This is a genomic window from Psychrobacter immobilis, assembly GCF_904846185.1.
Lineage (GTDB): Bacteria > Pseudomonadota > Gammaproteobacteria > Pseudomonadales > Moraxellaceae > Psychrobacter > Psychrobacter immobilis_B.
On record NZ_CAJGZQ010000013.1, the window covers coordinates 57672 to 100702 of the forward strand.

At 42.8% G+C, this 43031-nt stretch carries 34 protein-coding genes and 1 pseudogene; 27 read left to right on the forward strand and 8 right to left on the reverse strand.

The genetic code is table 11. The features are described 5' to 3' along the window. Nucleotides 1-179 precede the first annotated feature (179 nt). Genes JMW94_RS08715 through JMW94_RS08725 form a run of 3 tightly spaced genes read left to right on the forward strand, consistent with a single transcriptional unit; the run spans nt 180 to nt 4976 of the window. Entirely contained in the window at nt 180-2936 is a 2757-nt protein-coding gene (locus JMW94_RS08715; protein WP_201603996.1) for an alpha/beta fold hydrolase, read from the forward strand. Beyond that, on the forward strand, nt 2929-4140 hold the full coding sequence (locus JMW94_RS08720; RefSeq protein ID WP_201603998.1) for a patatin-like phospholipase family protein: 1212 nt from the start codon (nt 2929-2931) through the stop codon (nt 4138-4140). The genes JMW94_RS08715 and JMW94_RS08720 overlap by 8 nt, the downstream gene beginning before the upstream one ends. A gap of 8 nt (nt 4141-4148) precedes the next feature. Further along, nucleotides 4149-4976 (forward strand): SDR family NAD(P)-dependent oxidoreductase, encoded by an 828-nt coding sequence (locus tag JMW94_RS08725; protein WP_201604000.1) that lies wholly within the window; start codon nt 4149-4151, stop codon nt 4974-4976. Between the two features lie 131 nt (nt 4977-5107). On the opposite strand, the gene JMW94_RS08730 is transcribed toward JMW94_RS08725, so the two are convergent. From JMW94_RS08730 to nadA, 3 genes are all read right to left on the reverse strand, one after another. Then, nucleotides 5108-6001, reverse strand: coding sequence for a phosphatidate cytidylyltransferase (locus tag JMW94_RS08730; RefSeq protein WP_201604002.1), 894 nt, complete (start codon nt 5999-6001; stop codon nt 5108-5110). A 77-nt stretch (nt 6002-6078) separates the two neighbouring features. Then, the gene (gene nadB, locus JMW94_RS08735) at nt 6079-7983 is read right to left on the reverse strand and encodes an L-aspartate oxidase (RefSeq protein ID WP_201604044.1); all 1905 of its coding nucleotides are present in this window, start codon (nt 7981-7983) and stop codon (nt 6079-6081) included. A 1-nt stretch (nt 7984) separates the two neighbouring features. Next, the gene (gene nadA, locus JMW94_RS08740; RefSeq protein WP_201604004.1) at nt 7985-9124 is read right to left on the reverse strand and encodes a quinolinate synthase NadA; all 1140 of its coding nucleotides are present in this window, start codon (nt 9122-9124) and stop codon (nt 7985-7987) included. 300 nt (nt 9125-9424) lie between these two features. On the opposite strand from nadA, the gene JMW94_RS14870 reads away from it, so the two are divergent. From JMW94_RS14870 to JMW94_RS08760, 4 genes are all read left to right on the forward strand, one after another. Beyond that, entirely contained in the window at nt 9425-10513 is a 1089-nt protein-coding gene (locus tag JMW94_RS14870) for an NUDIX hydrolase (RefSeq protein ID WP_227685468.1), read from the forward strand. Between the two features lie 170 nt (nt 10514-10683). After that, nucleotides 10684-11544, forward strand: a complete 861-nt coding sequence (gene nadC, locus JMW94_RS08750; RefSeq protein ID WP_201604006.1) for a carboxylating nicotinate-nucleotide diphosphorylase — start codon at nt 10684-10686, stop codon at nt 11542-11544. 278 nt (nt 11545-11822) lie between these two features. Further along, nucleotides 11823-12464, forward strand: a complete 642-nt coding sequence (locus tag JMW94_RS08755; RefSeq protein ID WP_083475671.1) for a MarC family protein — start codon at nt 11823-11825, stop codon at nt 12462-12464. Nucleotides 12465-12757: 293 nt separating this feature from the next. Next, the gene (locus JMW94_RS08760; protein WP_201604008.1) at nt 12758-14140 is read left to right on the forward strand and encodes an NAD(P)-binding domain-containing protein; all 1383 of its coding nucleotides are present in this window, start codon (nt 12758-12760) and stop codon (nt 14138-14140) included. Nucleotides 14141-14267: 127 nt separating this feature from the next. On the opposite strand, the gene JMW94_RS08765 is transcribed toward JMW94_RS08760, so the two are convergent. Then, nucleotides 14268-14870, reverse strand: coding sequence for a LysE/ArgO family amino acid transporter (locus JMW94_RS08765; RefSeq protein ID WP_201581044.1), 603 nt, complete (start codon nt 14868-14870; stop codon nt 14268-14270). A 167-nt stretch (nt 14871-15037) separates the two neighbouring features. Between JMW94_RS08765 and JMW94_RS08770 the strand changes: the two genes are divergently transcribed. The 3 genes from JMW94_RS08770 (at nt 15038) to JMW94_RS08780 (ending at nt 17306) form a co-directional block, all read left to right on the forward strand. Then, nucleotides 15038-15781: a hypothetical protein gene (locus JMW94_RS08770; RefSeq protein ID WP_201539544.1), complete on the forward strand. Its 744-nt coding sequence runs from the start codon at nt 15038-15040 to the stop codon at nt 15779-15781. A 243-nt stretch (nt 15782-16024) separates the two neighbouring features. Further along, entirely contained in the window at nt 16025-16708 is a 684-nt protein-coding gene (locus JMW94_RS08775; protein WP_201604010.1) for a hypothetical protein, read from the forward strand. Nucleotides 16709-16748: 40 nt separating this feature from the next. Beyond that, nucleotides 16749-17306, forward strand: a complete 558-nt coding sequence (locus JMW94_RS08780; protein ID WP_201604012.1) for a hypothetical protein — start codon at nt 16749-16751, stop codon at nt 17304-17306. A gap of 134 nt (nt 17307-17440) precedes the next feature. On the opposite strand, the gene rluB is transcribed toward JMW94_RS08780, so the two are convergent. Next, nucleotides 17441-18388, reverse strand: a complete 948-nt coding sequence (rluB, locus tag JMW94_RS08785; RefSeq protein WP_201604013.1) for a 23S rRNA pseudouridine(2605) synthase RluB — start codon at nt 18386-18388, stop codon at nt 17441-17443. A 592-nt stretch (nt 18389-18980) separates the two neighbouring features. Here rluB and JMW94_RS08790 point away from each other — a divergent pair. From JMW94_RS08790 to JMW94_RS08870, 17 genes are all read left to right on the forward strand, one after another. After that, a complete protein-coding gene (locus JMW94_RS08790; RefSeq protein WP_201604015.1) occupies nt 18981-20072 on the forward strand; it encodes a polysaccharide biosynthesis/export family protein in 1092 nt (363 codons plus the stop codon). A gap of 9 nt (nt 20073-20081) precedes the next feature. Further along, entirely contained in the window at nt 20082-20558 is a 477-nt protein-coding gene (locus tag JMW94_RS08795) for a low molecular weight protein-tyrosine-phosphatase (RefSeq protein ID WP_201604017.1), read from the forward strand. A 31-nt stretch (nt 20559-20589) separates the two neighbouring features. Beyond that, nucleotides 20590-22848, forward strand: a complete 2259-nt coding sequence (locus tag JMW94_RS08800) for a polysaccharide biosynthesis tyrosine autokinase (RefSeq protein WP_227685469.1) — start codon at nt 20590-20592, stop codon at nt 22846-22848. Between the two features lie 49 nt (nt 22849-22897). Further along, nucleotides 22898-24901 carry a nucleoside-diphosphate sugar epimerase/dehydratase gene (locus JMW94_RS08805; RefSeq protein WP_201604021.1) on the forward strand — a complete coding sequence of 668 codons (2004 nt, stop codon included), beginning with the start codon at nt 22898-22900 and terminating at the stop codon, nt 24899-24901. Between the two features lie 111 nt (nt 24902-25012). Continuing rightward, the gene (locus JMW94_RS08810) at nt 25013-26284 is read left to right on the forward strand and encodes an oligosaccharide flippase family protein (RefSeq protein WP_201604023.1); all 1272 of its coding nucleotides are present in this window, start codon (nt 25013-25015) and stop codon (nt 26282-26284) included. 69 nt (nt 26285-26353) lie between these two features. Continuing rightward, the gene (locus tag JMW94_RS08815) at nt 26354-27376 is read left to right on the forward strand and encodes a glycosyltransferase family 2 protein (RefSeq protein WP_201604025.1); all 1023 of its coding nucleotides are present in this window, start codon (nt 26354-26356) and stop codon (nt 27374-27376) included. Further along, on the forward strand, nt 27363-28547 hold the full coding sequence (locus JMW94_RS08820) for a hypothetical protein (RefSeq protein WP_201604027.1): 1185 nt from the start codon (nt 27363-27365) through the stop codon (nt 28545-28547). Before JMW94_RS08815 ends, JMW94_RS08820 begins: the two co-directional genes overlap by 14 nt. A 13-nt stretch (nt 28548-28560) precedes the next feature. Continuing rightward, complete coding sequence (locus tag JMW94_RS08825) at nt 28561-29643, forward strand: polysaccharide pyruvyl transferase family protein (RefSeq protein WP_201604029.1); 1083 nt, start codon at nt 28561-28563, stop codon at nt 29641-29643. Next, nucleotides 29640-30653: a glycosyltransferase family 2 protein gene (locus JMW94_RS08830; protein ID WP_201604031.1), complete on the forward strand. Its 1014-nt coding sequence runs from the start codon at nt 29640-29642 to the stop codon at nt 30651-30653. The genes JMW94_RS08825 and JMW94_RS08830 overlap by 4 nt, the downstream gene beginning before the upstream one ends. 46 nt (nt 30654-30699) lie before the next feature. Further along, nucleotides 30700-31794, forward strand: a complete 1095-nt coding sequence (locus JMW94_RS08835; protein WP_227685470.1) for a glycosyltransferase — start codon at nt 30700-30702, stop codon at nt 31792-31794. 182 nt (nt 31795-31976) lie between these two features. Continuing rightward, a complete protein-coding gene (locus JMW94_RS08840; RefSeq protein WP_201604033.1) occupies nt 31977-33017 on the forward strand; it encodes an EpsG family protein in 1041 nt (346 codons plus the stop codon). Further along, the gene (locus tag JMW94_RS08845; RefSeq protein ID WP_201604034.1) at nt 33017-33880 is read left to right on the forward strand and encodes a glycosyltransferase family 2 protein; all 864 of its coding nucleotides are present in this window, start codon (nt 33017-33019) and stop codon (nt 33878-33880) included. Before JMW94_RS08840 ends, JMW94_RS08845 begins: the two co-directional genes overlap by 1 nt. Nucleotides 33881-33937: 57 nt before the next feature. After that, the gene (locus JMW94_RS08850) at nt 33938-35107 is read left to right on the forward strand and encodes a glycosyltransferase (RefSeq protein ID WP_201604035.1); all 1170 of its coding nucleotides are present in this window, start codon (nt 33938-33940) and stop codon (nt 35105-35107) included. Continuing rightward, nucleotides 35104-35715 carry a sugar transferase gene (locus JMW94_RS08855; protein WP_198330085.1) on the forward strand — a complete coding sequence of 204 codons (612 nt, stop codon included), beginning with the start codon at nt 35104-35106 and terminating at the stop codon, nt 35713-35715. The genes JMW94_RS08850 and JMW94_RS08855 overlap by 4 nt, the downstream gene beginning before the upstream one ends. Before the next feature lie 10 nt (nt 35716-35725). Further along, nucleotides 35726-36925, forward strand: coding sequence for a DegT/DnrJ/EryC1/StrS family aminotransferase (locus tag JMW94_RS08860; protein WP_198330084.1), 1200 nt, complete (start codon nt 35726-35728; stop codon nt 36923-36925). A 301-nt stretch (nt 36926-37226) separates the two neighbouring features. Beyond that, nucleotides 37227-38105: a bifunctional methylenetetrahydrofolate dehydrogenase/methenyltetrahydrofolate cyclohydrolase FolD gene (folD, locus tag JMW94_RS08865; RefSeq protein WP_198330083.1), complete on the forward strand. Its 879-nt coding sequence runs from the start codon at nt 37227-37229 to the stop codon at nt 38103-38105. 99 nt (nt 38106-38204) lie between these two features. After that, nucleotides 38205-38723 (forward strand): phosphate-starvation-inducible protein PsiE, encoded by a 519-nt coding sequence (locus tag JMW94_RS08870; RefSeq protein ID WP_045451736.1) that lies wholly within the window; start codon nt 38205-38207, stop codon nt 38721-38723. Nucleotides 38724-38805: 82 nt separating this feature from the next. On the opposite strand, the gene JMW94_RS08875 is transcribed toward JMW94_RS08870, so the two are convergent. The 3 genes and pseudogenes from JMW94_RS08875 to JMW94_RS08885 all read right to left on the reverse strand — a co-directional run. Beyond that, nucleotides 38806-40272, reverse strand: coding sequence for a di-heme oxidoredictase family protein (locus JMW94_RS08875; protein ID WP_201604036.1), 1467 nt, complete (start codon nt 40270-40272; stop codon nt 38806-38808). Nucleotides 40273-40506: 234 nt separating this feature from the next. Then, entirely contained in the window at nt 40507-42216 is a 1710-nt protein-coding gene (locus JMW94_RS08880) for a chromosome condensation regulator RCC1 (RefSeq protein WP_201604037.1), read from the reverse strand. A 291-nt stretch (nt 42217-42507) separates the two neighbouring features. Next, nucleotides 42508-42870 (reverse strand): annotated as a pseudogene (locus JMW94_RS08885) (CorA family divalent cation transporter); the annotation flags it as partial. Between the last annotated feature and the right edge of the window lie 161 nt (nt 42871-43031).

Genomic DNA, 43031 nt, shown 5'->3' on the forward strand with positions numbered 1-43031 from the left:
ATTCCTTGTAAAAGCCGACTGTTTAACGACCAACTATTGAGCGTTAAGATAAAATCGTGAATCACTAAGCCGTAAGTCAGGATTTCATTCATGATAATTTGACTGCTAACAACGCTTAAGTATTTACCTGACCAACTTTTGTTGCTACATTAATAGACTTACTATATTTGGCTTGCCTCATGTCGCTATATCAGCTCAAGTCTCAGTTTCAAGATCAGCTGCGCCCAATAAGTGATGCGTTGGTCGAGCAAAAGGTGACTGCCAATCAAGTGACGGTGTCAGCCGTATTACTGAGCCTTGGTACGGCTTATGTCATTGCCAAACCCGCAACTGAGCAGCAGGCATTATGGTTGCTGTTACCTTCATCACTGTTTGTGCGTATGGCGCTCAATGCTATCGATGGCATGATGGCGCGTGAGCATGGGCAAGCCTCAAGGCTTGGTGCAGTGCTTAATGAAGTGGGTGATATCGTGGCTGATACGGCGCTTATCGCAAGTTTAGCTCCGCATGTTGCTAATGGTAACTTACAAGCGTCGGCAGTCAATTTACCAAACCGTATATCAATCCATCAGCGTCATATTGTCGGTCTGATTGCGCTTAGTATCAGCACCGAGTTACTAGGTATCACCAGTAATACGATGTTAGACATTAGAGCAAACCAAGGACCTCTAGGCAAAAGCGATCGTGCTTTTGTGCTCGGCGTGCTTGGCACTGTTATGGCAATTAAAGCACCGAGCGCGTTATCTCATATCAGAGTAGGGCAATTATTTATACTCACAGAGGCACTACTATTAAAAACCTGCTTGAATCGCCTGCGTTATATGGCAGATTTATACTTGATACGTAAACCACCCGCGCTTCGCTCAAATCACTCAGAAACTCTTAAGTTAATACCAGAGTCATCGCACAAATCAGTTTTTCTTCTTGGTTGCCAAGAGAATGTTGGTCAACCCAATACGCTATTTTTCGATGCTGTTTCATCAAATTATTCTTTATTAAATGTCCCTTTATCAAATTCTGCTATTAAAACTTCCTTTTTGGAGCCTAAGACAATGCCGACCACCCCTCTCGATAGTCATGAAAAAGTGGAGCAGGTTAGCGATACGCTCAATTTATCGTCTTCCAAATTGATAAGCGGTGAAAGTTGCTACAATGCTTACGATGGCACGGCGATTTATTACCGTTATTGGCTGACGATGCCTTTAGAGGGTATAAAAAAAGCCAGTCAGCCTCTGCGTCAAGTCATTCTGTTACATCGTGGTCACGAGCATTCGGGACGACTAGCAGAACTTGGGCAACAGTTTGCGGCAGCAGGCTATCAAGTATTCGCTTGGGATGCGCGTGGTAATGGGCGCTCGGGTGGTATCAAGGATCATGCCGAAAGCGTCACCGAGCTTGAGCGCGATCTAGACGGCTTTGTGCAATTGGTTATCGGTAAAACGGGCATTGCTATCGAGGATACCTTAATCGTCGCCAGTAGTATCGGCGCGGTACTCGCAGCAGCATGGGTACATGATTATGCTCCAAATATTCGCGGCATGATATTGGGTACACCAGCGTTGAGTATTCGCTTATACATGCCATTTGCCATACCGTCGCTAAAGGTGGCTCGCGCGCTTGGACTGATGTCACGCGTGAGCAGTTACGTCAAAGCGCAAGTCTTAACCCATGATAAAGACGCGCAGCAAGCTTATAATGCCGACCCGCTCATCTCAAACAGTATCTCGACCGATTTACTCATCGATACTCATGCAACGGGTCAACGCTTGCTCGATGATGCGGGTGCTATCACCGTACCGACGTTTGTATTATGTGCAGGCAAGGATTACGTGGTCGATAAGCAGGCAGAGCGCGATTTTTATGAGGCGATTAATACGACTGATAAACGCTGGCAATTATATCCAGACAGCTATCATGCGATTTTTCATGAGACCAATAAGGCAGACGTCTTTGCGGATTGTATTAATTTCGCTGAGCAAGTATTCAGTAAGGACATTAAAGCGCCTGATTTGAGCTTGGCGCATATGAATAGTGCCAGTAAAGATAAGGTTGACCGTTTAGCGATTAAGCCTTTTAATCCGAGCTTTGCCATTACTCGATTTGCCATGCAAAAATTTGGTCATGTCAGCGACGCGATTGCCACAGGACTGGAGCATGGGTTTGATTCGGGGCACTCGCTCGATCACGTTTATTATAATCAGCCCAGTGGTCAAAATAAATTTGGTCAAGCAGTCGATAAGTTTTACTTGAGCAATATTGGTTGGCAAGGAATTCGTATCCGCCGTGAGCATATATTGGAGCTGGCACGTGAAGCTCTGGCAGATATTGAAGACAAAAATCAGAGCAGTACTAAACCATACCAACCAAAACTACTCGATATTGCCAGTGGGCATGGTTTTTATGCGTTTGATTTGTTGACAGAGTTTACTAACTTGCACGCTGAGCTACGCGATTATGAGCAGCATAATATCCAAGCCTTACAGGCAAAGGCGGAGCAGTTAGAGATTGCTGATCGCGTGATGACTTGTCAAAAAGATGCGTTTGACCCTGCCAGTTATTCTTATTTACAGAAGGAAAGTGACAATACTAAAGGCCTTGACGATAAAAAATTTGATATCGCCATTGCTTCTGGCGTGTTTGAATTATTTTCTGACAATACACTACCAGCGACGGCATTAGCAGGCATTTATGACAGTTTAAAATCTGATGGTTATTTACTTTATACCAATCAGCCGTGGCATCCTGAACAGGAATTCATTAGCAAAACCTTAAACAATCATCGCGGCAGTAGTTGGGTGATGCGCTGTCGCTCACAAGCGGAAATGGATCAATTGGTTGAGAATGCTGGCTTTAAGAAAGTCGCCATGCGTATCGATCGTTTTGGTATCTTTACCGTGTCATTGGCAATTAAAGTCACCTCAACCAATCATGAATAATACGCATGCCAAGCCTTATGAGCGTGTGCAGCTTTTTTCAGGGGGCGGCGCACGTTTTGGCTATTATTTGGGCAGTTATGCGGCATTGGTTGCTCATGATTTGACGCCAGATATCATCGTCGGCACTTGCGGTGGCAGTCTGTCGGCTTATTTGGTCAATCTAGCGCCTGACCCCAAGGATTTGCAGGAGCTCATGTGCAGCCGTGAGTTGTACCGTGCCATTACAGCAATCAGACATGTCGCGCCAGACGAAACCAATAGGCGATTAAAGATACGTTATATGACGCAGGCGCTTAAACGCTGGCGCTTGTCACGGCAGGTTTCTAACCGCCAAAAACAGCAGCAAGCAGATAGCTACGATCGACTATTAAGTGAGTTGCAGCATTTAGCGATGTTTCGGATAAATAACGAAGGGCAGTGGCTAGATGAATTGTCTCATTTTTCTCCTAATCACAGTAATCTATATAACCCTACCGCGCCAGAGATAGTCATTATCGCCAGTCGACTGTATCAAGCGCCCAATCAACCCAGCAATCAAACGCCTACTGCTGATAGTTCTGTTTACGATGAGTTTAAACTACAAGAGTTATTATTTGCGCCACCGCGTTTGGCAGCATCAGAGCACTTTGAGCAAATGCTTAACTCACCAGTGCATACGTTTGCCGATAGGCGTATCCATCAGTCAGTAAATATCGTAAAGCAGTGGGAATTTAATTCAGCGGTTCGTGTTTCTATGGCAGATATGTATTATCTACCGCCCATGCATATTGTAACGCTCGGCTGGTGTTTGGGTGGCGTTATTAATCTCACTCCTATTGAGCTAGCATGTCAACTGGGACAGACGGTATTTGCAGAGACCAAGGCAGGTTATGATTCTTATCTTGCTGCACCTGCGATTCAGCGTGTTTTTGGTTTTGACCCAAATGAGCGCTTGGCACAGGTGCATGGTTATGAGTCAGCGGAAATACAGTCGCTCGCCGATTCTGCTGAAACTTATCAACGAGTGAATCAGCTACACTGGTTGCCCTTTGCAGATAATAGTCAGAAGTTGGCAGGACAGCATGTACAAAAGCGTTTTAATATAAAGCAAATGACCGTTGAGCTTATTCACGGTGACTATGATGGTTTTGTGCAGCAAATGCAGGCGCAATGGCAGTATGGGTATCAGCTTACGGCTGACTATATACAGCAGCATGGTCTATGAACTCTAAAATGAAAAACATCACACAGTCGACTTCAGCTCATAAGCCATCACATATTGTCGTTTTTGGCGGTACGAGCGGTCTTGGCTTGGCATTAGCATTGCATCATCAGGCGCTTGGCTGGCAAGTGAGCGTGGTTGGTCATAGCGTAGAGAAGATAGCCCATATCAATAGTCAGCATCCTAATATTGTCACTCACTGCTGTGATTTAACCGATAGCGCGCAAACACAAACGTTGTTAGAGATTTTATCTGATATCAGTTTTCAAAGACTGATTTATAGCGCTGGTAGTTACACCAATGAGCGTGTCCATCATCTAAGTCAAGCTGACAGCGATAAAATGCTAGCAATTAATCTGCAAGCGTTCGAACAAGTTTTTAGGTGGGCAAGTGAGCAATTAAAACAGCAAAGTTATTCATTGGATTTTAATAAAAGCAACAAACTCAGCCTGATTTGTATCGCTTCTATCGCCGGTACTATGGAGTATCCTTATGCCAGTCTTTATGCCAAAAGCAAACGCGCCATGATTGCGACTGCCAGCGCTTATCGAGCGGCACTTGTGCCGTACCATATCCAAGTCAACTGCATCGCCTCAGGCTATATAAATACTCAAGCATTACGCGATTTGAATGACGGCGATGCCAGTCATAAGCCATTCGTCATCAGTACGCAAACGGCGGTTGAGAATGTTATGCAAGCCATTGATGATGATGTTGAGCTGGCAGTATTTCCGCGCTCCATGCGTTATATTACTCGGGCGCTAAACCATTTACCAAAGCCATTACTAAATTTGATATTGCGTAGTAGATTGGATAAACCTACTGGATATACTAAATAAAGGAAATACAACTATTATAACGTGCTACTGGTAGCAATTTTTCTTGCTTGCTGTGCATACGCCGACAGAGGCTGCGAATAATTAATCCCAGTAGCACTATATTCTTTTAAAAGTAGATCGACTATACCAGCTTACCCAAGCAGCCAATAAAACAAGGTAAATAGCGGCACGCCAATGAGCAAGCTATCTACTCTGTCTAATACGCCGCCATGTCCGGCGAGCATCGTACCTGTGTCTTTCACCCCGTGCTGACGTTTAAAGGCGGATTCTAATAAATCTCCAGCGATACCACTGACCGCTAACCCGTAAGCGGCTAATAAGCAAATCCACCAGTTAAAAGGCGTGAGCCAAATGCCTAATAGCGTTGCCAATATCGCCGCTAGCATACTGCCGAAAAGAGCGCCTTCGATACTTTTATTCGGGCTAATAATTGGGGCAAGACCACGCTTAAATAGCTTGTGACCAAGCAATCGTCCGCATAAATACTGGGCAATATCATTAAATTGACTGGCGAATAACACAAAAAATAAAACGCCATACTGCTCGCGCTGCCAGACCAGTTGCTGTAAAGCAATGAGGCTGACAATCAGGGCGATAAAAACAAAGCTAAAGACTAGGTCTAACAGATTTAGACGCGTATAAGTTTGAGAGGAATGAGCAGGATTTTGGCTAAAAGGTATGGTCATGGGCTGTAAACCACGTGCTTGCAGCTTTTTAATCAGCCCCGACTTGCTATGTAAGCACCACAAACGTTTAATCTCATAGCAGCCACGCAAACCAATTAAAACAAAAAAAGCGATGAGTAGCCACTGATAAGGGTAGGTAGGAGGCTGCATGGGTTGGCTATTATTCGTTACCTTAGCGATAACGTAACACGCGCAAAGCGCCGCTAACATGAGCCACCATGAGCGCGCGATTAAATAGATTTTCGGTAAGCGCTGACGTAAGCGAGGTAGGGCAAGCATGCCCCAAGTCACACTGACGACCATCATAAGTCCGATCACAAACTGCAAATCAGTAGCCATATTTTTAGCAATTCAAGGTCAATAAAGAACGGCAAGTTACCGTTTTTCATGGCTAAAATGGCGGCCTCCAATTGCTGTTAGATGTTAGCAACTGTATTTACCACTCTAGCCTCTGTGTCATCGATTATAGGCTGAAGCAGCCAATCAATGCCACCCTCTTTGCTGCCTGTTTTGTCAGCTTCTCTCAACTTCGATAAGGGTGCAATCACACTGGTTCGAGGTGTGGATGCCAAATGTGGATAGTCTTGACGATAGTGACCACCGCGGCTCTCATGACGCTGATAAGCAGATTGAATAACCAATGTGGCTAATTGTAATTGTCGTGCTAATTGAAATAGTGTCAGCTCATTCAAAATAGTAGCGTTGTCTTTATTATAGATGCTTAGTTGATTAGAGTCGTAACAGTTAAGCTGTTGTTGCCATTGCTGTATTTGTAAAAGTGCTTGTTCTAACTGCTGAGCATCACGAGTAATGCCCATATGGGAGGTCATCAAAGCTTTCAGTTCTGCGGTTATTCCAGTGGTGTCAGCATTTATATTGACGTTATCATTAGTATAGCTTTCATATTCAGTAGACGATGGCAAAGTAATGCGCTGACTATCTTTAAGCGTTGGTGCTGTCCAAATGGCAGTTGCTAATAACTCTGAGTGATCATAACTGGTAACGTGATTTAGATTTTCTAATGCTTTTAAATATCGCGGTAAGTCAGCAGCGATATTGCGCCCAACGACTACGCATTCTAAAAGTGAATTACTTGCTAAGCGATTCGCACCATGCAAACCTGTATAGGCAACTTCGCCAGCTGCATAAAGCCCTGTCACATCGGTTACACCATTGGCGTCAGTAACCACGCCACCGCAACTGTAATGCGCAGTCGGGGCAACGGGGATAGGTTCCCTAGTCATATCAATGCCGAGGTTGAATAATGTTTGATAAATCTGTGGGAAATGCTCCCGTAAAAATTGGTCTGGCAAATGACTGACATCTAAATGTACGTAGCCAAGTCCGTTATTACTGATCTGCTCAGCGATGGCGCGAGCGACTATATCGCGTGGTGCCAATTCTGCCCGTTCATCAGTTTCCAACATAAAGCGTTTGCCAGTTTGCGGACAGGTCAGCCGGCCACCTTCACCGCGTAGTGCTTCCGATATTAAAAAACCACTGTCTGCCACTGCTAAGCCCGTCGGATGAAATTGGATAAATTCTAAATTTGCTAAGCGGCAGCCTGCTTGCCATGCCATCATCACACCATCGCCGACACAGACGTTGGGTGCACTGGCACGCTTAAATAATTGACCCATGCCACCACTAGCCAGTACGACTGCGCGACTATAAAAAGTCAGTTGTCGTTGATTATTATGATCAAAAACTTGCGCCCCTTGGCATGGCTTATTTGGATTGGCACTGTCTGTTAAAAGGCTCAGCGCTTCATGATAAGGCAAAATAGTGATATTGGCAGCGTTTTGAGCCTTTATAGTCAAGGCTTCCATAATATGCCGACCAGTGGCATCATCGGCATGTGCAACTCGCCGACAGCCATGACCGCCTTCTTTGGTTAAATGTAAGTCGGCAGTTTGTAGTTCAGTCTGTAGTTTGGTGACAGGTTTTGCATTATCTTCTTGCGGTATTTGGGTAAAAGGCACACCTTGCTCACATAGCCATTGGACGGCCTGTTGCCCGGCACTTAAAATGCTGCTGGTATTGTCAGCTTCGCATAACCCTGCGCCAGCGATTAGGGTATCGGCGATATGGTCAGCGACAGAGTCCTCTTTATCCAAGCTTGCCGCGATACCACCTTGGGCATAATGACTGGAACAGACTTCCAAGGCGGCTTTGCTCAATACGGTAATGTTTAGCGATTTTGGTAATGCTAGAGCCGTACTTAAGCCTGCTAATCCCGCGCCAATGATAAGTACGTCATTTTGTACCATAGCAGCAGGGCTATCGAGACCTAATGATTCCGCTGTCAATGCCGCACTCATATTAGGCAGCCCCGACATTGGCGAATAGCTCGCGGTCTTTGACAATATCGCCGCTCGCTGTCACACGCTGTTTTTGTGATTCGGCAAAATCAAGCATGCGTTGCAAGGGTTTTCTAGCCGCGACTGCCAGCTCAGGCGTCATCAAAACTTCACCGCTGCGCTGCGTCAAGCACTGTTCAATATCTTTTAGACCATTCATTGCCATCCATGGGCAAAACGCGCAACTCTTACAACTGGCGCTTTCACCTGCAGTAGGTGCAGCTAAGAAACGCTTATTCGGTGAGCGTTTTTGCATCTCATGCAAGATGCCCAAATCGGTAGCGACGATAAAGGTATCAGCATCCATCTCATAAGTCGATTGCAGCAGCTTACTGGTCGAACCTACCACATCGGCGAGCGCCACCACGCTATCAGGGGATTCAGGATGCACTAATACTTTGGCGTTTGGATGCTCCTCTTTTAATTGCATTAGCTCGGTCGCTTTAAACTCATTATGTACGAGGCACGAGCCTTGCCAAAGCAGCATATCTGCGCCAGTCTCAGCAGCAATATATTTACCTAAATGGCGATCAGGACCCCAGATGATTTTTTCACCATTAGCATGCAAATGGCGAATGATATCGATGCCAACCGATGACGTCACCACCCAGTCGGCACGGGCTTTGACGGTGGCGCTGGTATTGGCATAAACGACGACCGTACGCTCAGGGTGAGCATCACAAAATGCGGAAAACTCGTCAGCAGGGCAGCCCAAATCAAGCGAACACTCGGCTTCTAGGTCTGGCATCAGTACTGTTTTTTCCATACTTAAGATTTTCGCCGACTCGCCCATAAAGCGGACGCCAGCGACCACTAAGGTCTGGGCGCTATGCGCTTGCCCAAAGCGTGCCATCTCCAGCGAATCACCCACGCAACCGCCCGTTGCCAATGCCAAATCCTGAATAAAGGGGTCGACATAATAATGAGCGACCAATACTGCATTATTCGCATTTAATAGCTGTTTGATATTTTCTTCAACTGCAAGCCGTTCAGCGCGTGGCAGATCAGCTGGCATTTTAGCTTTGGCATATTCAATATTCATTTGAGTGGCAATACGATTGTTATTACTCATGATGGGCGCGTCGTAAGGATAAGTTTTCATAGATGCAAACCTTTTAGGCAGTAACGACAAGCAATATGCCGCTAAAAATAAGTCAATTAATACCGCTGGCTAATCAGATGTTTTAATTATGCTCATTTTGAGCATAAATACAAGTATTTTTTATACATTTATGATTTGTACATTTATGATTTGTACATTTATGATTTATAAAGACTCACTTTATATAATTACAACCACGAACTATGATAATCGTTGATTCAAGCTATACTGAGCAAATGGTCAACAGCTTAGCAGTTGAGCTTTATTTAATAATTAAAATAAAAGGTAATCACTAAAGTCATGACGTTGTCTTATTCACACGCGCATCAGCAAGGTAGTGGCACCACAGAAGTCGTGGCTGTGCTAGTCGCCATTACTGAGCATACCGCTCGGGTCTTAACCGTTGATCAAGGAAAGCTGTTACCCAATGGTCCATTGATGCCGTTGCATCGTTCATTGCAAGCGGGTGTGCGCCAATGGGTTGAGGAGCAAACACAGCAACCACTTGGTTATTTGGAGCAGCTATACACCTTTGTCGATACTAATAGGCGCAATGTTGATGGTCATGCACTGGTCTACGTGAGCTATTTGGGACTGGTGCAAGAGACACAAACGCCGCAGCTACAAAGCCAAGCATTGTGGCGCGATTGGTATGATTACTTTCCTTGGGAAAATCATTTGGATGGCATACCTAGCATCATTATGAATAATATTGTGCCAGCATTATTGAGCTGGGCAGATAGCGCTAAAGATTCAGGCATTCAGCAGCGCCGCCGTCAGCGTATTGGTCTATGTTGGGGTGTAAGTGAAGCGCTCTTAGTAGGTGATATGCCCACAAGTGAAAATGCGGATAATGAATACACAGCCTATGAGCATTATGAAAATAGAGAGTGGGTCGCTGAGCATGTGTTACTGCGCTATGAGATGCTGTATGAAGCGGGGCTGATACCGGAAGCACCAAACTATCCACCCAGCTATTCAATGAATTATCAAAGCACTCATCAAAGTGCTCACCAACCGAGCCATCAGAATAAGCTACCTGAAAACTGGTCACAGCTCATTGGGGTGCCGATGTATTATGATCATCGCCGAGTGATTGCAACGGCTATTTCAAGGCTGCGTGCCAAAATTGAATACCGACCGCTTATTTTCGGCTTGATGCCAGATGTATTTACCTTGTCACAATTACAACAAAGCGTAGAAGCGCTCTCAGGAGTGCGCTTGCACAAGCAAAATTTCCGTCGTTTGCTAGACTCACAAAAACTTGTGATGGAGACAGGACAGAGTAGTAGCGCTCAACGTGGTCGCCCTGCCAAGCTTTATCGCTTTCGTCATGATATTGAACTACAAAGCTTATTGATGGATAGTAAGTTGCCTAAGCGTAAATAGGAATCAATATACTACCTTGCTATCTTTATTTTGATGATTATAAAACCCTGTCGGCTGCACAAAATGATGACGGTTCCTTGCGAGGCTGTTAACTTTACGCTATATTTATGCTCATTTTGAGTTTAATTACATAAGCATATATGAACGCCACGTTTATTTAAGGGTTAAAAATGACAGTCAAAAAAGAACCAGCATTGGATGACGTATTGCTTAGACCTTTGGTTGAAGCTGCGCTAACTGAGGATTTGGGCAGACGCGGAGATGTCACATCACAAGCCACCATTCCAGCCGATATGCAAGCGAAGCTAGAGATTAAAGCGCGGCAAGCAGGCGTGATATGTGGTATGGATTTGGCACATTTATCGTTTGCGATGGTTGATCCTCAGATTGAGTTTGTGGCTCAAGTTGCTGATGGTGAATGGGTTGGCGCGGGTACAGTCTTGGCTAGTGTGCGTGGTAATGCGCGCCATTTACTGACAGCAGAACGTACCGCGCTCAATTTTATGACCCACTTGAGTGGCATTGCGACAGATACCAGAAAAATTGTAGATAGTGTGGCAGAGTATCCTGCGCAAATTACTTGTACACGTAAGACCATTCCAGGTTTGCGCATTGTACAAAAGTACGCGGTACGCTGCGGCGGCGGGCGCAACCATCGTTTGGGACTGGACGATGCTATTTTAATCAAAGACAATCATATTGCCATCGCTGGTGATATAAAGACTGCGATTAAACAAGCCCAAGATTTCGCTGGGCATTTAATTCCTATCGAAGTAGAAGTGGATACTTTAGCGCAATTAGCGCAGGCACTAGACGCTGGTGTGAGCTTGGTGCTATTAGATAATATGTCCCCTGAAATACTAGCGCAGGCAGTAACGATGTGTAAAGGTCGCGCGAGAACAGAAGCTTCAGGTGGTATTACTCCTGAAACGGTACAAGCAGCAGCAAAAACGGGTGTTGATTTTATTGCCATGGGTTATTTGACGCACAGTACCACGGCATTAGATATCGGTCTTGATTTTAGCGCATAATTTTCAATATGGCTGTCTTCACATACCTGTTTTAGCGATTAAGCTTTATCAGGTTATTTACCCGCCAAATAGTGGCTGATAGGTCAATGTTTAGCCTCTATTTTCGTTGATAGTCTGCTGCCAGAAAGGTAAGCAAAGTTAATGATTTAATTAGCTTATCTGCCTATGATACAATATAAGCTACAAAGTTATTGTTAACCATCTATTGGGTCATCGTTGCACTCGCACGATGACCTTATCTTTTTGCCCGATTTGACTAATAGACAAGCGAGCGCTCAGTGAATACTGAAATCATCAAGATAATCTTAGCCTTTATGGTACTGATTAATCCCTTTAGCGCTTTGACGTTATTTTTGGATTTGACCCGTGGTTATTCGATGAATAATCGACGCAAAGTGGCGCGTGTTGCTTGTTTGACGATTTTTATCACTATTAGTTTTTTTACGGTAGCAGGCGAGACATTACTAAAAGCACTTGGTATTTCTATCGGCTCGTTTCAGCTGGCAGGTGGTATCTTGGTGTTTTTGATTGCTCTTAATATGATGAATGGCGACGGTAATCCCGTGAAGCCCGATCAAGAAAACTTCGATGTTGACCATGTACAAGACGCACCGCCCACTATGGCTGCAGCAGTTGTGCCTATCGCTATTCCAATGATGATTGGACCGGGCGGTATCTCGACGGTGATTATTTATTCTTCACAAGTATCTGGTATTTTGCAAGTATCTGCCATATTGATTGCTGGTTTATTTATCAGTCTGTTTTGTTATCTAGCACTGATGGCGGCAGGTCGTATCAGTCGCTTGCTGGGTGATACTGGATTGAACATCATGAGCCGAATTATGGGGATGTTATTGGCGGCAGTTTCTATCGAAATTATCGTTAATGGCTTACGCACTTTATTTCCTGATTTAGTGTAATGACGCTGCTACGTTATGTTTGTCCGTCAATTTTTTGATTTATTCCTTAATGGGCGTGTTCAGTATTCAACCCTAGCACTGACAGTGCCGATTTATGCATATTTAATACGCCCTAATGAAAAGCATGTGCTAACTCATATCAAATTTAAACACCAAAGATTCGGTTAGAAGCCATTTTTGGAGAATAGTCATGTCTTAAGCTATGGCCAATTAATCACCAAAAGTATTCGAAAAAACACCATTCATAAAAATATGTTACAGTGGACAGACAACTATTATCATAGGAGTTAGTCTTGAGTAATAAAAGAATTGCTATTTTAGGTGCAGGTCCAAGTGGTTTAGCACAATTACGCGCTTTCGAAGCGGCTCGATTGGCTGGTGCAACAGACTTACCTGAGATAGTTTGTTATGAAAAGCAAAACGCTATTGGTGGCATGTGGAACTATAGCTGGCGCACAGGATTAGACAGAAATGGTGAGCCTGTTCACGGTAGTATGTACCGTTATTTGTGGTCCAATGGTCCCAAAGAGTGCTTAGAATTTGCTGATTATTCGTTTGACGAGCATTTTGGTGAAGCGATCCCCTCATACCCACCGCGTGAAGTCCTAAAAGACTACATTATGGGGCGTATTGATAAACAAGATATCCAAAAATACATTCGCTTTGAATGCCCAGTACGTTGGGTATCATTCGATGATGAGACGCAAAAATTCACCGTGACGGTGATGAATCATAAAACCAATGAACAAGAAGTGGAAGAATTTGATTATGTGGTCGTGGCGACGGGTCATTTTTCCACGCCAAACATGCCTTACTTTGAAGGGTTAGAAGCTTTCCCCGGTCGCATTCTGCACGCGCATGATTTTCGTGACGCCTTAGAGTTCAAAGACGAAGATATTTTGCTCATCGGCAGTAGTTATTCAGCTGAAGACATTGGCACGCAGTGCTATAAGTATGGTACCAAATCAGTCACTATCAGCTATCGCTCGCAAGCACTCGGCTATGATTGGCCAGAGGGCATCAAAGAAGTGCCTTTGGTCACCCATTTTGAAGAAGATGTGGCGCACTTCGCCGATGGTACTAGTCAAAAATTTGATGCCATTATTATGTGTACTGGTTACCTGTTTCATTTCCCCTTTATGCCCGATGAGTTACGTCTGCAAACGCATAACTGCTTATATCCAGCCAACTTGTACAAAGGGATTTTCTGGCAGCCAAACCCAAAGCTCATTTATTTAGGTATGCAGGATCAGTATTTCACCTTTAATATGTTTGACGCTCAAGCATGGTATGCACGTGATGTGATGATGGGCGATATCGAATTGCCTGAATTGGTACACCGTGAAGCAGATGAGAAAAAGTGGTTGGCAACTTATGCGAAGTGCGTGACGGTCAGCGATTCAATCGACTTTCAAGCCGCTTATATTCGTGATTTAACCAATGCGACCGATTATCCAGAATTTGCAGTTGAAAAACAGGGTGAAATCTTAAAAGAATGGCAAAAAGATAAAGCCGATAATATCATGACCTTTAGAGAAAAGGCGTATCGCTCTACGTTAACAGGCACGCTATCGCCTGAGTTGCCAGAGCCTTGGTTGGACGTCCTTGATGACTCGCTTGAGCATTTTTTGAACTTAACCTTCGTTAAGCCTAAAAAGCGTAAAAAAGTATCGTAAATAGTAAAAGTGTCAGATTCCAAAAAGCCAAACGCATTTATATAAGGTGTTTGGCTTTTTTATACTTATATGTAGGAGCTGTGTTAATGGTTTAGCCTATCACCTATTTTTGCCTTTATCGTTGTTTTTAACTTTGGTACAAATGCCACGCCAAATACAACATGAGTATCCCTACCAAAGCATCGAGTATATTCCACGCTTTTGGTTTGGCAAATAATGGTTTGAGTAATCGCGCCCCATAACCTAACGCAAAAAAGAAAAAGAATGAGGCGCTGACTGCACCGACTGCAAATGCCAGCTTACTACTAGCACCCGTTGAAACCATGCCAACGAGTACCAATGTATCTAAATAGACGTGTGGGTTGAGCCAAGTAAAGCCAAAACATAATAACAGGGCTTTTTTTAAGCTGGTGACGACTTGTCCCTCGACGGTGAGTGCATGTGTGACGCGCACACTGGCATATAAGCTCTGCAATCCATATCCTAGCAAGAATATGACGCCAGCGAATTTTGCGATATTGACCACTTGCGGATATTGCGCCGTCACCGCGCCAAAACCGCCAACGCCAGCAGAGATTAATAGCGCATCACTGACCGCGCAAAATAAGCAGACAAAAAATATGTGCTCGCGTTTGAGTCCTTGTTTGAGTACAAAGGCGTTTTGTGAGCCAATCGCGATGATGAGCGATAGCCCAAGTAAGAATCCAGAGGTGTAGTCGGTCGCATTCATAATAGTGTGCTTAGCAGGGGGCGGATGAGAGGTGTTGACATTTTGCTTACTGGCAGAGCGGTAAAAAGCTGTTAAGATACGCTATTGGATAAATCTATGCAATACGAGCGCAATAAGCGTGCACGGGACGAGGGGCAAGGTAGGTCATGGTGGTAAGTCTGACAAGAATGCTAAAGTCATTTGGGCAAGCTCAAGATGACCTGCCAACGCTAGCAGCCAAAAATGCTCAGGAGATGGCTATCAGTCAAGATATAGAGGTGACTGATAATAATAGTAAAAACAATGATAAAAACGATCAAGCTGTCAGTCAGCGTTCTGTACTGACGCCGCCTGAGCGCAGCGAACGTATTTGTGATGCTTTGGCGCAAGTGAGTGATATCAGAACGCCGACACCATTGACTGATCGCTACCTGTCCAATCGCGCTCAGATGCGCCCGACCAATAGACCACCTTTTGACCCCGATACTTTATGGTATCTCAAACATGGACGCTGCCCGATTATGACTGAGCTTGTTGATGTGGTCGACGAAGCCACCCTAAACGCCATGCCCATCGAGGCGGTTGCGATACTAGACCGTATCAATGGTAAGTTAAAACGCTATCGTGAGTGGAGCAGTGAGCTCAATGAGCAGCAACAACAGCAGCATAATGAACGCCAATTTGTCATCGATAAGCTGGTGTCAGAGAGCATTCCAGAAGCCCTACATCATTACGAGCAATTACAGCGTTTTAGCCCGCACCGTACCAAAAACAGTATGGTCCAAGGAAAAATGACGGCAGGTGACATGCTGACGGATTTGTTTTTAGAGATTGATTATGAGCTTGATGAATTGTTAGATGAGCTGCATCAAACGGTAATGAATCGTTTGGCTTCAACGCACCGTTATGTCAAAAGCCGGACAAAAAGTTAATGGCTAATAGTTAATGGCTGTTAATTGGCATTATAAAATTAACATAATTCAGAGCTGTGATTAAATTGGGGACACGTCCTAACATGGTTTTCACACAAGCGACGCAATGCATAACAATATAGGGCTTTAATAGAGCCTTATTTTTTTGTTTAATAATAACTATCTATCTTATTTAGAATAATAAGAAGTTTAAAATAACAAGAAATTTACCAAGCCATTTTATTCAACAATTAGGATACTCTAATGACTCAAGTTACTGCGATGTTTGTCATGTTCATTTTATATGGAGTGTTACCGGTAGCTGGGTTATATCTGGGGTATCGTGGTGTCAAAAAAATGACTGCGCCTAAAATGCTTGAGTACAAAGCGATGCCGCAATTGGGTTATATCCCAGAAAAAAGCTTGCCTGTTGAAGTCAAAACAGCACTCGACCAAATCAATGAAAAAGGGGAGAAGCTGCGGGTCATTTATGGCGATACCAATAATGATGGCAAGATAGACGATAAAGACACGGTCAATGAAACCTACATTATGATTCAAAACCTAATGGACAGGCATGTGCCACTTGCTGTGACTGACTATCGCCGCTTGCATGACCTAGATGTGGGCGATGGCGCGCGCGCTGACACGACCAAAATTAAGCACTCTAATGTGACTGGAAAAGAAGCGCTATTAGATGTATTACGTACCATTAATACTCAGTTTGATGATTTATTGAATGCCTCTTATCACCAAGATGGTCAAAAGCTGCTGGCGACTAACCGCTATCTACAAAAACGCTTTAATAATCCTGCTACTACGACAGATATTCAAAAGCTCGATAGCAATGTTAGTAGTGTCAATAGTGCTAATATAGAAATTAAAGCGATTGAAAATCCAACTGGCGCAACTGGTAAGAATGTGAGTGCTGAGAATATTAAATTGTAAAGGCAAAGTGGTTTGATTAAACGATGAAGAGTAAGGGTATATGAGCATCTTAATAGGCATTGGCATTGTAACGACCGTCACCACCTTTTATTTGGGTAAAAAAGGCTGGCATGCGCTGCACAAAGCGGTTGGTATTTCGCCAGGTGTACTCACTTATCAGGATTATGATGCACCGTTGTCATTGTCCAAACTCAGTTGGCAGCAACTAAACTTAAATAAAAAACACCTGAAAAATTTGTCAGAGCTACAGCTGCGCCAATTAAAACGTATCGATGAAAAAGTTACCCGCTATCAAGTGTATCAAAAATCACTACAAGCTCAGCATAAAACGCCTGCGGTAACAGAACAGCAGTTTGTATTGAATAAGATGTTGCACACTAGGCTGCCTGAAATGCTTGCCAGTCATCATCATCTAGCGAATGTTAATATAAGCGCTGACAATGCAGATAATGAAAAAAAGGCAGAAGCTAGTGAGTTATTACAAAGCGTGTTAAATAATATTGAGCAGCGTTTAGATAAGTTACTGGCGCAAATAGATACGCATCAGTTGCAGGAGTTACGAGTAATGAAAAACTATATCAACAGTCACGATAGCTAAGCTAAGCCTAGATTGTCATATTTATCACGACTTGCTATAAATGCCATAAAAAAAAGCTGCCAATGATGAATAATCACTGGCAGCTTTTTTTGTACACTATTCTTAGTCTATAAAAGATCTATTAAAAACCTAGATTAGCGCTTGTCGTTGCGGTCACGAGTATTGCGCGTACCACGGCTGGCAGGGCTAGCACTACTTTTAGGCTTCGCGCTGCTGTTACGATTGTCGCTACCACTGCGGCTATCGCTACGACTGTCAGTAGCGCGACGCGCTTTAAGCGGCTTGCTTCTGATACGCTCTTGTTTCTCTTTCGCTGCGCCATGCAGACCCGTACCATAACGAGGACGTAAGCTCACTAGATCGGTCAACGTATTGATGTCTTTTCTGTCGAGTTCTAAGAAACGACCAGTACGTAGCTCTTTTGGTAGAGCAATCGTACCGTAAAGCGTGCGTAGTAGACGGCTTACTTTCAGGCCTTGCGATTCAAACAAGCGACGTACTTCGCGATTACGACCTTCTTTTAGTTGGACGTGATACCACTTGTTGACGCCTTCACCACCGCCTTCTTTGATATCTTCAAACTTTGCAATGCCATCTTCTAGCATAACGCCAGCCGTTAATGCACGTGCAATTTCAGGCGTGACTTCACCCAATACACGGACTGCATATTCACGAGTGACTTCACCAGACGGATGCATCAAGCGATGCGCCATCTCACCATCATTGGTAAACAATAATAGCCCAGTTGAATTGATGTCCAAGCGACCAACCATCACCCAGCGATCATGAGTCAGTTTTGGTAAACGCTCAAAAACGGTTGGACGGCCTTCTGGATCTTTAGCAGAGCAGACTTCGCCTTCAGGTTTGTAGTAAGCGATAACACGGCGACGCTTCTCGTTTTCAGAGGTGTATTTAATCTGACGACCGTCAACGCGAATCTCATCGCCTTGTTCGACGCGATCACCAATGGTCGCTGGGCCATTATTAACAGTAACGCGCCCTGATTTGATGACTTCTTCCATTTGACGGCGTGAGCCAAGACCCATACGGGCGAGGGCTTTCTGTAATTTTTCATCTTTCATAATCATGTCCTTGAGTCGGTGGGCTTACATTTCTCAATGTAAAAAATTGGATTGACTATTCTACGCTATTTTGATGACTTTAGCACGTAAACCAGTTCCTACAAACTGTATCAAGTTATTGTTATATAACGATAAGAAAAAAGTTTGGTAAATTGAACGAGATTTTTAAAATAAGATTTTATCTAGCCATTCTAAAAAAGGTATTTATTTATTAATAATTGCTTACATTTATCTGTTAATAAAACAGTGGTTTTTATAAATATAATTAAGATGAGTTAAACAGTAAAAACCATGCCAAATTTTTATTTTTGAGTCCATAAGTACTAAGAAGTACTTCTTATCTCTTCTAATATATCTTCTGATTCATTATTGTCTGTATTTTTAATTTTATTAATATGAGCTATAAGCCTTTTATAAAAGGGGTTTCACGTAAAATTGATGAAATAAAAAATTGTTCTTACATCAATGTTTATAAATATTGCGTTATGTATAGTTTAGGTGTATATTCAATAAATACATCCTTTTTTATGAATATATTGATAGCAGCAAGGCACTTATTTTTGATTCACGAATATAAATATGAGTAACTGTTATGGTTTATAAATATTTCATTTCTGTACAAAAGCGCTCCTTAATAGCGAGTGCGTCTTGCTTATTGCTGACAGTATTGCTCAGTAGTTGTACAATAAATTCAGGACTTCAGTCTGGAAAATTACCTGAGTCAGGGACATTCACTGCAGAAAACGGCCTACAATTCTATATTCAACCTTTGAGTTTGGCTAATCTACCAGCTAAAGAAGCCGTCATCCTTGATCGAGATTTATATCATTTAGTAAAAACATCTGGGCGTGTCAGCTATGGCATTGCTAAAGGGGATGTTCTCAATATTATCCTGACCAGTTATCCAGATATTAATGCCTCAACGTCTAGTCTGACCGTTGACCAGCAAGGGTTTATACAATTCCCCTTAATAGGGAGAGTCAAAGCCAGCGGTCTCAGTGTGCCGCAGTTCACTGCCACTTTGCAAAGTAAGCTTCAACGCTATCTCAAATACTCAGATCCTCAGGTCAAAATCATCAACTACCGTGGTAGTAAGTTTTTTGTGGATGGTGAGGTCAAGCAGTCTGGTGAGTTTGTTATCGCAGATGTGCCCATCTCAGTATATGGCGCTATTTCTATGGCGGGTGGTACGACTGATACGGGTGATTCAAACCATATCGTATTAAACCGTCAAGGCAAAATTTACAAGCTCGGTATCCAATCATTGAATCAAGTGGGGCTGTCTGCCAATCAAATATACTTACAAGACGGCGATGCTATTCATGTCAATAGCCAAAGCCGCAATAAGGTCTATGTATTGGGAGAATTTGGCAAAATTGAGCCCGTTGCTATTCCTGAGCAAGGGCTGAGCCTAGCGCATGTATTAGGTGAGTCAAATGGATTGAATTCTAATACGGCCAATGCGGCCAAAGTATATATCGTTCGGGATAATCCAAAGTATCAATACACCAATATTTATTATGTCGACATGCAGAGCATCACAAGTTTTGCCTTGGCCAGTCGTTTTGATATGCAAGCCAATGACATTCTTTATGTTGATCCAACTGGCTTGGCGCGCTGGAATCGTATTATCAGCGCCATACTGCCTTCAACATCAGCAATCAATGTGATTTCAGGGATATAGGAGTCAGTGATGGGAGCGTTTGATCAGATCTTGGTTGTTTGTGTTGGCAATATATGCCGCAGCCCGACGGCCGCTGCCATATTAACGGCATATTATCCAGAAAAGCACATCGAATCCGCTGGTTTGTCAGCGCTCGTAGGACACGCCGCTGATGCAAAAGCGGTTGCATTGATGGCCATTCATGATATAGACATCAGTGCTCATATTGCCAAGCAAATTAATGAAACGTTAGTCAGTCAGTCAGATTTAATTTTGACGATGACAAGCAGTCAAACCAAATGGATTGAAAGTCAGTGGCCGCATTGCCGTGGAAAAGTCTTTCGAATTGGGCATTGGCTTGATAAAGATATTGCTGACCCTTATCAGCAGGATAACTCAGTATTTGAAAAGAGTAGAAAAGATATTATCGAGAGTCTTGAACAATGGACTGACAAGATTAGCGACGCGACATCAATTAGAAGGTTGAAGTTCAGCGAATGCTATTAAACGATCAACATTGAGCGATGAGTATATGGTTATGAATAATATGGATTCAAAAGACCTATCAACGTCTACGGGCGAAAAAAACAATGACGACATCGATTTAATGGCGCTGGTTTTAGTATTGTTACGTGGTTGGAAAATTATCGCTCTCATGGCGATATTGGGGCTTTTGCTAGGGTTTTTGTATACTCGCTACGTGAATCCAACCTATAAATCAGATGCGCTGATACAGATTGAAGAAAATACTCAAGGAATAGAGGCACTTGGCGCGAGTATCTCAGATTTGGTCGGTGCAGAAGTCAGCAAAGCGGAGACAGAAGCAGAGCTGATAAGATCACGTATGATATTGGAGCCAGTGGTTGAGCTATTGCACCTGCGCATTAAGCTAACAGATCCCAACATTGGTCATCTTGATAGGATAAAAAGCAATCGTACTCACACTCAGTTAAACACACCTGATGATGTATCACTTGATACTGAAAGTGGTGTAGTAAAAGTCCGCCAATTTGATGTGTCACCAGCGTACTTGAATCAACCCTTTACGCTCACAAAATCTGCTACAGGATTTGTTTTGAGCAATGGATTTGATGACTTCAAAGGTCAGCTTGGGCAGCCGCATCAGTTCAAAGGGTCGAACGGTCAAATTAATATCACTGTCATGGAGTTACCCGCTGATGGTTACCCAATTAATATTACTAAGCAGACGATAAAAGCCGCGACTGACGCTATCAACAGCGCCTTATCTGTTGAAGAACAAGGTCAAAAAACGGGGATTATTCAGCTGTCGATGACGGGTCCCAACCAAGAGCAAATCACGACTATACTCAATCAGATTGTCCAATCCTACGTCGATCAAAACCAATCTCGTGGCTCTGAAGAAACGACCAAAACACTTGCCTTTATGGAAACGCAGATACCTCTATTAAAAGAAAAATTAGAGACTTCTGAAGCACTGTTTAATGACTTTCGTAAAAAATATGGCACGATTGATGTGGGTAAAGAAGCTGAATTGTTATTGAATGAGAAGTCGCGCATTGATGAGCAGCTCAATGAGCTTAGACTCAAAAAAGCAGACCTAACTACTTATTACACCGAAGAACATCCACTGGTCATTCAAATTAATGAACAGCTCAAAGTGCTGAATAATAGAATAAGAGAGATAGACAATACCATTACAGGTCTCCCTGAAATACAGCGAGAGTTTTTAAAGCTGTCAGAAGATACCGCCATCAATCGAGAAATCTATCTGACGCTGCTCAAAAACTATGAGCAACTTAAAATCGTCAAGGCTGGTCAAATCGGCTATGCCCGTATTATCGATTCACCGACCAGCACCTTTAATGCCATTGCACCAAACAAACTACAAATCATGATGCTGACTACATTCATAGGCATGATGCTTGGGGTAATGCTGGTGCTATTGAAGAACCTTATTAGAAATGTCGTAAAAGATCCAGAGCATTTAGAGGCCACCACGGGCATCCCTGTCATTGCAACGATTCCACGCTCACCCTTACTGTCGAGGTTGAATAAAAAGAAGACCACCCCTCGCATGCTCGCTCATGTTGATCACAGTAGTTTAAGTTATGAAGCGATTAAAAGCTTAAGAACCAATTTAATGTTTGGTATGCCAATGGGAACAGTGGTCGGGCAGCCCGCGCAAGTAATATTGATTACTGGGGAGAGCCCAGGTGTCGGCAAGTCGTTTATCGCTGCCAATTTAGCAGAGGTATTTGCCCAGCTCAATAAAAAAGTCTTAGTCATTGATGGTGATATGCGTTTAGGTGAGTTGCATAAAATGTTTAACATGAGCCAACATGATGGACTTGCCGATTATTTGTTGCAGGATCAAAAGAACTTTTCTCCGATGGATGGTACTCAATCAGACAGTGAGGTTTCTAGCTTAGGGATTGAAAGCTTTATCCACCCTACTGGTATGGATATGATTGACTTTATACCGCGTGGACGGCAGTCGCACAATCCTACCTCATTGCTGATAGGAGAGAAATTCGAACATTTAATGGCAGAGCTAAAAACTCAATATGATTATATCGTCATCGACTCACCCCCAATATTGGCGGCATCAGATGCTATGGTACTCGCGCAACATGCCGACAAAGTGCTTATCGTCACGAAGTTTAATCATTCAATAGAAGGGCAACTGGTTTATGCGATCAAGCAAATGAATAAAGCCAATGTACAAGTAGATGGCATTATTCTCAATGATGTACAGCAGGGTCTTATGGATAAATATAGCTATCACTATCATTATGCCTACGGAGATAACCGCTAGTTTGCGTGGTTGTCGCTCATAAGCAAACCAACTTAATTGGGTGGATCTTATGTTTATAAAAACAGAGTCAAACAATGCTTATCAATCGTCCAGTGGTTTTAATCAATGGTCGAAGCGTATGGCTCTGTATTTATTGTCATTACCACGCCTTGCTAAAAGCACCCTCTTATTTAGTATAGACTTTGTCATGTCGGGCTTTTGCTTATTATTGGCATTGATGCTACGACAAGGGTATGTGGCCTCTCATATCAGTCTTGCCGCATTGGCTTTTTATGCATTCGTGCCGGTTGCTAGCTTATATCTTATTGGTTTTTATCGAAGTGCCTCTCGAGGTTTTTTTGATGCAGTGATGGGTCGTGTGCTGCAACTGTTCTTTTTACTTATTATTGTTTATCAAGTGATCATTTATTTGAGTCCATCAGCGACGATACCGCGCTCAGCCCCAGTTATATTTCTATTTCTATTTTTTATTTGGCTGTGGAATAGTAGGCTCATGATACGCGCGTTACTGAAACGTCTACAGGGTACAGGTCAGAACCGTCGTCCAAATGCCTGTTGTGACAACGTGATTATTTATGGTGCAGGAGAAGCTGGTAGAGAGTTGCTAGAAAGTTTGAGAAATTCTCATCAGTACAATGTAGTGGCATATATCGATGATGATCAGCAGCTTATTGGGGCTTATCTGCATGGCAAACAAATATATGCGGCTCACGCGCTTCCATGGTTGATAGAAAAACTCAATGTGGCGCAGGTGATTTTGGCCATGCCCTCTATGAGCCGTGCTCGTAAAAAACAGATTATGGACAGTCTGTCAGGTATCTCCGTTAAGATAAAAGATTTGCCAAGCTTACGAGAGCTGGCTGATGAGATAGTAACCGTCAGTCATATAAGACCCGTTGACATACTTGATGTGCTCGAACGAGAAACGGTCGAACCTGTCGCTGAGTTGCTACAAAAAAACATCACTGGTAAAAACGTCCTTGTGACAGGGGCAGGTGGCTCAATTGGTAGTGAGCTGTGTCGGCAAATTATCAAAAATAAGCCTAAATGCTTAGTGCTATATGAACAGTCTGAGTATGCTTTATACACTATAGATCAAGAACTGGATAACCTCAAAAAAGCGGATGCTGATTATCAAAATATTGAGATTATTAGCATTATTGGCAGTGTCAATAACGAAAAAAAATTAATCAATATATTCGAAAAAAACCATATAAAAACGATTTATCACGCTGCAGCCTATAAGCATGTGCCTATTGTTGAGTCCAATCCCTTTGAGGGTACCATCAATAATACCAAAGGCACTTACCATTGTGCCCGTGCTGCAATACAGGCTCGCGTTGAGACTTTTGTGCTGATTTCTACTGACAAAGCCGTGCGGCCTACCAATGTGATGGGAGCGTCCAAACGTTTGGCTGAGTTGGTCTGTCAAGGATTGAGCCAAAGTAACAGTCAGACTTGTTTTAGCATGGTACGTTTTGGCAATGTTCTAGGGTCGTCAGGTTCTGTGGTGCCGTTATTTACCAAACAGATTGAGCAAGGCGGTCCGATCACCATTACTCATCCAGACATCACACGCTATTTTATGACGATTCCAGAAGCGGCCAGTTTGGTTATTCAGGCAGGTGCGATGGCATTCGGTGGAGAAGTATTTGTGCTTGATATGGGTGCACCCGTCAAAATTGTTGATCTGGCAAAACGTATGATTCGTTTGACAGGTTGTGAGCTAAAAGACGAGAGCAATCCCAATGGTGATATCGAAATCGTATTTACTGGATTGAGACCGGGTGAAAAGCTCTACGAGGAGTTAATCATTGGTGAAGATAATATCGAGCCTACTTTTCATCCATTAATTATGCAAGCAATGGAGCATAGCTTTCCTTTGCAAGATATCGAAAATATCTTATTTGAATTTGTGGAAAAAGCAAAGCAGCACGATGTGGTCTGGCTGAAAACACAGTTTAAGTTTTTTGTCGAAGGCTACCGAGAAGGCTCTGAGAATGATATTGAGGTAGAGAAAGTAGATACCACACTGACAGATGAAATTGGTTAATAGAGTGAAGCGCGCTATCGTAACTTCCTTACAAGTTCTGTGAGGCACTAAATTGGACAATATGTCATGAGCTCTGAAGTATGTTTATTGATACAGAGCACAATAAACAGGTTGAAAACCAGTCATTTTGTGCGAGACGTAGTCATGGTTGGTGGCGGAATTGCTGCTGGACAGGCCATCGCAATGATTTTTATGCCGTTTCTCACAAGACTATATAGACCTGAGGATTTCGGTATTGCGGCTGCCTTTACTGCTGTCGTCAGCATCATTACTCCGATTGCCACTATGGGCTATGCAAATGCAATCGTGATGCCTGACAGTGATGAGGATGCAGCGGCAATTGCTCGATTGTCTATATTACTCAGTCTGGTGATAGCCGTTTTCTCATTCATTGTTATATATGTGGGCAAGTTTTATTTGGCAAGGTGGATGGGTATGGAAAGTACGCCAAACATGCTATATCTCATACCATTAACGCTATTAGTCGGTGCTTTTCTTTCCGTCGCTGATCAGTCTGCTATTAGAGTAGGCTTATTTAAGGCGAAAGCTCGGGCTTATGTCGAAAGCAAGTTTGTGACAGATAGTAGTAAGCTGATAGGCGGTATGCTCGCGCCTTCTGGTATGTTGCTTATTTTATTGACGATAGCAGGGCAGCTCACAAACTTTATTATGCAGATGCTTCGTGTACCTAGAGTAGGTGTATTAAATGTCCGTCATTGGTTTGGCACTGAGGGTATTCGACATGCTGCCATATCACAGCGTGATTTTGCGATATATCGTATGCCACAAAGTATCTTGAATGCGGCTTCAGTGGGGTTGCCAACTATCTTGTTAGCATCACTATTTAGTGCCTCTTCTGCAGGACAGTATTCATTAGCTGTCCTGGTACTTGGCGCCCCAGCGATGCTGTTAGGTCAGGCGGTTGGAGAGGTTTTCTACCCTAAAATTACGCGTGCCATTACAGCAAACTCACCTGAGGCTTATCAGTTTTTATTAAAAGTGACGTTGATTTTATTGGTGGTTGGTATTGTTCCATTCGGTACAGTGTTCGTTTTTGGCGATTACCTTTTTTCTTTAGTATTCGGTGCAGATTGGGCATTGGCAGGTAGTTATTCGCAGTGGTTGTCTATTTGGCTTTTGACTAGTTTAGTGTCTGGTGCGAGTACTGCAGCATTACCAGCATTGCGTTTACAGCGATTTCTTTTGATTAGAGAAGTGTTTGCAGTGATATTTCGTGCCGCATCCCTGTATGTAGGTTTTTACGTTTTTGAGTCAGATATGATAGCCATTGCCCTTTTCTCATTCGTTGGGGTACTGCTGAGTTTATCTATCATTTATGTCGCTTTTCGGCGTCTTGTTCATATCCCTGAAGTAGAGCAGTAGCTATGTTTTTCGACTGCTTTAAATGGCCCAAAGGATATGCATTAGAGGTCTCAACTTGAGAGGCTCACTATGTTTTCAGTTATTATCGCCGCATTCAATGCTGCCGCCACTATTGATCGTTGTATTAATAGTATTGACGTTGCGAAAAAGAGTCATGACATTGAGCTAATAGTCATTGACGATGGCTCTAAAGATGAAACGGCTCGTCTATTGGATAGCTGGGCAAATGCTAGGCCATGGATCACGGTGAAATATCAAAAAAATAGTGGCGTGGCAGCCGCTCGTAATACTGGGCTTGATATTGCAAGGGGTAACTACATCACGTTTATAGATGCAGATGACACCATTGATGATTGGTATTTTGATTTTGTCTTTGAGCAGGCTGTTGACCTAGATGTCGAGATGTTAGCGTTTGGTCATAAACGCATAATGCTAGATGGTTCAATCATCGAAAGAGAGAACGATTTAGCTGAATACTCTAGACAAGAAATTAATAAGATACAATTGAAAGGGACCGAACACAGAAATATATATTGGTACGCTTGTACTAAGGTCTATAGTAGAAATTTAATAGAAGGTTTGAGATTCAATTGCGATGTCAAGTTTGGTGAAGATTCAATTTTCAATGTCGAGTGTTTGAGTAAGGCTAGCCAATTATCTGTGGTGCCAGATTGTCCATATAATTACTATGAAAGTATGACTTCTTTGACAAGCTCACATTATAAACCTGATCTTTTAGAGTCCATTGAAGCGCATTATAGTGCTAGAGTCAAAGCATACGATTGGCCTACCAGCTCTACTGAAAAGCAAGTGCTTCTCTCAGACTTTGCTCGTAGCTATGTTGAGCATATGCTGCCCTATTTACTGAATAATTTGGCGTATATCGACATAAAAAATCGTCGAGCAGAGTTAATAAAAATACGTGAGTCTTTCGTTTATCAAAACTGTTTGCCGCATTATTATCAACGACATCCAGCACGAGGTGTTCGCATCTTGATTTCATGTTTTTCGCAGCGTTGGTATGTTATGACACTGATGCTGCTTCAAATTTCTTGGTATAAAGAAAAGGTGAATGACTATGCTCAAGATTGATTTGTTTCCTCAAGTTCTAAAGATTGAAGATAGTGCGCAGAAGCGGTCTTGCTTGATCCAGCAGACAACAGGAAACGACACAATTATCGAGAAAGAGCTATGGTTTTTATATCCGACTGAGCTATCTTTGCCAGAGGACCACAACTGTGACTCTTACTTGCTTGCTGTATTACTACCAGCCATGCAAATGAAAGCTAATATTGTTGTCCATGGTAGTGTCTCTAGTGAGTTACTTGCTAATCTTACTGAGCTGCAATATGTCTGGAAGAAATGGTGCCCAGAGCAGTTTTTCTTAGTGGATATAGAAGTTGAAAGGGTTAGAGAAAAAGAAGGACGAGTGGAGGGAGCTATTTTAGCATTTTCTGGTGGCGCTGATGCTCAGTTTTCCGCTTATCGCCATGCTACAGGTAAAGTAAGGTATGGCACACAGTTACTCAAAGCTGGTATTTTTATACATGGTTTTGATATTTCAATTTCTGATAAAAAAGGATTCTCTGGTGCCCAATGTCTGGCAAATCATGCATTAAAAGATCTGCAGCTGAGCCTGTTTATTGTGCGTACTAATATACGTGAACTTTGGGATATTAATTGGGAAAATTACTTTGGTTCCGCTCTTGCATCGGTCTTATGTGCTTTTAGTAAGTATGCAGGAACTGGTCTCATTGCAAGTGGGCCTTCATACGATGAGTTGTTTATGCCTATGGGAGATCATCCAATGCTAGACCCTATGCTAAGTTCTGGAGAATTTAAAATTATGCATGATGGGTGTGGTTTTAACCGATCAGAGAAAATTAAAATTATTTCAAAGTGGTCAAGCGGAGTGAGCAACCTAAGGGTTTGTTGGGAGGGTGCTGAAAGTGATCGTAACTGCGGTCGCTGTGAAAAATGTGTTAGAACACGTCTTAACTTCTTAGTTGCTGGTATATCCGACCCTGCTTGTTTTAGCTCTCCGCTTAACAAAGAAATTCTTAAAAATATGAGATTATCTAGTAGTTTTGTAGTTTTGGAGTGGGAACGTATTTGCGACGAGATGATAGCTGTAGGTATAGACGATAAGTGGGTAGAGCAGGTTCAAAAAGTTATTAAACGAGGTCCTCCGTTGGCTTTTTTATTCCCTGTTGGCTCAAGGCGTCGTATGTGGGTTAAGAAGCTGTTAATGAGAAACGAATAAGGGAGCATTAAAAATGAATATTGCTGCTATAAAAAAGCTCATTCCGCTCAGATTAAAAAAACACTTAGCCGCCTATATGGGAGCGAGAGGTTTACCGTTACCACCTGGTAAACGGTGCTTTATTTTTCTTGCCGCTGACTATGGCAATATTGGTGATATTGCTATTTCTCACGCGCAAAAGCAGTATTTGCAACGTGTGCTGAAGGATTATGATGTTGTTAGTGTTGCTATCAGTCAAACCAGATTCGTACTCAATTCAATTAAAAAGCAAATCAAAGAGACGGATATCGTCACTATCATCGGCGGCGGTAATATGGGTGGCACGTATCCTGATATTGAGGAGCTGCGCCAATTAGTCATCAAGTCATTTCCTGCCAATCGAATCGTTTGTTTTCCTCAGACACTAGATTGGAATGATTCTATTCAATCTAAACGTGCCTTGCAGCGTATTGTGAAAGTTTACGCCAAGCATCCAGATATACATGTTTTTGCCAGAGAGTCGATAACAGCGGCAAAACTCATCGAGCTTTTTGCTGAGTACAGTAATGTGCATATTGGTCTCGTACCAGATATTGTGATGAGCGCTAATGCAACAGTGCTGGGTACGACAGATTGCTTAGCGCCTTCAGGTATTTTGCGCTGCTTACGAGATGACAAAGAAGCCGCATTATCAGCTGAGCAATACGCCATGATAGACAAAGCCTTAGCAGATACTGGCTATCAGATTGAAAAGACCGACACACATGCTGGTGGTTCGCAACTCGATGAGGCACATTGCACAAAATTACTGACGGACAAGCTTAGCCAGTTTCGTGCTGCAAAATTGGTCGTGACTGACCGGCTGCATGGCATGATTTTATGTTTGCTATCGGGTACGCCGTGCTTGGTACTCCCGAACGCCAATCATAAGATAAGACAGACGCAGTTGGACTGGTTAGGCGGTCATCCAAGGCTGGTGTTTTTAGAATTAGAAGAGATTGCTGATATTGCAACATTCATCGATAGCCTTCTGTCCCTGCCTCACGGTACGATGGATGAGTCGCCAGTTGATATATCTGAGTATGATGACCTAAAAAAAGCGCTGGTAGCGATATGACGACTATCGAAACGCCATTAGTGAGTATCATCGTACCAGTGTATAACGTTGCGTCATATATCGATGCTTGCTTGGCATCCATCAAGCAGCAGACTTATCAGAATATTGAAATTATCGTTGTAGAAGATTGCTCCACTGATGATTCAAAACAAGCACTCGCGTCACATCTCATAGATGAACGCATCAAAGTCATTCAGCATCATAAAAACAGTGGTCTTTCTGCGGCACGTAATACTGGTATCAAGTCTGCGATAGGCGAATACATGATGTTCGTTGATTCTGATGACACTATAGACCCCCGCTTGGTGGCAGCGTGTGTAGATTGTGCGCTCAGCACGAATGCAGAGGTCGTGACGTATGGCTTTACACCGTTCAAAGAGGGCATTACAGAGACAGATCTGCCGTATCCCGCTAGCAATTTAGCATTTGAGGCAACCAAAATAGACGGTTCATATTTTAGCTTACCGCATTTTGCATGGCTCAAATTTATTAAATCTAGCGCAGTGCGGTCGGCCTCGTTACAGTTCCCAGTGGGTCTGTACTACGAAGATTGGCCTTTTCATTGGCATCTTGGCTTAGCTACTAATATTAAGTATCACCTGCCCATTGATTTTTATCTATACAGACAGCGTGGCACGTCAATCACAGGGTCAACAGATAAAAAGCTATTAGACCTTTTCGTTATCCATGCAGAAGTCATCAGTTTAGTAGAGGACTATCAAGCGGATGAGGTTAAAAAAACACTCGCCAATAAAATTAAACAAAGTCATTGGAGTATTCTTACTCGTATAGATAATGACTATTTAGCAGCTGCATTGGCACAAGCTAAAAAAGCAGATAAAACGTTACGACTAAAGGGCTATAAGAGCGATTTGACCGTAAGAAATATGATGATTAGTAATATCGTACGTATGCCGACTCAAGTTGCCTTGCTGATGTTACAGGTGCTTCGTCAAGCGTTAGACAAAAGAGCAAGGGTTAAAGGTCAAGAGAAAACAGATCCAGAATAGTTTTGAGAAATACGTTTGGTTTTATGGCTTCTTAATAGGTAAAGAGATGACTATTCAGAGAGTGCTACACATCGTGGGAAAAATGGATCGGGCTGGGGCAGAGACCATGCTTATGAATCTATATCGCCATATAGATTATAGCCAGATTCAGTTTGATTTTATCACTTTTACTGACGAGGTCGGTGACTATGATGCTGAGATAATAGCGCTGGGCGGTAGGATTATACCGATTTTAGCGGATCATTCGTTAGCGCGTATGTGGAAGCTTAAAAACTTCCTCAAACAACATCCTGACTATCAAATCATTCATGCTCATATGCTATTAAACAATGCTTTTCATCTGCTGGCTGCTAAAGGTGCTGGCGTGCCGCATCGCATTTCACATTCTCATAGCACCAGTAATGGTAAAACCAATATTGTTAAAAAAATATATGAACAGTGGGCGTTCATTACCAATCGTAAATTGGCCACGGATAAAATGAGTTGCGGTGAACAAGCGGCACATTACCTATTTGGCAGCATAAAAGACGTGTGGCTACTGCCCAATGCTATTGACATACAGCAGATGATGACAGTCGCTAACCAATCAAGACAATATATCGACCAAGAATTTGGCGATGAGGGGCTAAAAATCATCCAAGTTGGTCGTCTAAATGAGGTTAAAAACCATCAGTTTTCTTTAGAGGTCGCTGAGCAGTTAAAAAAGCGTCAGATCGCTTTTACCTTATATATTGTCGGACAAGGTTCATTGGAGGCGAGGCTCAGGCAACAAGTAGCAGATAACTCACTCCTAGATACGGTCAAGTTTTTGGGGGTGCGTACGGATATCACAGAATTAATGGCCAGCGCCGACTATATGATCATGCCTTCGTTGCACGAGGGTTTCCCTGTCGTCTTGGTCGAGAGCCAAACAGTTGGGTTAAAGGCATTGGTTTCTGACCAAGTATCGCCTGAAGTAGATTTAGGACTTGGATTAGTACAGTTTTTACCGATTCATTCAGCCAAGGATTGGGTTGATTACTTATTAGCGCCTAAACAGCCAAAGCCCAATGAAAAAGACATAACCGCAGCGCTGAATTTATACGGATTTAGTGCTGCTACCAACGCGCAAATACTAATGCAAAAGTACTTGAATATGTGACGGAGTAGTTGCTTCTTATTTATAGTCGTTTCAATGTAGTTTGGACGGAATGAGAAAAAATCGAGGTGGCTAGGAAGGCTGTATATAGGTACTGGACGGTACAAAAGATACTAGACGGTGTAAACCTGCCACCATATCCGATTTATATAAGATTGACGACATCTACTTTTATAGAGGGTTAAATGCTTCCATACCTGCTGGTTCTTAGCCTTGTTATTTTTTGGATCGTACTGGAGAAAAAATCTCTCAATCGTACGTCTTTTTGGCTGCCGCTAATTATATTGACCTTGTTTGCAGGCCTTCGTAGCTACCGAGTCGGTACGGATACAGGAAACTATACGAGAAATTTCAACAGTCAATTGAATGCCGAGTACTTTAGGTTCAACGAAGACATTGAGTTCGGTTATCAGTTATTAGAGTATGCGTTGTTACGTATGACCACTCATTACTTTTGGCTGCTTGTTATTACCAGTTTAATTATTGTCTATTGCTATCTTAGAGTGATTAAAAAATACAGCGTCAATTATTGGTTTTCCGTATTTTTATTTATTACATTAGGCGTTTATACTTTTTCTTTTAATGGACTGCGGCAAGGATTGGCAATGGCGATCTTTACATTGGCCATTCCTTATCTGTTAGAAAAACGATTTATTGCATACCTGTTGATTTGTGCAATTGCTTCATTATTCCATGTAACCGCATTATTTATGATTCCATTTTATTTTATCGTTAATTTAAGAATAAAGCCCTTATATAAGATTTTGGCAACATTCTTAGGATCGCTATTAGTAAGTGGGGTATTGGTCACTTATATTTCATCTACTAATGATAGATATGAGGGCTATGCGAAAGCATCCGATGAAGCAGGCGGGTTTCTAACGCTTGGTTTCTATACAGCTATCATGGTTTTAATCATCTTGGTCAGTTATCTTTATAAAATTAAAGACAAGGATTTTCAAAAACTAATAACATTTTATGCGTCAGGCGTAGTTTTTATCATACCGTTAGCGATGTTGGGCACCAGTCCTTCAGGTCCTCAAAGGCTGCTTGCGTATTTTACATGGACATTAGTTTTGATACTGCCTATGATTTTAAAAAGAATGAATAATATTTATTTATATATAGCGAGTATCATTATTTTTCTCATGTATTTTGTCTTGACGACATCGAGATTTAGTAACTTGAGTCCGTATATTATCAATCCGATATTTGAGGTTTTCTAATGAAAAATCAGACATATATATCTATTGGTATTCCCATTTATAATGCTGAAGCGTACTTGGAAGATGCTATCAAATCCATATTGGCTCAAACGCATGAGTTATGGGAGCTTATATTGATCGACGATGGCTCTACTGATGCGTCATTGGCCATCGCCAAGCGTTTTGAAGAGGCTGACCATAGAATAAAGGTCATTGCTGATGGTATAAATAAAAAACTGCCTGCTCGATTAAATCAGCTTATTGAAGAAGCGAACTATGATTATATAGCGCGCATGGATGCCGATGATCTCATTCATCCAGATAGGCTGGCGATTCAATTAAGTTTTTTAGAAAAAAACCCAGATTATGATTTGGTTTCTACAGGTGTCGTGTCTATTGATAATTTTAATAAAGTTTATGGTTGCCGTCATGTCGATCAAATTTATACAGAATTTAAAGAAATAGCCGCGGCTTACCCTATTGTACATGCTGCTGTTTTGGCAAAAAAGAGTTGGTACGAACGAAATAAATATAATGAAAATTATCCAAGGTCTGAAGATTACGATTTGTGGTGTAGAGCTATCTCAAATCAAGATTTAAATTTAGCGGTATTGCCTGATTTATTATACTATTATAGAGAAGAAGGGAATTTATCATTATCTAAAATAACCAGATCATACAAAGACAGTTTTAAAACGTACTGTGAATATAAAGGAAACAGTTATTTAGGTTCTTTGAAATTATCAGCAAAACTGACAACAGTTAATTTTTTAGATTCGATAGGATTATTACAAAAAATAGCCAACAAAAGAAATAAATTAACAATATCTGACATGCTAAGAAATCATCATCAGTCAGTGGTAAATAGTATTTGTGCTAAATAATATTGTTTATAAAACGTCACTGATAAAATAATATATAAAAAATACTGAGGTGCTGAAATGACATTAAAGATATGCTTTCTAATGACAGATGCGGTGTCATTTAATGTGCTATATCGTGATCAGCTTGAATACATTAGAGATCACGCGGATGTTGAGATCACCTTAATCTGCGGTGGAGATAAACAGCAGTTAGATATTTTACGTGAGCGCAAAATAGGCAAGGTGATTAATTTAAATTTTCAGCGTAAGCCTTCTTTGTTTAAAGATGCTCAGTCACTCGCGCTTTTAACCCGTTATATGCTATCGAATCGTTTTGATGTGGTGGTTTATTTAACGCCTAAAGCCTTGTTGTTAGGGAGTATCGCAAGTGCTGTTACATTGCAAAAGAGACGAATTGCTTTTAGCGTGGGTAGAGCCTATGAGAATTTTTCAGGTTTAAAAAAGAGGGTGTTTCAGGGTCTGGATATATTAAGTTTTGGCTTATCTCACGAGGTTTTATTTGTTTCTGAGTCTTTGCTCAGCGTATGCTTAGCAGAAAATATCCTCAAAAAAAGTAAGGCAACTGTCATTGATAATGGCTCATTTAACGGCATCGATACTGATTTGCTGCAACCTATGGCTCAGCTAGAAAAAGAGGCATTAAGAAAGAAGTACAAGATACCTGACAATACCTTTGTGATTTGCGTGGTAGGACGAGTTTGTGATGATAAAGGCTTCAAAGATATTGAGTATATATCCGAAAAACTAAGAGCAGAAAACGTCTACTTTATGTTCATAGGAGACTGTGAAGACGACGTAGGAAAAGTAGTCGTTGAGAAAGTTGTCAAAGATAATAGAGGTGTGTATATACCATCCAATCCAAATGTACACGAGGTTTTTCAGTGTGCTGATTTACATTTATTTTTGAGCTATCGTGAAGGGTTTGGCAGTGTCGCTATTGAAGCAGCAAGTTGCGCCGTTCCAACTTTTGCCTATGATGTCGTTGGTGTAAAGGATAGTGTCAAAGAAGGTATCAGTGGTCGAAAATTCAATTTTAAGGATATGTCGTCTGTCGCCGAAGCGATCAGTGCTGCTGCTACTGATAAGGAATTTGAAAAGAGATATCCTGATGCAAGAGACTGGGCCATTGCAAATTTTGAACGCAAGCAATTGTGGCAAAGTTATTTAAGTTTTTATTTACGCAGTAGGGATGACCGCGTAAACGACAAAAGGCGGGCTGCAAAATGATAAAGCGACTATTTGACATCACGGCGGCCACGGCGGCCTTGGTAATACTATCTCCTGTTTATGCTATTACGGCTTATAAAGTCAAAAAAAACTTAGGCTCACCAGTGATATTTAAACAAACTCGCCCTGGTCTAAATGGCAAGCCGTTTGAGATGATTAAGTTTCGCTCGATGAAAGATGCTATCGATACAGAGGGTAATCCTTTAGAGGATGATGAGCGTTTGACGGCATTTGGTAAGACCTTGCGTAATAGCAGTCTCGATGAGCTGCCTGAACTATGGAATGTGATTAAAGGCGATATGAGTTTGGTGGGGCCGCGACCATTATTGATGGAATATCTGCCGCTATATAATGATGAGCAAGCGCGTCGCCACCGTGTACGTCCGGGTATTACGGGATACGCACAAGTTAATGGTCGCAATACGATTGGTTGGCATGAAAAATTTACGCTCGATACATGGTATGTCGATCATCAGTCATTATGGTTAGACATTATGATCTTGGTTAAAACAGTAAAAAAAGTCATTATCAAAGATGGCATTAGTGCTGATGGTGAAGCGACCATGAGTAAATTCACAGGTAATAGCGTCGATAAAAACACGCTTTGATGAGGAACGCATGCTAAATACTCCTTTTTCACCTTGGCCTAGTTTTACTCAGCAAGAAGCGGATGCGGTCAGTCAAGTATTGTTATCCAACAAGGTCAATTATTGGACAGGGCAAGAATGCCGTCAGTTTGAAGAGGAATTCGCTGACTGGGCGGGTAGCAAATACGCGATTGCATTGGGCAACGGAACTTTGGCATTGGACGCGGCATTGCAGGCACTTGGTATAGGTGTGGGTGATGAAGTTATCGTGACGCCGCGCACTTTTATTGCCAGTATCTCCTCAGTGGTTAATGCAGGCGCGACGCCCATTTTTGCGGATGTTGATGAGGCGACAGGGAACATCACGCCAGAGTCGATAGCGGCGGTATTGACGGACAAAACCAAAGGCATCGTCTGTGTGCATTTGGCAGGTTGGCCCTGTGATATGGATGGCATCATGGCACTGGCAGATCAGCATCATTTATATGTCATTGAAGACTGCGCACAAGCGCATGGTGCACGCTACAAAGGTCGTAGCGTTGGCAGTATCGGTCATATTGGCGCGTGGAGTTTTTGCCAAGATAAGATCATGACCACAGGCGGCGAGGGCGGCATGGTCACCACCGATGACGAGCAGCTATGGCGAAAAATGTGGGCGTATAAAGACCATGGCAAAAGCTATGCGGCGGTCTATGAGACTGAGCAGCTGCCCGGCTATAATTGGCTACATGAGAGCTTTGGCACCAACTGGCGCATGACCGAGATTCAAGGCGTGATTGGGCGTATTCAATTGGCACATATGAGTGACTGGATAGCGAAGCGCAGTGCTAATGCTAAAGTGATATTAGAGTCATGTGCTAAATGGGAAGAAAAAGGCTATCTATCGGTGCCGACATTAGATCAGGCCTCTCAGTTTCCAAACTCTACCCATGCCTATTATAAATTGTATGTTTATGTGCAACCACATAACCTAGCTGAGGGCTGGACACGTGATCGCATCATTGAAGAAATAAATGCGTCAGGCGTGCCTTGCTATTCAGGGTCTGCCTCAGAGGTATATTTAGAAAAAGCATTCGATGATACAGGCTTGCGTCCAGAAAACAGACTGCCAATAGCAAAACAATTGGGAGAGACCAGCTTAATGTTTTTAGTTCATCCTACCTTAACCACTGCCGAAATCGCGCAAACGGTAGATGCAATCGATCGCGTGTTTGCTTCAATGATTCAGTAATGTGAGAATATCGCTTATTAAGACGTGTTGAGTATTTATAAGGTGTTGCGGCTATTAACTTTTATTTGTGATTGGACTTTCTTATTAAACGGTAAAGGCTGCATTGGCAATGACATGATATTGCTAGATTGGCGAGTGATAGAAATTTATAAGTATTCAAGTCTTATCTCACGCTAGGATTTTTTAGCTCAGACAGGTACAATATCAGTCTTAATCATACATTGATCAAGCATAAGACAGGCATGCAAATAGTTGCGGGCGCTGTCTTTCTTTTTTTATCGCACCCTCTATTGGAGTTACTATGTCAACTGCCCAAGGATCTGCTACCGTTTTGGACGGTAAAGCACTTGCTAAACAAATAGAACAGCAACTGAGTACGCGTGTAGACGCTATCAAGAATAAAACAGGACGCACCCCAAGCTTAGCGACGATATTGGTCGGCGACGATCCCGCTTCTGCGACTTATGTACGTATGAAAGGTAATGCTTGTAAACGTGTCGGCATGGATTCTATACGCGTTGAGATGCCAAGTGCGACGACCACTGAAGAGCTGATGACGAAAATAGATGAACTTAATAGCAATCCAGACGTCCATGGTATCTTGCTACAACATCCAGTGCCTGCGCATATTGATGAGCGTGCTTGCTTTGAGCAGATTGACTTGGCAAAAGACGTCGATGGTGTGACCTGCCTTGGCTTTGGTCGTATGGCGATGCAGCAGAGCGCTTATGGTTCATGTACCCCGCAAGGCATCATGCACTTATTAGAGCATCATAATATCGAGCTTGCTGGTAAGGAGGCCGTAGTTGTAGGTCGCAGTGCCATTTTGGGTAAACCAATGGCGATGATGCTATTGAATGCCAACTGCACCGTAACGATTTGCCACTCAAGAACGCAAGATTTAGAGTCGCATATCAAGCGTGCGGATATCGTGGTTGGGGCAGTGGGCGTGCCTGAACTGATTAAAGCAGAGTGGATCAAAGCGGGCGCTGTGGTTATCGATGCAGGCTTTCATCCAACGGATAATGGCGGCGTCGGTGATATCGAGTTGCAAGGTGTTGAAAACATCGCCAGTGCTTATACGCCTGTACCGGGCGGCGTGGGTCCAATGACCATTAATACCCTCATTCGCCAAACGGTTGATGCTGCTGAAAAATCTGCCGGTTTGAATATCGGCTAAAAAGAGAGTCATACGAATACTGATTGCCGATAAATAAGGGGCCTGAGGTAATATATACTCAGGCTAAATCAACCACATCTCAGTTGATAGGACCTAAACATGGCTAAAAAAAACGTAGGTGTTCATGAGCGACTACAAGGCATCGGTAGAGAGTTTGTCGATGTCTGTCATTACGTTATTTTATTTCTAATCAGTGTGGTTGTCGTTTGGACCGCCGGTAAAGAGTTCGTTGGTATTGTTCAAAAAGGCTCAGCGGATTTAAAAGACATATTGATGTTGTTTATTTATCTTGAGCTGCTGGCCATGATAGGTATTTATTTTAAAACCCATCGTCTGCCGGTACAGTTTTTGATATTTATCGCGATTACTGCTTTATCACGACATTTGGTGGTTGATGTACAGGCGGTCTCAGACTATTTCCATTTATGGCTGCTGGCGACAATTTCTGTGGCCATTATGCTATTGAGCGGTTCTATCGTAGTATTAACTTGGACAGCAAAAACGTTTGGCCGTCCAGAGGACAATCTAGATAAACAGCATGCAAACTTAACGATTAAAGCGCTGTTACCTGATAATGCTCAAGCGCCTGATAGTCATACCAAGCATCGCCGTGAATAACTATTAAATAGCAGCATAAAAAAGGGTTACCACTGGTAGCCCTTTTTTGCCTTCTTAACTCTCACATTTCATTGTTTGAGCGTTAAATGCCCTTTAAGAAGGTCATTAATGTTTGTTTTTGCGTGGCGGATAACTGTGTAAAGCGCGTCTTTGTACTTTCTGCTTCACCACCATGCCAGAGTATCGCTTCAGTCAAGCTGCTGGCACGACCATCATGCAAAAACCGCGCTTCTGGATCACGTGCCACAATGCCAATTCCCCACAATGGCGGTGTACGCCACTCAAAGCTTTCTGCATTTTTCTCTTTCACGCTATCATCTAGTCCAGCGCCCATATCATGCAGTAATAAATCAGTATAAGGATAAATGTTTTGCTGTGATAGGAGCGGGAAGCGATCACTATTGCCTGTTTTTTGCTTGGGTGTGTGACAGCCAGCACAGCCGACTTGCGCAAACAATTGCGCTCCTTTATTAAAATCTGATAAATCGTCTATTCGCCTTTCAGGTACGGCAAGGGCGGTCATAAAATCGGTCACGGCGTCTAGACTGCTGTCTGAGACTTCTGGAGAGCCGCCATTCGCTGCTGTCCAACAAATAGGCTGATTTACCGTACAGTTAGGATCCATAAATACCGAGGTGGTCAAACCCATATCTTGCGACATGGCATTGGCGTTTTGGGTACGTAGATTGGTATTAATGGCTTTCCATCCAAAGCGGCCAATGCGCTGCTGTTTGCCATCTTGTACCCAATGTACGCGGCCACTGATACCGTCTTGATTGTTATCATCAGGGTCAGCTGCCGCAATGATATGCGCTTCAGGAATGAGGTCGAGCAAGCCCATGCCGACCAATTGCGGTGAGATACGTCCGCTAATTGCTGTATTTCCTAAGGGTTGATTAGGGTCAGTTGGAGTAAAGCTAAACTGTATGCCAGCAGGTTTATCATTTTGACTGGGCATTGCTGCGTAGCGCATGCTCCCTTCGGGATGGATACTTGTGGCAATACTTTGATGCTGCATCTGTTCACCGTAATAAGCATGTGGCAGGCCTTGCTTATTACCCAACCGGAATAAAATCGCATCACTCAGCTGACCATTGGCTGCATAAATGGGTTTGCGACCTTCAGCGCTATGGCATTGGGTACAGGCATTGGCATTTAACAGTGGCCCCACACCATCGAACAGTACGCGACCCTCATTTGCTGGTGTCCACTCGGTGATAAATAACTCACGTCCAGGCGATACTCCGCCTAAAGCGCTGCTCGGTAGATTGGGCATGATTTGCAAAAAAGGCTGTGGTCCATTGGCGGCAATCGTAGTACTGCCACCTGCTGGCTGCCAGTTGGTGTCGATTTCTGGAGTGTCAGGAGTAGTGGGTGGGTTGGGTGCATTAGTATTGCCATCATTACTGGAATTATTTGAATCATCTGAGCCACCACAAGCAGTGAGCAGCAGCGCGAGACTTACACTGAGTAGTGTGTTACGTATGATGGGAGGTAATGTATACAATGAAGAATTTGATATGGTTGACGAGTTTGATCGTAAAAACATGGGCTGACCTGAAATGGCTAAAATATAAGGGGTTAGGGTGTATCTTCATCGTCAGCCTATTTAGAGAGCTGTCGATTTAATTGAGGATATCCTGAGGATTATGCGATAAGCTACCGCGCAATAGTTAGGCGTATTGACTCAAACAAGCAGCATAAACGAGGCTGCTTGTTTGAGAATTCTATGATAGGAAATTCAACCAACTATGCACTGTTTGCTTCGTCATGCTTAAAACACTTATAGCTGACTAGGTAAAGCAACTGGGATAGGGTTGTTATACATCCAAATATGAGTGGTGTCTTTGTTGCCGAGTGAGCCTTCAAAGCTCCAGCCCCACGTAAATAAATGACCAGTTTTCAGTGCATTATTATCTTGATCAAACGATTTTTCATGAGCAATCAGATGCATGGCACCCATGGCCATATTATCGATATTCTTTAGATTCGGCAGCTTATTGGTTGGTTCATCTAGGTCGTTGTAAATGGTCTTGCCTGTGCCATTTGTCTCCCCAAACATACCCCATGCATAGAGAATACCATTCGTTGCTGATGAGCCATTATTAGTGGCGACATTGTCCAGTAACGCATAGCTGGCATTGCCATTGGCATAGACGCGGCGAACTTCTTTATCTGTAAACCAAGGTAGTTTGGTCGGTGAGGTAATGACATCTGCCCATGCCTTTTCGCTGCCATTAAATGTCTCACCATTGTAGCCCAATTGACTAGTGGCATTTAACCCCCAACCATACACTGCGTCTTTATTGGTCAATGCTAAGATATGGTCTTTGCCAGCCGTCAATTGGGTCACTTTTTCTGCATCTATAGCGGGTTGGTCGTCAGCTTTTTGAGTGGCGTCATCTGTCTTAGCATTAATGGCGTTATTAATCGTTTCATTAATGACATGAATACGTACAGGGGTTGCATTGACGTTGATACAGTTGGTTGTAGTGTTACAGACTTTGCCTTTGCCAAGGTTAGCGTAAGCATCGCTACCCCAACCCCAAACCTGACCTTTGTCATCTAAGGCATAAGAGCTATTGCCACTGACAACCACCTGCACGATATGTCCTGCCTCTGTGGCTGCTGTAAAGTCAACGTTGACAGGGGTGCTGCTATCGGTGCTGGTATTATTACCAAGTTGACCATACCCATTGGCACCAAAGGCCCAAACCGTACCCTCTTCGGTCAATACCAAGTTATGGCTATAGCCGGGTGCGACCATGACGGCGTTTTCGATACCTTCGATCGCGCTGATATCCAAACGACAGTCAGCAGTCTTGCTACAATCATTACGACCCCCATCACCGCGACCCAGCTGCCCGTATTTGTCTTCGCCCCAACTATAAACTTGACCATTTTGAGCAATAGCGAGTGAATGATTTTGATTAAAGCCAATAGATAGCAAATCTTTTGGTGCGCTGTTCATTAGCATCGGCGTGTCTGGATGTCCCATAATATCGCTGATTTTTGTGGTCAGACCGAGTCCTGTCTGACCATAGTTGTTGCGACCCCAACCATATAGCTGACCATCACGCAGGGCAGCGGTATGCGAACCACCTGCCGCTATGGTATCGCCTACGTAGATGGTTTTGGTTGAGCGCATGATATTACCGGCATTGTCTGTGGCTTCTAAGACAATGGTATTGCTACCTAGCGTTAATAAAATACGATCATCAAAATAACCATCAGCATCTAGCGTTAGCGCTTGGGCTGATTCGTTATTATGCATATAAGTCAATGATTTGACGCCGCTGCTATCTTGTACTTGTCCTGAGACAAATACCGCTGCAACCGCACTATAGCCATCAGTAAAGTTGCTATCAGTGGTTAGTAGTGGCGGTGTCCCATCGATGATAGCAGTGGCTGTGTCGGAATCACTGCCACAAGCAGTAAGAATCAAGGCTGCGGTAACGACCGCGACAGCTTGAGTAAGACGGGATAAACGCATAAAAACCTCGATAGATGCAAATTGACAATATGTCAGTATGCCAGCCATAAAATAACAAAACCGTCCCATACAAATCCGACGGTTGTAGGGTTTGTGCTATTGACTGAGTCAATCGTACATGGTGGCGTTGGAATAATAGAAATGGCGGCAAGAGTTTAGCAATAATAAATGTGAATAGTATTACAAATAAGAATTATTATCAATAATAAAGTGGAAAAACAGCACCATGAAGGATGCTGTTTTTAAAAGCTGAACGCTGACTATCAATGAAAAATCAACTATAAATTTTGGTTATAACCATTTAAGCCTTTTAAAATTGTAATATAAATAGCCACATAATGATCCAATGATGAGCATGATGACAAAGTAGGAATATTGCCAATGCAGCTCGGGCATAAAATCAAAGTTCATACCATAGATACCTGCAATGGCCGTCGGTACAGCTAAAATACCTGCCCAAGCAGCAAGCTTACGCACCACCTCGTTCTGTCCCATATTAACCATGGCCATATAGGTATTCATGACCACACTCAGCATCTCATTTAGACCATTAATAGCGTCTAATGAGTGCAGCAAATGGTCATTGACGTCGCGAAAGTAGGGCTTAGCGGCTTGAGAAAACCCAGAGACCATCTCACTTTTTTTATGATTGATCTCTGCACACGACAAAAAAATCATCCCCACCCGATTTTCATAGGTTTAGGGGTTAAAAAGCTAACTAACTGTCGAAATACAGTCTTATCATTGTTAAAGAACACCAAGTGAAGGCCCTCAATCAACACATCCAGGCCAAGCGCAAACAAACTGGCTTCAAC

Coding starts and splice junctions, on each gene's coding strand:
- JMW94_RS08835 (WP_227685470.1), top strand. CDS start 30,700: ATGACTATTCAGAGAGTGCTACACATCGTGGGAAAAATGGATCGGGCT.
- JMW94_RS08770 (WP_201539544.1), top strand. CDS start 15,038: ATGCTAAAGTCATTTGGGCAAGCTCAAGATGACCTGCCAACGCTAGCA.
- JMW94_RS08815 (WP_201604025.1), top strand. CDS start 26,354: ATGTTTTCAGTTATTATCGCCGCATTCAATGCTGCCGCCACTATTGAT.
- JMW94_RS08855 (WP_198330085.1), top strand. CDS start 35,104: ATGATAAAGCGACTATTTGACATCACGGCGGCCACGGCGGCCTTGGTA.
- JMW94_RS08795 (WP_201604017.1), top strand. CDS start 20,082: ATGGGAGCGTTTGATCAGATCTTGGTTGTTTGTGTTGGCAATATATGC.
- JMW94_RS08825 (WP_201604029.1), top strand. CDS start 28,561: ATGAATATTGCTGCTATAAAAAAGCTCATTCCGCTCAGATTAAAAAAA.
- JMW94_RS08775 (WP_201604010.1), top strand. CDS start 16,025: ATGACTCAAGTTACTGCGATGTTTGTCATGTTCATTTTATATGGAGTG.
- rluB (WP_201604013.1), bottom strand. CDS start 18,388: ATGAAAGATGAAAAATTACAGAAAGCCCTCGCCCGTATGGGTCTTGGC.
- JMW94_RS08765 (WP_201581044.1), bottom strand. CDS start 14,870: ATGAATGCGACCGACTACACCTCTGGATTCTTACTTGGGCTATCGCTC.
- JMW94_RS08725 (WP_201604000.1), top strand. CDS start 4,149: ATGAAAAACATCACACAGTCGACTTCAGCTCATAAGCCATCACATATT.
- JMW94_RS08880 (WP_201604037.1), bottom strand. CDS start 42,216: ATGCGTTTATCCCGTCTTACTCAAGCTGTCGCGGTCGTTACCGCAGCC.
- JMW94_RS08790 (WP_201604015.1), top strand. CDS start 18,981: ATGGTTTATAAATATTTCATTTCTGTACAAAAGCGCTCCTTAATAGCG.
- JMW94_RS08730 (WP_201604002.1), bottom strand. CDS start 6,001: ATGGCTACTGATTTGCAGTTTGTGATCGGACTTATGATGGTCGTCAGT.
- JMW94_RS08715 (WP_201603996.1), top strand. CDS start 180: ATGTCGCTATATCAGCTCAAGTCTCAGTTTCAAGATCAGCTGCGCCCA.
- JMW94_RS08875 (WP_201604036.1), bottom strand. CDS start 40,272: ATGTTTTTACGATCAAACTCGTCAACCATATCAAATTCTTCATTGTAT.
- nadC (WP_201604006.1), top strand. CDS start 10,684: ATGACAGTCAAAAAAGAACCAGCATTGGATGACGTATTGCTTAGACCT.
- JMW94_RS08850 (WP_201604035.1), top strand. CDS start 33,938: ATGACATTAAAGATATGCTTTCTAATGACAGATGCGGTGTCATTTAAT.
- nadB (WP_201604044.1), bottom strand. CDS start 7,983: ATGAGTGCGGCATTGACAGCGGAATCATTAGGTCTCGATAGCCCTGCT.
- JMW94_RS08845 (WP_201604034.1), top strand. CDS start 33,017: ATGAAAAATCAGACATATATATCTATTGGTATTCCCATTTATAATGCT.
- JMW94_RS08840 (WP_201604033.1), top strand. CDS start 31,977: ATGCTTCCATACCTGCTGGTTCTTAGCCTTGTTATTTTTTGGATCGTA.
- nadA (WP_201604004.1), bottom strand. CDS start 9,124: ATGAAAACTTATCCTTACGACGCGCCCATCATGAGTAATAACAATCGT.
- JMW94_RS08720 (WP_201603998.1), top strand. CDS start 2,929: ATGAATAATACGCATGCCAAGCCTTATGAGCGTGTGCAGCTTTTTTCA.
- JMW94_RS08820 (WP_201604027.1), top strand. CDS start 27,363: ATGCTCAAGATTGATTTGTTTCCTCAAGTTCTAAAGATTGAAGATAGT.
- JMW94_RS08870 (WP_045451736.1), top strand. CDS start 38,205: ATGGCTAAAAAAAACGTAGGTGTTCATGAGCGACTACAAGGCATCGGT.
- JMW94_RS08800 (WP_227685469.1), top strand. CDS start 20,590: ATGAATAATATGGATTCAAAAGACCTATCAACGTCTACGGGCGAAAAA.
- JMW94_RS08805 (WP_201604021.1), top strand. CDS start 22,898: ATGTTTATAAAAACAGAGTCAAACAATGCTTATCAATCGTCCAGTGGT.
- JMW94_RS08830 (WP_201604031.1), top strand. CDS start 29,640: ATGACGACTATCGAAACGCCATTAGTGAGTATCATCGTACCAGTGTAT.
- JMW94_RS14870 (WP_227685468.1), top strand. CDS start 9,425: ATGACGTTGTCTTATTCACACGCGCATCAGCAAGGTAGTGGCACCACA.
- JMW94_RS08780 (WP_201604012.1), top strand. CDS start 16,749: ATGAGCATCTTAATAGGCATTGGCATTGTAACGACCGTCACCACCTTT.
- JMW94_RS08860 (WP_198330084.1), top strand. CDS start 35,726: ATGCTAAATACTCCTTTTTCACCTTGGCCTAGTTTTACTCAGCAAGAA.
- folD (WP_198330083.1), top strand. CDS start 37,227: ATGTCAACTGCCCAAGGATCTGCTACCGTTTTGGACGGTAAAGCACTT.